This is a genomic window from Rhizocola hellebori (genome assembly GCF_016862955.1).
In the GTDB taxonomy this organism is placed as follows: Bacteria; Actinomycetota; Actinomycetes; order Mycobacteriales; family Micromonosporaceae; genus Rhizocola; species Rhizocola hellebori.
The window spans coordinates 56,637-113,587 of the sequence record NZ_BONY01000027.1; the positions used below are offsets into that span (position 1 = coordinate 56,637).

The following is a 56,951-nucleotide window of genomic DNA, read 5'->3' on the forward strand; positions in this document are numbered from 1 at the left end:
CTGGGCCAGCTGGGTGTCGGCCCCGACCCGCTGCGCGCGAACGACCAGACGCCCGCCGGCGTTGACGGTCGCCCCCACCACCCGATCGCCCGGGCCGACGTCGACCGGAACCGACTCGCCGGTGATCATCGAGTTATCTACGGCGGAGAAGCCCTCCTCCACCACGCCATCGGTGGCGACCTTCTCCCCGGGGCGGACCACAAACAGGTCTCCCACCGCCAGCTGCTCGATGGGCACCTGGATCTGGGTGCCGTCGCGAAGCACCGCAACCTCTTTCGCGCCCAGCTCGAGCAGCGCCCGTAAAGCCGCGCCGGCCCGGCGCTTGGACCGCGCCTCGAAGTAGCGCCCGGCCAGGATGAAGACCGTCACCCCGGCGGCCACCTCCAGGTAGATGTTGCCCGCGCCGGTGGAACGCTCGACCGCCCAGCTGAACGGATGCGTCATGCCGGTCTGCCCGGCCGTGCCGAAGAACAGAGCCCACAGCGACCAGGCGAAAGCGGCCAGCGTGCCGAGCGAGATCAACGTGTCCATGGTGGCGGCGCTGTGGCGCAGGTTGGTCCAGGCGGCCCGATGGAAGGGCCAGCCGCCGTAAACGACGACTGGAGCGGCCAGCGTGAGCGAAAGCCACTGCCAGTTGGGGAACTGCAGCGCCGGGATCATCGCCATCGCTATCACCGGCACCGCGAGCACGGCGCTCACCCACAGCCTGGTGCGCAACGACTCCAGCTCATCAACCTGCGGCGCCTGCTCCGGCTTGGGCGAAGGCAGCTTGGCCGTGTAGCCGGTCTGCTCGACCACGGCCACCAGCTGTTGCGGGGTCACCGGCGCGGCATAGGTCACGCTGGCCTTCTCGGTGGCGTAGTTCACCGCCGCGGTCACCCCGTCGAGGCGATTGAGCTTCTTCTCGATCCTTGCCGCGCACGAAGCACAGGTCATCCCGCCGATCGAGAGCTCGATGCGACTGCTCACACCGACACTGTACTCCTACCCCCTGGGGGTATCAAACAGCGGCGGCTTGAATCTCGGTGAGCGCGTCGACGAGACGGGCCACATCCGCGGCGGTGGTGTAGTGATAGATGCTCGCGCGCACCGCACCACCGCTGTCGCGCAGGCCGAGCGCGGAGAAGAACTCGTAGGCGTAGTAGTCGCCGGCGAACACGCAGATGCCCCGGTCGCCCAGCGCGGCCGCGGTCTTGGCCGGGTCGTCACCATCGAGGCGGAAAGCCACGGTCGGGCAGCGGTGCTCCGGCGCGGCCACCATCCGCAAACCCGGCACCGTGCCCAGGCCCGCGATCAGCGTGGCGAAAAGGTCGCTCTCGTAGGCGTGGACGGCGGCCATCGACTGCAGCACCCTTTCCCGGCGGCTGCCCTGCGCGGTGTCGTCGAGGGTGGCCAGATGATCCACCGCGGCGGTGAGGGCGGCCAGCGCGGCGAAGCTCGGGGTGCCGTGCTCGAACCTTTCCGGTACCAAATCAGAAGAGGGCATAAGCTTTTGCGGCCGCAACGTCTCCCACAGCGCCGGATCGGCCGCACACGTGGCGAGGTGCGGGCCGGACCACTTGTAGGCGCTGGTGACATAGAAATCGGCGCCCAGCGCGGTGACCTCCACCGGCAGGTGCGGAGTGGCGTGCACACCGTCCACATAGCACAGTGCGCCGGCCCGGTGGGCTAGGGCGGAAATCGTTGCCACATCTGGGATAGCGCCGTTGGCGTTGCTGGCCGCGGTCACCGCCACCAGCCGCGTGCGCTCGCCGATCAGAGCCTCGTACTGCTCGCTGGGCAGCGCGCCCGTGGCCGGGTCGAACTCGGCCCACCGCACGTTCACCCCGGCCGAGGCGGCCGCCTGCAGCCAGGGCCGGACATTGGCGTCGTGGTCGAGCCGGGACACCACGATCTCGTCGCCGGGATGCCAGGTCTGCGCCAGCGTCCGGCTCACCAGGTAGGTCAGCGAGGTCGCGCTGGAGCCGAAGACGGCGCCGGCCGCGGGCACCCCCAGCAGATCGGCGACCGCGGCACGGGCCTGCTCGACGATCTCGATCGCGCGCCGCCCGGGAGCGAACGCGGTCGATCTGTTCGCCACCGCGCCGGTCATCACCTCGTGCGCGGCCTGCGCCACCGAGGCGGCCACCAGCGACCCGGCGGCCGCGTCAAAGTGGGCAAATCCCTCAGCGAGGGCTGGATATCCGGCACGGACGGCGTCGATCTGAAACGGCATAACCGCTACCGTAGCCGCCCCGCGGCATCGCCGCCCGACGAGGATGTTGCCCCGCCGGGCCAGCGCCGGGATACTCGGCGCAACACGGGCGAAGGAGGAAAGGGTGGGCCGACGTTGGGTGCGTCTGGCCGCCCCTGCCGTCGCGGGAGCGGCGATCGCCACCATGTTCTTTTCAGCCCTGCGGCTCACCGGAAGATCCGTGCCGCTGCCGGTTCAGGCGCTGGCCGCCGGGATGTCGGCGGTGGCGGTGGTGGCCGCCTGGATCACCGTGCGGCGCTGGCTTCGATGCTCCAAGCTTGAAGCTCGATTGCATGCGGCACAGGCGGAGCGAGCCCGCCTGGCCCGGGAGATGCACGACTCGCTCAGCAAGACCCTTGACGCGCTCGCGCTCGGCGCGGCCGCCCTGCCCTCGGCTCTCGACGAGCCGGATCACGCGGCCAGGCTCGCCCAGACCTTGCGCGATGGCAGCCTGACCGCGGCCCGCGACGCCCGCGCATTGATCGACGGACTTCGTGCCCGCCAGGCCGACGCGCCACTGCACGAGCTGCTCAGCGCCGCCTGCCAGGAGTGGTCGGCGGGCACCGGGGTGCCGGTCAGGCTGCGGGTCAGCCCGGTCGCGGTCCACCCGGAGCTGATCGTCGACATCGTGGAGATCGCCCGGGAGGCGCTGCGCAACGTGGCCGTCCACGCCGGCGCCCGGCTGGTCGAGGTGACTCTTGACCAGGATCGCGACATCGTCCTGACCATCACCGACGATGGCCGCGGGGCGCACTGGGCCAGCGGTGTCCCCTCTGGCCGCTACGGGTTGCTGGGAATGGCCGAGCGCGCCCGGCTCGCGGGCGGAAAACTGCTGATCGCCCCGGGCCGCTCCGGTGGCACCACGATCATCGTTTCTTTTCCTTCCTGGAGCAGGCGACAGGCCGCTCCCGCCGCGGCCGGCCATCCCGGGCGGGTGTTGATGGCCTGCGCGGCAACGCTCGCCCTCGCGGTGACCGGCCTCGTGCTGACCGCCGCGCCTGCCCGCCAGTTCTCGTCGCGCACCTTCGAGCCGCCGATTGTCCAATCAGGACAGCCGATTTCGCCTACCCCGGCGGCTTCCCCGTCGCCGTCACCGTCACCGTCGCGTTCCCCGGCGGCGTCCCCCTCGCCCGCGGTGAGCCCCAAGCGCACGACCACCCCGCCTCAGCAGCCCTCGACAGGCAAGACCGGCTTGTGCCGAGTGCGCTACACCATCCGGGAACAGTGGAACACCGGGTTCACCGCCGACATCATCATCACCAATCTCGCCAGCACCCCGATCGACGGCTGGTCCCTGGTCTTCTCGTTCACCCCCAACCAGAAGCTGCTCGCCGCCTGGGACGCCACGGCGGCCCAGAACGGCCGCGTGGTAACGGTTTCCGACGGCGGGCGCAAGACGCTCATCGCGGCCGGACAGTCGATCAGCTTTGGGCTGCAAGGGAACTGGACCGGTGCCAACCCCGTTCCGTCCGCCTTCACGCTCAACGACGCGAGCTGCGCCACCGAGCCGGTCAGCGGCGGTTGAGCCAGTAGACGACGGCCTGGGCCCGGTTGCGCACGTTGAGCTTGCGGTAGATCTGGCTCACCTGGTTACGCACGGTCTTTTCGGCGATCCCGAGCCGGGCCGAGATCCCGCTGTTGGGCTCCCCCGCCACCATGAGATCCATGATCTGGCGCTCGCGCGGGGAAAGGCCGTGCGGGTCCGCGGCCGGCCCCGGCTGGCGCTCGCGCACCGCCGTCATCAACGCGCGCGCGGCGCTCGGCGAAAGGTGCGCCTCGCCGCCGGCCACCGCATGGATGGCCTGTACCAGCTCGGCCGGGCTGAACTGTCCATGGACGAGAAACCCGAGCGCACCGGCCCGCACCGCCTCCAGGACCAGAGCATCATCGCTGATCCGCGTCAGCATGAGCACCTTGCTGTGTTCGCTGATCGCCACTACCACGGACAGGCCGTCGCGCAGCGGCATCCGATGATCCAGCAGGGTCACATCGGGCTTGAGCCGGCGGGCCGCGTCCAGCGCCTGCTGACCGTCGGCCGCCTCACCGGCTAGGCGAATGCCTGTCCCCGGGTGCAGCATGTCGCGCAGCACTGCCCGGACGACTGTGTTGTCGTCGGCGACCAAGACGGTCACGGCAACGGTGGGGGTGGCATCGCTCATAGCGTCAGAAAGTAGCTCAACCGCGTGTTGTCCCGCGCGGGCCGGGACATCGACCCGCGTTGTCCCGCTGTTTGCGGGACAAAGACCTCAATGCGTGGTCGACATGTTGCGACGGGGTTAATTCGAGCCATAGGCTCCGATCCATGGGAGCGCTCCCGAGCGCTCGATCGGAGAGCTCCCCTGGCGCGGTCGCCCCCGCGTCCAAGACCAAACGCTCCCGGAAGGTTGCACCACATGGCACTGACCAACATGACCGGCCGCCTGAGATGGCGCTGGCCGGTGGCATTCGCGACCGCGGCGGCAGCCCTGGTCACGGCCGCCGGGACAGCGGGCGCGGTGGCCCTCGCCGCGCCCGATGCTCCCCCCGCGCAGGCCGTCGCCGCCGTACCGGCCAAGGATTGGCTGCACACGGTCGGCAACCGCATCGTCGATGAGGCCGGCAATCAGGTCTGGCTGACCGGCGCCAACTGGTTCGGCTACAACGCCTCGGAGAGGGTCTTCCACGGTCTGTGGTCGGCCAACATCACCACGCTCACCAAGTCGATGGCCGACCACGGCATCAACCTGGTCCGCGTTCCGATCTCGACCCAGCTGCTGCTGGAATGGCGCGCGGGCACGGTCGTCACCGCCCCCAACGTCAACACCTTCGCCAACCCGGAGTTGCTCAACAAGAACAACCTGCAGATCTTCGACTTCTGGCTGCAGCTGTGCGAGCAGTTCGGCATCAAGGTGATGCTCGACGTGCACAGCGCGCTGGCCGACAACTCCGGTCACATCCACCCGGTGTGGTGGAACGGCTCGGTCACGGTCGAGCAGTTCTACCAGGCATGGGAGTGGGTGACCACGCGCTATCGCGACAACGACACGATCATCGCGATGGATGTCAAGAACGAGCCGCACGGCACGCCCAACTCGCCGCCGCGGGCCAAGTGGGACAACACCACCGATCAGGACAACTTCAAGAACGCCTGTGAGACCGCGGGAAGGCGCATCCTCGCCATCAACCCGAACGTGCTCATCCTCTGCGAGGGCATCGAGGTCTACCCGCGCGAAGGCAAATCCTGGAGTTCGCCGAACACCAACCCCGACCAGAGCCCGAACTACTACTACAACTGGTGGGGCGGCAACCTGCGCGGAGTGGCGACCAACCCGATCAACCTGGGCGCCAACCAGGATCAGCTGGTCTACTCCCCCCACGACTACGGACCACTGGTCTTCGACCAGCCGTGGTTCCAGAAGCCGTTCGACAAGGCCACGCTGACCACCGATGTGTGGCGTCCCAACTGGCTCTACATCCACGAGGGCGGCACCGCTCCGCTGCTCATCGGGGAATGGGGCGGCCGCCTCGGCCAGGACGCCCGACAGGACAGGTGGATGACGGCCCTGCGCGACCTCATCGTCGAAAACGGCCTGCACCAAACGTTCTGGGTACTGAACCCGAACTCCGGCGACACCGGCGGCCTGCTCCTGGATGACTGGGTCACCTGGGACCAGACCAAGTACAACCTGCTCAAGCCGGCGCTGTGGCAGTTCCAGAACAAGTTCGTCAGCCTGGATCACCAGATCCGGCTCGGCGGGATCGACAGCACCACCGGCATCAACCTGGCCGACCGCTACGGCGGCGGGTCCGGCTCCGACACGACACCGCCCAGCGTGCCCGGCACGCTGCGGGTCACCGCCACCACGTCGAATTCGGTGTCGCTGGCCTGGAACGCGTCCACCGACAACGTCGGGGTCGCCGGCTACAACGTCTACCGGGCCGGAGTCCAGGTCGGAACCCCTGCCGGGACAACCTTCACCGACACCGGGCTCTCCGCCGCCACCGCTTACAGCTACACGGTGCGGGCCCGTGACGCGGCCGGAAACCTTTCCGCCGCTTCAACCGCGGTCACCGGAACCACCCAACCAGGAGGCGGCGGGGGCGGCGGATGCACAGCCACCTACCGGACGACCGGCTCATGGCAGGGTGGCTTCCAAGCGGAGGTCACTGTGGCCAACAGTGGCACCGCAGCAATAGCCGGCTGGACGGTGTCGCTCTCCATCGCCTCCGGACGTTCCATCAACAACCTTTGGAACGGCACGCTGACCGGCAGCAACGTCACCAACGCCCCACACAACGGCAACCTCGCCCCCGCGGCTACCACCTCCTTCGGGTTCGTGGCCAATGGCGACGTCACCGGTGGGGTCAGCGTGGTGGGCTGCACGGCCCGCTAGTCACTTCGAAGTAACCCGGCCGGCGGTCACATGCCCGAGACCGCCGGCCGGTCCATCCCCTTGGCAAGGAGTCGCCATGACCCCTCGATGGCTAGCCGGCACCGTGTGCGCTGTGCTGCTTAGTTTCGCGATATCCGCTAACCCGGCTCAGGCCGATGTGGACACCAGCCCGGTCCGGGTCAACCAGATCGGCTATCTGGCGGGCGCGGACAAAATCGCCACCATCGTCACCACGACCACCACCCCACGTGCCTGGCAGGTTCGCCAGGCCAGCGGCGGCGCGAGCGTCGCCAGTGGCACCACCACCGTCTTCGGCAACGACCGAGCCTCCGGCGATCACGTGCACCGGGCCGACTTCAGCGCCTTCACCACCCCCGGCAGCTACCTGCTGTGGGTCGACGGCGTGGGCCAGAGCGTCCCGTTCACCATCTCCACCACGGCCCTGTATCCCGATCTGGGCCGGGAAGCCATGCAGTACTTCTACTTCCACCGCATGGGATCCGCCGTCGATGGCCAGTTCCTGCAGAACTCGGGACACGCCCACGCCGCGCTGCACCCAGGCGACGAATCGGTCGGGTGTTTCAACTCGTGGTGCGGCAGCCAGCGGCTCAATGTGCGCTACTCGTGGGCCGATGCCGGGGACTTCGGGATCTACGCCGTGAACCATGCCGTCTCCGCCTGGACCCTGCTCAACCTCTACGAGCGTTACCCCGACGCCTATCCGGACGGCTCCCTGCGCATCCCGGAGAACGCCAACGGGCGGCCCGACCTGCTCGACGAGGTCGAGTTCGGCTCGCGGTGGATGGCCGGGCTGCTGCCCAGCACCGGGCTCGCCTCGCACAAAGTGCACAACCACGCGTGGAGCGCCTTCCCGGTGACGTCGGTGGACTCGGAGAACGCCCTCGCCCGCTCGGCGATGCCGCCTTCCACCAACGCCACCTATGCGGTGGCCCGTACCAACGCCCAGATCGCCCGGGTGCTGTCCAGCTTTGACGCGGCCCGCGCCACCCAGCTGTGGAACGTGGCCAAGGACGCCTGGACCCGTGCCGAGGCGCAGCCGAACGTCGACTATCCAAACGGGACAGACGCCGAGGGTGGCGGCGACTACGGCGACACCAAGAACAGCGATGACCGCTACGCCGCCGCGGCCGAGCTCTACCTGACCGCGCTCAAGCGCTCCGACTCCGCGCTGGCCGGCTACCGCAGCGCGGTCACCGGCTCGCCGCACTATCGCGAGGTCGGCCAGTTCGACTGGGCCGAGGTGGCGGCCACCGGTACCCTCTCCCTGCTCAGCGTCGGCAACGATCTGCCCGCGGCCGACCTGACCACCATGCGCGCCAACGCCCGCGCCTTCGCCGACCAGATCGTCACCACCCTCGGCGGGGAAGGCTATCCGTCGCCGATCCCGGGGACCTCTGCCTATCCGTGGGGGTCGAACTCGTTCATCGCCAACCGGATGCTGGTACTCGGCGTGGCCTACGACGCCACCGACGACCTGCGCTACCTCAAGGCGATGAACCGTTGCATGGACTACCTCATGGGCAACAACGCGATGCGGCTGTCCTACGTCACCGGCTACGGCGAGTTCTCCGAGTCCGATCTGCACGACCGCTGGGCGTGGGGGCGCTACCCGGGTCTGGCCTATCCCAAGGGCTGGCTCGCGGGTGGGCCAAACAGCGAGCTCATCAACGATCCGGCCACGCCGACCGGGCGGCCCGCCGCCAAGTCCTACGCGGCGAAGAACACCGCGCCCGACGCGTGGGGGTCCAAGGAGAACACCATCAACTGGAACGCGCCGCTGGCGTGGACAGCGACCTTCCTGACCCGCAACACCTCGGATCTGGCCGGGCCGCCGGGTGACGTCGTCCCGCCGACCGTGCCGCAGAACCTTCGCTCCACCGGTACCACTTCCACCAGCATCTCGCTCGCGTGGAACCCGTCCACCGACAACGTCGGCGTCGTCGGTTACGACGTCTTCCGCGGTGGGGTGCTCATCGCCTCGCCGACCGGGATCACCTTCACCGACACGGGCCTGGCCGCCGACACCGCATTCACCTATGCGGTAAGGGCCAAGGACGCGGGCGGGTTCCTTTCCGCGCTTTCGACGGCGCTGACCGTGCGCACCCAGCCGGGCAATGTCCAGCCGCCGCCGGCGCCGCAGAACCTGCGGGTCGTCGGCACCACGTCAACCACGGTGAGTCTGGCCTGGGATCCGGTTGCCGTGGCTGCGGGCTACAACGTCTATCGCGGGTCCACTTTGGTGGGTACCCCGACCGGCACCACCTTTACTGACACCGGATTGGCACCCTCCACCACCTACACCTACTCGCTTCGCACCCGCGACGCGGCGGGCAACCTTTCGGCCGCCTCCGCCTCGGTCAGCGCGGCAACGCTTGCCGGGGGCGGTGGATCGACCTGCACCGCCACCTATCGCACCACCGGCAGCTGGAACGGCGGCTTCCAAGGCGAGGTGACGGTGGTCAACACCGGCACCACCACCATCGCCGGCTGGACCGTCGTGCTCTCCATCGCCAGCGGGCGCACCATCAACAACCTCTGGAACGGCGTGCTCACCGGCAACACGGTGGTCAACGCCAGCCACAACGGCGCGGTGCCGCCCGGGGGCAGCGCAAGTTTCGGCTTCGTCGCCAACGGGGATGTCACAGGGGCAATCACCGTCATTAGTTGCACCACCAGATAGAGGAAAAGGCCGGCCGGCAACGGGTGCTATCGCCTGTTGCCGGCCAGTCGCTTGGCCACCTCGGCGATGAGCTCGTAGGGGATTGGCTTGTCGAACATGAACCTGAGCGTGCCCTTGGCCGCCAGATAGGGCGCCAGCTCCTGCTCCATTCCCGCCGGGACGGGGTACACGGAGAGGTGCTTCTTCCACGCCGCCATGTAGACGAAGTATTTTCCGTCGAGCGTGAACGTGGGAATCCGATAGCTTGTCTTCTCGCCCGCGCCCGGAACAGCCTCGTGGATCCGGCGGCGAACCTCCTGCAGGATCTCTTGAATCTCGCCAGGGTACGAGCTGATGTAGTCGTCGACCTCCATGCGCCGAGACTATTTGGGGGGAAGGCCGCGGGCGAAGATGATGCCGCGATTGACCCAGCGCTTCAGGTCGGCCGCCTTGGCGCAGGCCGATGGGTCGACCTCTATCCAGCCCGGCATGGCCTTGCCCCGCATGACCATCGCTTGAGCGCCCCGCTCGCCCAGGACTTTCTGGGAGGACGCCGGGTCGGCGCGCACCAGCAGGCCGCCCTTGCCCCGGACAGCGACCGCCATGTTTCCGTTGACCAGCATGGCCAGGCCGCCGAACATGCGCTGCTCGGTGAGGCCCTTCTCCCCGCTCACGAGCTCGCGCACCCGGTTGGCCAAATCCTCGTCGTAAGCCATGGCCCGATCCTATCCCTATTCGAACATATGTTCTATCATCACTCGTATGCGTGACCCCGCATCCATCTTGCACGCAGATCTTGACGCTTTCTACGCATCCGTGGAACAGCGTGACTTCCCGTGGCTGCGCGGGCGGCCGGTGATCGTCGGCGGTGGCGTGGTGCTCGCGTGCAGCTATGAGGCGAAGGCCCGCGGCATCCGTACCGCGATGGGCGGACGCACGGCACGCCAGCTGTGCCCGGAGGCGATAGTCGTGCGCCCGCGCATGTCGGCCTATTCGCAAGCCAGCAAACAGGTTTTCGAGGTCTTCCGCGACACCACCCCGCTGGTCGAGGGGATCTCCATCGACGAGGCCTTCCTCGATGTCGGTGGGCTGCACCGGATCAGTGGCACGCCCACCGAAATCGCGACCCGGCTGCGCTCGGAGGTGCTGCGCCGGGTGGGGTTGCCGATCACGGTCGGGGTGGCGCGCACCAAGTTCCTGGCCAAAGTGGCCAGCCGGGTAGCCAAGCCGGACGGTTTGCTGGTGGTGCCGCCCGATCGCGAGCTGGCCTTCCTGCACCCGTTGCCGGTGCAGATGCTGTGGGGCGTGGGCGAGGTCACCGCGGGCAAGCTTCACCAGCACGGCATCCGCAAGGTCGAGCAGGTCGCCCGGCTGGGCGAGGCGGCGCTGGTCTCGATCCTCGGCAAGGGCGCGGGCAGGCATCTGCACGCGCTGGCGAACAACAGCGACCCGCGCATGGTGGAGGTCGGGAAGCGGCGCGGCTCGATCGGGTCGCAACGCGCCCTCGGCCGCGGCCCGCACTCACCCGCTGAAGTGTCGGCGACCCTGGCCGGGCTCGTCGATCGCGTCACCAAGCGCATGCGTGCCTCCGGCCGTCCGGGCCGCACCATCGTGCTGCGCCTTCGCTTCGCCGACTTCTCCCGCGTCACGCGCTCGCGAACGCTGCCGAGGGCAACCGTGCAGACGCAGACCATCCTCGAGGTGGCGAGGGAGCTGCTGCACGAGGCGCAGCCGCTGATCACCGAGCGGGGCCTGACCCTGGTCGGCATAGCCGTGAGCAACCTTGGCCGCACCGACCATCTCCAGCTGGAGCTCCCCTTCGACGAGCCCGACCACGCCTCGCTCGACGCGGCCATGGACGCCGTACGTGATCGCTTCGGCTCCGCTTCCATCTCGCGCGCCGTCCTGGTGGGCAAGGACCCTGGGATCTCGGTGCCGATGCTGCCCGATTGACCGTGTCGACATCATCCGATCGTGCTGATTCATTCATTTATAGATATCTTCGAATCTACGTTACCTTGGTGCTTTCCCGTCCCAGTAAGGAGGATCACCATGCTCCGGAACATTCGCAAGTCCGGCACAGCGGCCCTTCTCTCCATCACCATGGCCGCGACAGCCACCGTGGTCGGCATCCTGTTCTCCGCCCAGGCCACGGCTGGAACGGCGGCGGCACCACCCGTGCCGACCGCGGCCCCCCTGGTCAGCATGCAGTGTGGGGCTCCGAGCGTGAACACGTTCGGCTTCCAGCCCTACCTGTCGCTGGTCACCCAGTTCACGACCGTCCAGCGCACCACCGCCTACCGCAAGTGCACCGGTCCCGGCTTCCCGGCCATCCACTCCGGCTACGACACCCGGACGGTCAACCTCAATGACGACTGCGTCATCATGCTGACGTCCACCGGGACAGCGAACTTCAACATCATCTGGAACACCACGCAGACCACCACGTTCACGGCGAACCGCAGCGCGACCCTGGTCGGCAACGTCTTCACCATCACCTTCATCGGCCAGGTGACCGCGGGGCTGTTCGTCGGCAGGAGGGTGAAGCAGGTCTTCACCGCCGACGCGACCGAGCTCAACCAGTGCCTCGCCGGCGCCGGTGTGGTGCCGTTCCTGATCTCAGATGTGGTGCTGACCATCTTCTGACCGCTCAGCGGACAAGCTCTGCCACCACCGCCGTAGCCCCAAGGTCTTCGGCGGTGGTGATCTGCGCGCGCAAACCGTGCCGCAGCGCCGCCTCAACCAGTTGCGGCGCTTGCCTTTCGCTCGACTCGACCAGCAGATGCCCGTCGGCCGCGAGCCAATCCGGCGCGCCCGCAATCACCCGCCGCAGGACGTCGAGCCCGTCCGCGCCACCGTCAAGCGCGACGGGCGGCTCATACACCCGCGCCTCCGGCGGCATCAGGCCGACCTCGCCGGAGGGCACATACGGCGCGTTGGCGATGAGAACGTCTATGCGCCCCTTCAGCTCAAGGGGCAACGCCTCATAAAGATCACCTCGGTAAACCGGCCCGGGAACATTACGCCGAGCACACCGCACCGCAGCCGGATCAACATCCGCAGCAAACACCTCCACCCCACCCCCAGCCGCCAAGCCGCGCAACGCCGAGCCTTCCGCAGCAGGGCCGCGCAACGCCGCGCCTTCCGCAGCAGAGCCGCGCAACGCCGCGCCTTCCGCAGCAGGGCCGCGCAACGCCGCGCCTTCCGCAGCAGGGCCGCGCAACGCCGAGCCTTCGGCAGCAGGGCCGCGCAACGCCGCGCCTTCCGCAGCAGAGCCGCGCAACGCCGCCCGACCATCTGTCGCCGAGCCGCGCAACGCAGCGCCTTGCGCCGCGGGGCCATGCAACGCCGCCGGACCATCCGCGGCGCGGCCGCTGTCGCGCAGGGCGGCGGCGACGGCGGCGGCTAGGGCGCCGGTGCCACAGCACAGGTCGACGACGACGGCACCGGCGGGGGCGAGGGCAATGGCTTGGTGGACAAGGAATTCGGTGCGTTTGCGGGGGACGAAGACGCCGGGCTCGACGGCTATGCGCAGGCCGCAGAACTCGGCCCAGCCGAGGATCTGCTCCAGTGGCAGGCCCGACTCCCGCTGGCGCACCATCGCGGCGAGCTCTTCGGCCGGGCGGGCCTCGGCGAGGAGCAGATCCGCTTCTTCTTCGGCGAAGACGCAACCCGCCGCCCTCAGCCTCGCCACGATGGTGTCGTGCCGCATCGGGGTCAGCCGAGGATCTCTAGGTAGTGCGGGTTGTACATGACTCCGAGCACGTTGCCGAAGGGATCGACCACCGAGGCGGTGACGAAACCCGCGTCGCCGCGCTTGGTCAGCGGGTCGTGCTCCAAGGCGCCCATCGCCAGCAGCCTGTCCAGCGTGCCCTGCACATCGTCGACGTGCCAGTAGAGGACCGCGCCGCCGGGCGCGTCGGCCGGGCCGGCGTAAGGCGCGAAGCGCCGATCGATGATGCCCAGCTCGTGCTGGTAGTCGCCAATGCGAAACTCCAGGTAGGCGGGACTCCCGTCGGGGCCGGGCCGCTCGAAGTAGGGCTCGATGCCGAGCAGCTCCGCGTACCACTGCCTGGCGGTGGCTATGTCATCGGCGAAAAAGTTGACTGTCGCCATTCCTCGCAGCATCGCGCGATCCTTCCGTTTCTCGATCTACAACTACCATCCTGGACCGCAACGAGGAGTTTGCCCAAATTGGGGACATAAAGGACCAGCGCGGGCCATGCTGAGACCTAAAGCCAAAGGAGGTTGAAGCGGTGGCTGCCACGGTCAACGGTTTCAATCCGACGCCGTCACGGCAGCACCCGGCCAAGGTCGTGGTCGAAGCCGTGTCCGCCGGAAAGGTCGCCGCCTATCTGGGCGGCGCAGTAGCGGTGCCGATCAGCTCGACCGGGGAGGTACCCGCGTCCGCCGGGCTGAGCCGGCAGGCGCTCAGCGAAGCTGGGTTCGATGGCCGCCTTGGCCAAACCCTGGTCCTGCCACGCTCCGACGGGCCACCACTGGTGGCGGTCGGAGTAGGCGATCCAGACCGCTTGGACACCAACGCCCTGCGCGACGCCGCGGCCGCCTTCAGCCTTGCCGTCGGCCGCCAGGCGCATCTGGCGGCAAGCCTGGCAGACCTGCCCGGAGTGCCCATTTCCGTTGCGGCACAGGCGGTCGTGGAGGGTGTGCTGCTCGCGCGCTATCACTACGGGCCGCTGCAGCGCCGGGCCACCCGAGAGGCGCTGGAGTCGCTGACGTTGCTCGTGCCGGCCAAGGCCGATGTCGACAGCGCGACCGAGGGCGTGCACCGGGGCACCACCTTCGCCGCGGCGACCGCGCTGGCGCGCGATCTGGCCAACACCCCGCCATCTAGGCTCACCGCGGCAAGGATGGCCGAGTGCGCTGCGGAGATCGCGGGCGGCTGCGGCTTGGAGATCGAGGTCTTCGACCGTGAGGCGCTTATCGAGCTGGGCTGCGGCGGGCTGCTCGGCGTCAACGCGGGCAGCGCCGAACCACCCCGGATGATCATATTGCGCTATCGCCCGGCCAGCGGCGAACCGAGTGGCCACCTTTGCTTGGTGGGCAAGGGAATCATGTACGACTCGGGTGGGATCAGCCTCAAACCCAGTGACGCCGTGCATGCCACGATGAAGAACGACATGTCCGGTGCCGGGGCGATCCTGGCCGCCATGTCGGCTCTATCCGAATTGGACTGCCAGGTGGCGGTGACCGGTTACCTGATGTGCACGGACAACATGCCGTCTGGTACAGCGATGAAGCTCGGCGACGTGATCAGCATTCACGGCGGGACAACAGTCGAGGTGCTCAACACGGATGCGGAGGGCCGCCTGGTGATGGCGGACGCCCTCGTGATGGCCGCCGAGTCCCAACCGGACGCGATCGTCGACATAGCCACCCTCACCGGCGCCTGCCTGCGCGCGCTGGGCTCGGAGGTGGCGGGCCTGCTCGGAAACAACCCGGCTCTGATCGACCAGATTCAGGCGGCCGCCGTGGCCACCGATGAGCCGGTGTGGCAGCTGCCCTTGGACTATCGCCATCGCAAGCAGCTCGATTCGGACATCGCCGATATCAAGAACATGGGTGGCCTCAACGCGGGCACCATCACCGCGGCGCTCTTCCTCGCCGAGTTCGTCGGCGGCCTGCCGTGGGCACACCTCGACATCGCCGGCACCGCCCAGAACGACGCCGCAGCCCTGTGGCGGCCGGCCGGCTGCACCGGCTTCGGTGCTCGCCTCCTGCTGGAACTAGCCACCACCTTCATTGGCCCCGAGCACAAGAAACCCAGCGCCACCACCGCCAGCCGAGGAGCACGGGCATGAGCGCCGCCGCCAGACCGTCGGGAAGCTCAGGCATGAGCGCCGTCGCCGGCCCAAGCTCAGCCATGAGCGCCACCAACGCCGGCCATTGGGGGGTTCGGGCATGAGCGCTGCTGCTGCGGTTGAGAAGCGCGGTTTCTCGCAACGGATGCTTGACGGCATCGAGAGGCTGGGCAACAAGGTGCCTCACCCGGTGATGATCTTCTTGATCCTCATCGGCCTGATCATTGTTCTCTCCGGGATCTTCGCCGCGATCGGGTTGAGCGTCACCTACGAGGTGGCCGAGCCGGTCCCTATCGTGGGCGAGGAAACGTATCCTGGCGGCACTATCGAGCCGTCGCTTGAGTTCCCGCCGGGCGAGGTCTATCACCCGCCGGTCGAGACCCACACCGAGACCACGGCCATCAAGAGCCTGATGACCGCCGACGGGATCCGGTTCATCTATACCTCCGCGGTGCAGAACTTCACCAACTTCGGTGTGGTGGGCGTGATCCTGGTGGCGATGATCGGTGTCGGGCTGGCCGAACATGCCGGGCTGATCGGCGCGCTCATCCGCAAGCTCGTGGCGGTCGCCCCGAAATGGGCGCTCACTTTCATCATCGTGCTGCTGGGCATCCTGTCGTCGATCGCCTCCGACGCGGGTTACCTGGTGCTGATTCCCCTTGGCGCGGTGGCGTTCATGAGTGTCGGGCGACATCCGCTGGCCGGGCTGGCGGCCGCCTTTGCCGCGGTGGGTGGCACCTTCGGTGTCAACGTGCTCATCACCCCGATCGACGGCATCGTGACCGAGGTGACCAACGAGGCCGCGGCCCTGGTCGATCCCACCCGGTCCATCAGTTTGACCGCCAACCTCTTCTTCGGCATCGGCTCGACCCTCTTCCTGGCTTTCCTCATCACGTTCATCACCGACAAGGTGATCGAGCCGCGGCTGGGTCGCTACACCGGCAAGGCCGCGGCGGCGGATGAGGCCGAGGTCACCGAGGCGCAGCAGGCACGCGGTCTGCGTTACGCGCTCTACGGTTTTCTCGCGGTGCTCGTGGTGTTGCTGGTACTTACCGTGCCCAGCAACGGAATCCTGCGCAACCCGGAGACCGGCAGCCTGGTGGAAGACTCGCCGCTCATGGATGGGCTCATCTTCCTCATCATGGCTATCTTCCTGGTGACCGGTCTGTGCTATGGGGCCGGCGCGGCCACGCTCAAGGGCAGCAAGGCCGCCATGGAAGCCATCACGAAAACCTTCGCGGGCCTGGGCGGCCTGATCTTCATGCTCCTGGTCATCGCCCAATTCATCGCCTACTTCAACTACACCAATATGGCGACCGTCGCCGCGGTGAAGATGGCCGACTGGCTGGAGAGCGCGAACATCGGCCCGCTCTGGCTGCTGGTGGGCTTCATCCTGGTCACGCTGATCCTCGACATCATCATCCCGGGCGTGATTCCCAAGTGGGCCATCTTCGCGCCGGTCTTTGTCCCGCTCTTCCTGCGCCTGGGGGTCGCGCCGCAGACCGTGCTCGCCGCCTACCGGGTCGGTGACTCGCCGATGAACGTGGTGACGCCGTTGATGGTCTACCTTCCGTTCATCGTGCTGCTGACCCAGAAGTACAAGAAGGAGGCGGGGATGGGGACCGTGGTGTCCCTGATGATCCCTTACACGCTCATCATCGCGGTGGCGTGGACTCTGTTCTTCGTCGCCTGGTATCTGCTCGGCATCCCGCTGGGCCCGGGAGCGCCCGTCGAGCTGAAATGAGCCACGCCGCCATTTCCTTTGTGGTACTGGGCGCAGCGGTCGCATTGTTCATCTGGAACCGATTGCCCGTTGAGGTGGTGGCGGTCGGATCGGCTTTGGTCCTTTACTTCTGCGGCGTCCTGAGCGCGGCGCAGACCCTGGCCGGGTTCGGCGATCAGGTCGTGGTCTTCATCACCGCCCTGTTCATCGTGAGCCAGGCGCTGGATTCCAGCGGGGTCACCGCCTGGGCCGGTCAGCAGCTCATCACCCGGGCGTCCACCCCGCAACGCCGACTGTTGCTGATGATGCTTCTGGTGGCCGGGCTCACCGCGCTGATCAGCGTCAACGGCGCGGTGGCCGCGCTGCTCCCGATGGTGGTGCTGATGGCTGTGCGATCGGGGCAGTCGCCGTCAAGGCTGGTCATGCCACTCGCTTTCGCAGCTCATGCCGGATCGTTGCTGCTTTTTACCGGTACCCCGATAAATGTCATCGTCTCAGAAGCCGCTCAGGACGCGAGCGGGCATGGCTTCGGCTTCTTCGAGTTCAGCCTCGTCGGCGTGCCGTTGCTGGCGGGCACCATCGCCATCATCATGGCTTTCGGCAACCGGCTGCTGCCCGACCGCGTGCCGCACAGCATCCCACCCGACCTGAGCGGCCATGCCCGCACCTTGATCAAACAATACCGGCTGGATGAGCACGCGTATCGCTTGCAGGGCAGGCGTCCAGCCAGTTACCCGGCCGGGGTGGCGGTGGTCGGCGCGCAGGGGCCCGACACCATCATCGTGCGCGGCGAAAGCGCTGCGGTGCAACGCTTCGCGGCCGACAACCAGCTGCAGTTCCTGGCCGAGCCGGCGGCCACCCACCTGGAGGGCGCGCTCATCACACCGGACTACGGCGTGGCGGAGGTCGTCGTCGGGCCGCGGTCGGGCCTGGTCGGGACCACGGTGTTCCCCGGCATGACCACCGACAGCGGAGATCTCATCATCCTTGCCGTGCAACGCAAAGGACTCGACGCGGGCAGGCAGGAAACCGTGCTCGCCATCGGTGACACGCTGCTGCTGCAGGGGACGTGGCGGGCGCTGGACCGCAACATCGACGCCGACCCCGGCGTGCTCGCGGTCGACGATCCCGAGGCGGTCCGCCGCCAAGCTGCTCCCCTTGGTGCTCTTGGGATCCGGGCGATCGCGGTGCTCGCCGGGATGGTGCTGCTGCTGGCCGTCGACCTGGTGCCACCGGCGATCGCCGGCCTGATCGCGGCCGGGGCCATGATCCTGCTGCGGGTCATCCCGCCCACCCAGGCCTACCGCGGGATCCCTTGGAGCACAGTCATTCTCGTGGCAGGAATGATCCCGGTGTCCACGGCCATCGCCGAGTCGGGCGCGGCCGACACGATGGCCCAAGCATTGGTCAGCCTCGTCGGCGATCGCGGACCCTACCTGCTGCTGGCCGGAATTTTCGTCTTCACCGCCACGCTCGGGCAGATCATCAGTAACACGGCCACGGCGCTCATCATCGTCCCGATCGCCATCGCGGCCGCCACCGAGCTGGAGGTGTCTATCCGGCCGGTACTGATGTGCGTCGCCGTGGCGGCCACCGCCGCGCTGCTCACCCCGGTGGCCACCCCGGCCAACATGATGATCAAAGGGCCGGGCGGCTACCGATTCGGCGACTACTGGAAGCTCGGCCTGCCGATCCTCCTGCTCTTCGGCGTCGTCAGCGTGGGTGTGGTCCCGTTGTTCTGGCCGCTGTGATGGAAACCTACATCTCCACCGGGCACCTGCCCGCCGAGGATCGCGTCAGGGGCATCGTTTCCGAGGCCCACCAAACGTTTTCCGCAAATACGCACGGCGCGCTGTCTGACGTATATCCGGCGCTGACCCGGGTGGACGCAAGCCTGTTCGGCATCAGCGTGGTGGGGGCCGACGGCACCACCTTCAGCGTCGGCGACGCCGGCCACGAGTTCACCATCATGAGCGTGGCAAAGCCTTTCGTTTTCGCCCTGATGTGCGACGAACACGGCAGCGAGGCGATGCGTGAACAGATCGGTGTCAACGCGACCGGCCTGCCCTTCAACTCGCTGGCCGCGATGGAACGCACCGCCGACGGCCGGACCAACCCGATGGTGAACCCGGGCGCGATCGCCACCACCGGCCGCGCGCCCGGCGCGACCGCGCACGCCCGGTGGGAGTTCGTGCGGCGCGGGCTTTCCCGCTTCGCCGGGCGCGAGCTTGCCCTCGACGAACAGATGTATGCCAGCGCCACCGCCACCAACCAGCACAACCGCGCCATCGTCGCGGTGCTGGAAGACCTGGGCCGCATCGGCCCCGACCCCGCCGAGGCGCTGGACGCCTACACCCGGCAGAGCTGCCTGCGGGTCACCGTCGCCGACCTCGCCACCATGGGCGCGACCCTCGCCGACGGCGGGCTGAACCCGAAAACCGGCGAGCAGGTGGTCGATCCGGAAAGCTGCCGTGCCGCGCTGGCCGTCATGACCACGGCCGGGCTCTACGAGACCTCCGGCGATTGGCTCTACACCATAGGTTTGCCGGGCAAGAGCGGGATCGGCGGCGGCATAGTCACCGTCTCACCGGGCAAGGGCGGCCTGGGCACCTTCGCCCCACTGCTCGACACGGCCGGCAACAGCATCAAAGGCCAGCTCGCGACCCGATTCCTGTCCCGCCGACTGGGCCTGGACCTCTTCGCCTCCGCCCCGCTGAAGCGCGCAACATAGGCGCGGCGCTCCACGCCGCGCGGCCGGTGCTGGGGCTCAGGGCCCGCGCGGCCGGTGCTGGGGCTCAGGGTAGGTGGGCGGCGTAGACGGCTAGCTGGACCCTGTTGGCGCTGCCGGTTTTTGTCATCAGGTTGGCCACATGGGTTTTTACCGTGGTCACCCCAAGATGCAGGCGGGCAGCTATCTCCGGATTGGACAGACCGGCGCCCACCAGCTCCAGCACTTCTCGCTCGCGTTCGGTGACACCCGGCGGCGCTTGCCTTGGGATCGGTGCCGATTGGGCGCGCAATGCCTGTTCCACCAAGCGTTTCAGGACCGCCTTGCCGAACGGGCTGTCGCCCGCGGCAGCCCTTCTCACGCCGTCGAGCAACTCCGCCGGGCTCGCATCCTTGACCAGGAAACCGCAAGCGCCGGACGCCAGCGCCGGATAGAGGTGGTCATCATCGTCGAAAGTGGTGAGCACCACCACCCGCGCGGACGGGCGCTGCGCAAGGATGCGCGCGGTGGCTGTTGTCCCATCCATGCCCGGCATGCGCAGATCCATGAGAATCACGTCCGGGTGAACCTGCTCGGCGAGGCGCACCGCAGCAGCGCCATCGGCCGCCTCACCCACCACCTCCATCTCCGGATCGGATTCACACAGCATGCGCAGCCCGGCCCGCACCAGCTGCTGGTCGTCCACCAGCATCACCCGGATCACCCTGCGCTCGCTTCCGCCGCCGCCTGCTGACCGGTAACCGCCAGCACCTCTTCCGCTGCGGTCCGCGGGCTGGCGACCCCCGAGAGCCCGGGGTCGGCGAAGGGGATCCGGGCTTGCAGGTGCCAGCCGGTTTCGGCGGAGCCCGCCTGAAGCTGGCCACCCAGCACCTCGACCCGCTCGCGCAGGCCGATCAGGCCGTGGCCGCCGCCGGGTCCGCCGCTGTGGCGCAGGCCGGTTTCGGCCGGGCCGATGCCGTTGTCGCGCAGGGCGAACTCGACGTGGTCGGTGCCGACCTGGATGTCGAGCCGAGCGTGGGCGGAGGTGCCCGCATGCTTGGCCACGTTGGCCAGGCCCTCCTGGGTCAGGCGCAACACGGCCAGTGCCGTGCGCGAGTCGAGGCGGACCACCTCAGGGTCCACGGCCGCCTCGACCGTCAGGCCGATCTGTTCGCTTCGCTGCACCGCCGAGCGCAACGCCACCGGCAACCCCTCCGGGTCCACAAAGGACGGCTGACGCACCGAGCCGGGATCGCGCAACACGCTGACCAGACGGCGCAGATCGGCAAGCGCGGACGTGCCGGTGGCATGGACGTCGTCGAGGACCTGGCTGACCCGCGGGTCGTTGAGCGGCAACACATTTCGTGCTACGGCCACCCGCAGCACGATCGACGCCACGTGATGGGCCACCAGGTCGTGCAGCTCGCGGGCGATGCTTGTGCGCTCGTCGGCCCGCACCCGGGACAGCTCCTGTGTCGCGCGATCGGCGGCCTGCCTCGCCAGCAGGCCCATCGCCCGGATGTAGAGGCCGAACAGCAGCGGCATCGCCATCGCGCCGACACTGCTGTAGAGGGCGGTGAACGGCCGGTCGAGAACTTCGGAATAGTCCGAGGCCAGGCATCCCGCGATCGCGAGGGGAAGGCCGGCCCAGACCTGCCAGCCCGACCTTCTCGCGCCCAGCTCCACCATGGCCCACGCCAACCCGACGGTCGGGATCATGTCGTTGTCGGCGCCGGCGACGAACCCGATCCCGGACACAGTGGACAGTGCTAACACGACACCGAACGGCGATCGCAGATGCAGGTAACCGACGGCGAAGCAGAAAATCGCGATCACCAGGTCGGTGGTGCTCACCGTGCGCCCATCGGGCGACAGCACCAGATAGCCCACACCGGACAGGTTCAGCACAGTGATCCTGACGAAGGTGTAGCGCTCGTCGAAAAGCCGCCCCACCCAAAGCATGCTGGCCATACTATCCAGCCCGCACTGGGCGCACCCACGAGATCACGCCTGCCAGCACGGTCGCCCCGGCCAGCGCCGCGAAAGCGAACACCGTGGCGGAATCCGGTGCGGTCACCGGCTGACCTCGCAAGGCCTGCCAGGTAACCAGGGTCAACAGCCCGGCGTAGGCGAAGGCGAACACCATCACCAGCCGGGTTCGCCGCGCCGCGTCCGTCACCAGCCAGGAGAGCAACATTCCGAACAGGAGAATCGCCTGCAGCCCGTGAATTCCTATGAAATGACCGATCCGCAGGTCGCCGCCGGTGGTGCTCCAGCCGGTCAACGGCATGCCCGGCCCGCCGTCGGGCACACCCACCGCGTGCGCGCCCAACAGGGTGTCGACGCCCTGCTCGTCCAGCGCGATCTGCTCCGGCCTGGGGATGACCATGAAGAAGCCCTGTAGCAGCCCGGCCAGCAGGAGCACCATTCCCAATCGGACGGTCCAGGTGCCGGCCCGGTCGGGCATCCCGTCGCGCCACACCAGCACAGCGATGACCGCCGTGGCCAGCCAGAGCACCACGATCGTGGCACCCATCGCCCGCCACACCACCTCGTCGAGCATGCTGCTGGTGTTGAAGTGGCTCGACCGGCCGCGAGCCGCCTGGAAGGTGATCAGGCCGACCTCCAGGACCGAGGTGACGGCGATGACGTTCGCCGACCATTTGGCCACCCGCTTGCCGCGACGCAGGTGGGCCATCAGCCAGGCCAGGCTCAGTCCGTACACGACAAAGGAGACCGCAAACTTGAAGGGCTTGAGCCACACCGGCTGGCCCAGCAGCATCCGGTCGTCGGCCACCGGGCCGACCACGGTGACCAGGGTGAGAGCCGCCATTAGCGCGGTGAGATAGACGAGGGCCCGGCTGCCGCCGAAGGCCGTGCGCAAAACATTGGTCATGGGTTCACTGTCATCGGCCGCGGTGGGCGCCACCTCCTGCCATGAGCCCGCGTTGCCTCCTGCCATCGCAGGAGCGCTCCCCCTGCCGGTTTCTCACCAGCCGATTCGGGTACCTGTTGGTCGAGCAACGAAATTCGTGCTCCTAAGGAGGCTCGTCATGGGTATTGGCGCCAGCATTTTCCTGATCGTGGTCGGCGCGATTCTCACCTTCGCGCTGGACGTCACCGTGGCCGGCGTCGACCTGGATGTCGTCGGCTGGATTCTGATGGTGGGCGGGGTGGTCGGCCTGATCTTCACCGCGTTCATCTGGGGGCCGCGCAACCGTGCCGTGGTCACACGGGAACCAGGCGAATACACCCGGGTTGAGGAACGCAGCGACATCTGAGGTACCTCGTCAGGCCGCAGCGGAGTGCGACTGCGGCCTGAAAAAGCCGTATAGGGTGAAAAGATGTTCAAAGACACAGCGGCGTTCTCCGGGTTCTCGGCCGACGACATCGCGGCGGCCAAGAAGTTTTACGGCGAGACGCTGGGGCTTGAGGTAGCCGAGTTCAACGGGATGCTGGAGCTGCGGCTCGGGACGGGCGGCCGAGTGCTGATCTATCCGAAGCCGAACCACGTCCCGGCAACATTTACCGTGCTGAATTTTCCGGTCGCCGACCTCGACCAGGCCGTGGCGGAGCTGCGCCGGCGCGGGGTGAGCTTCGAAAGCTACGACATGCCCGGCCTGAAGACCGATGAGTCCGGCATCGCCCGGGGTGGCGACGGCCCGGCCATCGCCTGGTTCACCGATCCGGCCGGCAACATTCTCGCGGTGCTCGAACAGTAGAACTCATCGGCTTCAATCCTATAGGATGTTGGAGACCTACTAGTCACCAAGCCGGGGACGGCGCCCCGGCTCGGCCGCGCCTGCACGGCCGAAGGCAGAGGAACGCGACATGCCTGATTCGCCGAATCCATCCAGCGGTGCACCAGCGTGCGCGTCTGCGGCCGGGCAAAGCGCCTCGCAGACCCCCGATAAAAGGAGCACGCGATGCGAAAACGTCTACTGTCGATGGCTGCCAGCCTCGCCGTCTTGGTGAGCGCCGGGCTGGTGTGGCCAGCGACGCCGGTGTCGGCGGCACCACTGACCCGGGTTCTGGTCTTCTCCAAGACGGCCGGGTTCCGTCATTCCTCCATTCCAAACGGGATAGCCGCGATCCAGCAACTCGGCTCCGCCAACGGTTTCACCGTCGTGGCGACGGAGGACGCCAACCAGTTCACCACCGCCAACCTCGCCCAGTTCCAGGCGGTCATCTGGCTTTCCACCACCGGTGACGTGCTCAATGCCGCGCAGCAGACCGCGTTTCAGTCCTACATCGCCTCCGGCGGCGGCTACGTGGGCGTCCACGCCGCGGCCGACACCGAATACGACTGGGCCTGGTACGGCGGCCTCGTCGGCGCCTACTTCGCCTCCCACCCCGCGATCCAGAACGCGCAGCTGCGCATAGAGGACGCCACGAACCCGTCCACGGCGCATCTTCCCGCCACCTGGACCCGCAGCGACGAGTGGTACAACTACCGGACCAACCCGCGGTCGGCGGTGCGTGTCCTGATGAACCTCAACGAGTCCAGCTACACGGGCGGGACCATGGGCGATCACCCGATCACCTGGTGCCAGGCCTACGGTGGCGGCCGGGCTTGGTACACCGGGCTCGGGCACACCGAGCAGTCCTACACCGACTCCAACTTCACCCGGATGTTGTTGGGCGGCATACAGATCGCGGCCGGCTCGGTCACGGCCGACTGCAGCCCGGTCACCCAGCCGGCCCCCTTCACGGCGCTACGCGCCCGCGCCAACAACCGTTTCGTCTCCGCACCCAACAACGGCACGTCCGCGCTGATCGCCAGCGCCACCGCGATCGGAGCGACCGAAAAGTTCGACCTGATCGACCGCGGCGGCGGCAATGTCGCCCTGCGCGCCCAGGTGAACAGCCGCTACGTGTGCGCGGAGAACGCCGGCGCGGCACCGCTGATCGCCAACCGCACCGCCATCGGCGGGTGGGAAACCTTCGCGCTGATCCGCAACTCCAACGGATCGGTGAGCCTGCGGGCGCAGGCCAACGGCCGCTATGTGGTGGCCGAAAACGCAGGCGCCGCAGCGCTTATAGCCAACCGCACCGCGATCGGGCCATGGGAGCAATTCGACCTGGTGACCTCTTAACCGTGCCGGTCGGTCCGTGGCCTTGGCGGCGCTTGGCCACGGACCGACCGGTAACGCCGGATCACTTCACCGCATAGGTGAGGTTGACGAATTGGCCGTTACGCTGCACCTCGGTCAACGTCAGGTTGGCCGAGGTGAGCCGCCGCGGCAGCACCGGCGCACCGCGCCCGAGCGTGACCGGGGCGACGCTGAGATAGATCTCGTCGAGCAGGCCCTGGTCGGCGAAGGCGCCCACCAGCTCGCCGCCGCCCACGAGCCAGATGTCGCGGCCTTGTGCGGCGGCGAGCATCGCCTCGTGGACCGGGCGCACGTCGCCCTGCACGAAGGTGATGTCGACGCCGGGCAGCGCCGGCAGCTCGCGGTGGGTGAAGACCCAGGCGGGCACATCGCCGTACCACCCGTGCCAGGGCGACGGATCGGCGAGCAGCTTCTCGTGATCGATGACCCACTCATAGGTGGTGGCGCCCATGGCGAAGGCGCCGACCCCGGCGAAGAAGGCGGCGAACGGGCTGCGGCCGTCCGAGTCGACCTCGAAGAGCCAGTCGAGGGAGTTGTGCTCGTCGGCGATGTAGCCGTCGATAGTGGTCGCGGTGTAGTAAAGCGTCTTGCTCACGCCTCTGACTATCTCACCGGGCACCGACAGAACGCCGACGCCGCCACGCCACCACCGCGGCCAGCACCAACCCGGCCGGGACCATGATGAGCCAGGGTGACGGCGACGACGACGACCCAGGCTGGGCCGCGGGCGTCGATGCCTGTGCCACGGCCGTGTGGTTTCCGCTGCCGCCGGTCAGGGCGGCTTCCGGCTGATTGACCGGCGGCTGCCATCCGGCCGGGGCGGCGACGGGCGCGCCCTGGTAGTCGAAGCGGACCGTGCCGGAGACCTTGTCGCCATCGGACGCCACGGTCATGTATTGAACTGTGTAGACGCCCTTCTGCGGCCAGTGCGAAACGCCGACCATCGCGGGAAAGCCGGTGCGGTAGAAGACCGGCTCCCACTTGCCGTCCTTGAGGTTGAGCTCCTGCACGGGTGGTTCGAGCGGCTTGGGCTCGCCGTGGGTCCAGCCCTGATCCACCCGCACGCCGTCGGGCGAGGTGACCGTGAAGAACGCGAAGGAGGCCGGTTTCTCCGTGAAGTAGAGGGCGACCTGGGCGCGGGGCTCCATCAGCGTGCTCTGGTTGGCCGGCTCCGCGAGGGCCAGCTGGCCGTGGGCGAAGGCAGGGGCGGGCAACATGATCACGGCGAGGGCCACCGCCGCGGCGAGGGCGAGCAAGCGACGCATACGCAACACAATAGCTATCGATTCAAGGGAATCGTGTTTATGGTCCGCTCGCCGGGGGCACCCAACCGCCATGAGCACAGTAGTCGACTTTGACGCCCCCAGAACGAACTCGGCCGAGCCACCGGTGCAGAGCCTGGACCTCCTGCAGGCGCGGTGGGCCGACCAGGTCGACGAGTCGGCCGACCCGGAGTTCGCCGACATCTATGACCTGCCCGGGTTGGATCTCTCCGAGGACGAGCTGACCGCCCCGGTGATTCCCGTGCAGGCCAACGAGTTTCGCTGTGGAGGCTGCTTCCTTGTGCTGCGCCAGACCCAGCGGGCCGGCAGCCGTGACGGTCACGACGTCTGCCGTGACTGCGCCTGAGGCGTCACCACGTACCGCAGGTGTGTCGCAAGTGGAGAGACCAGGACGCGATCCTGCTTCAGCGTGAATGGTGCGCTGGTCAGGTTTTCGAAGAGCCTTTTGCCGGTACCCAGAAAGACCGGGGCCAGATGCAGATTCAGCTCCTCGACCAGGCCGGCGCGCAGGAACTGCTGCGCGACGTTGGCTCCACCGCCGATGCTGACATCCTTGTCCCCCGCCACCGCCCGCGCCTGGCGCAGCGCGCTTTCGATGCCGTCGGTGACGAAGGTGAACGTCGGCGCCAAGGCCCGCAGCTCGTCGTCGACCCGGTGGGTCAGCACGAAACATGGGGCCTGGAAAGGGTTCTGGTAGCCCCATCCCTCGACTACGTCGAACATGCGCCGCCCCACGATGTGCGCCCCGGAGGCGGTGAAGATCTCGTCGAGCACCTCCCGGTCCACCCCGGCCGCGCTGCCGGCCTCGTCGCCATAGGACCAGTCGCCCCCGAACAGCCAGCTGTGCAAGCGTTCCCCGCCGACACCCAAGCCTTGGCCGAACCCGTCGTCCGGTCCCGCGCTGAACCCGTCGAGCGACATCGAAATGTCCACAGATACCTTGCCCATGCATTGACCGTATGGTTCCCAGCGGCCTGCGCTAAGGTCCAGTTTCATGCCGATCGAGTGGGCCGGTTCGCCGCCGGAGCTCCTCCTGCACCTCGACCGTGATCGTCCCGAGCCGCTGCGCTCGCAGCTGGAGGACGGGTTGCGTGCCGCGATCCGCGGCGGCCGCCTGCGGGCCGGGGAAAGGCTGCCCTCCTCCCGCGAGCTGTCCCGCCAGCTGGGCGTCTCACGCGGCCTGGTCCAGGAGTGCTACGGCCAGCTCCATGCGGAGGGATATCTGAGCGCCCGCCCCGGTTCGGCCACCCGGGTGGCGCAGGTGAGCACGGTTCGCCCAGCCACCCCGGCTCGTCCGGCCCAGGCCCGGCCCGCCATCGAGTTCCGCGCCGGTGTTCCCGATCTGGCCGGCTTTCCCCGCTCGGACTGGATCTGGGCGCAGCGCGAGAGCTGCCGCAGCGCGCCCACGGCCGCCTTCGACTACGGCGACGCGCGGGGCAGCCTGGTGCTGCGCGAGGTGCTCGCCGGCTACCTGCGGCGGGTGCGGGCCGCGGCCGCCGAACCCGACCACATGGTGGTCTGTGCCGGTTTCGCCCAGGGCCTCGGGCTGACCCTGCGCGCCCTGGCCCAGGCCGGGATCGGCCGGGTGGCATTCGAGGATCCCGGCTACGGTGACGGGTCGACCCTGGCCGCCGCGGCCGCCTCCGGGATCCAGGCCGTCCCGGTTCGGGTCGACGAGGACGGGGTGGACGTGACCGCGCTCGCCGCCACCGGCGCCCGAGCCGTCGTGCTGACCCCGGCGCACCAATGGCCCACCGGTGTCGTGCTGGGCCCGCATCGGCGGCAGGCGCTGGCGGCATGGGCGTCCAAAGTGGAGGGATTCGTCGTCGAGGACGACTATGACGCCGAGTTCCGCTACGACCGCGAGCCGGTCGGGGCGTTCCAGGGGCTGGCCCCCGATCGCGTGGTGGTCATCGGCACCGCGAGCAAGTCGCTGGCCCCTGCTGTCCGGATTGGATGGATGCTCTGCCCGCCAGCCCTGCTGGACTCCATCGTCGCCGCCAAGGAGCTCAGCGACCGCGGCTCACCGCTGCTCGACCAGCTGACCATCGCCAAACTGATCGAGTCGGGCCGCTATGACCGGCACCTGCGCCGCATGCGAAGCGTGTACGCGGAGCGCCGCGCCGCCCTGGTCGAGGCGCTGCACGAACACGCCCCAGGGGTAGCCCTCACCGGGCTCGCCGCCGGATTCCATGCGGTGGCCCACCTGCCGCCCGCGGCGGACGAGAAAACCGTTGTCGCGGCGGCACTCCAGCGCGGCGTCGGGGTGACCGGCATGGGCACCCATCGCTCCACCGGCGCCACCCGGCCGGCGCAGCTGGTCCTCGGTTTCGGCAACCTCACCGAACGGGCCATCCGCAGCGGCATAGCCAAAATCGCCGACCTGCTGCGCTAGGGTCCAGCAGACCCGAACACAACCGGGCCATCCGCAGCGGCATCGCCAAAATCGCCGACCTGCTGCGCTTGGGCTAGCGCACCCGATCGCAGGGAATCGTCACCCGCCACCAGTAGCCGCCCCACACGACATGGCTGTCGATCGGCTGGCTCTGGCAGGCCAGGGTCGCCTGGCTCACCAGGTCGCTCCACGGCCACGTCTCCGAGCGGCGGTTGTCGGCGCGGAAGTTGACCGCCGCCACCACCACCATCACCGCGATGAGCACCAAAGCCGGGACCGCCGAGCGCCCTAGGCCCAGCCGCGAAGCCGAGAGCTGCCGGGTCTGCGGGCGCGACGCCGGGGGCTGAGAGTCGTGCGGGCGCAACAGGGCGGCGAGCACGGTCAGCACCAGCAGCGCCGGGGCGATCAGATAGCGCGGCTGCACGCTGCCGATGTTGGTCACCGTGCCCGCGAAGAGGGCTGCTCCGGCGACGGTGGCGGCGATGGCCAGCGGCCAGTGCGGGTTGGTGAACTTGACCAGGGCCAAGATCAGCGCGGCGAGCACCACCAGCCACGCCAGCACCATCAGCCCCGTGTGCACCGCCGGGCTGCCTTGCGCGGCAACGGGCCCGGTGACATCCATGCCCGGCCCGCCCAGCCAGCGTTCCCCGAAGATGGTGCGCGGCACCGTCTTGGTCGCGTATTCCTGCGCCACCCAGAACAGGTCGTAGCGGCGGCAGCAGACCTCCGACCGGGTGGCCTTGCCCAGGGCCAGCCCCAGGAAGTGCAGGCCCAGCCCGGCGGAATAGGCCAGGCAGATCAGGCGGGTGGCCCAGTCTCGTACCACGTAAAAACGCAAGGCGAACAAGGGAAGCAGGATGATCGGAATGATGCTGCTGAACGTCACGAAGGCCGTGGCGAGCACCGCGACCGCCTGAGCGGGCCGGGAGGCTGGACGCCACAGCGCGATCCAGAACAGCACATAGAGGCCGGGAAATTGCAACGTGGCGATGTCGTTGTCGGCCTGCACCCGCGCCAGCGGAAGCAGCACCAGCGGCGCGGCCACCACCAGCTGAAGCCACCATCGCTGCAGGAAGGGCTTGCTCGCCACGTAGGCGATGGCGCCGAACCCGGCGGTGACTCCGGCGGCGGCGATGGAGATCAGCGCCGCCGACCAGCGCACCGGGGCCAGGGAGACCAGCTCGGCGATGAGGCGCGGCCCGAAGTGGTAGTAACCGTTGAGCGACTTGAACAAATTGTTCTTGAAGCCGTCGGTCAAAGCATCGTTGAGGAAGTTGTGCGCATCCTCGATCCAGATGGTGTTCAGGGCACCGGGCCTCGGACTGCGCGCGAGGCTGAGCGCAGCCGCGGCGACCACGGCGAGCAGAAGCCACCCGGTGTGCTTTAACGCCACGCGCCCGGGTGCGGGAGGGGAGGGGAACAGCGACCGCACGCCGGGCACAATACCTTCCCCCGCCCTAAACCAGGGGTTTGGCCTGGCGATAGTAGAGGGCCGCACCCGGATGCAGCGGGACCGAATAGGTGGCCAGAGCTGAACGCTGGTCGAGCCGCCCCGCCTCCGGATGGGCCTGCGCCAGGCGTTGTTTCGCGGCGAAAAGCAGCTCGGTGAACCGGTAGGCCGTGGTGTCCGGAATGTCGTCGCGCACCACAATCACGTTGGGAATCCCGATCGTCTCCACCTCGGTCTTGAGCTGATAGATGCCCGGCTGGATCGACCGTGAAAGATATGTCCAGCCGTAGATGCCCTGCATCTTGATCAGCTCGGCGGGCACCGGCAGCACCCGGATCGGCAGCTGTTGCGCGAGCTTGGCAATCTCCGGCGTCGGCACCCCGCCAAGGCTGAAAAAGGCGTCGATCCGCCCGGCCGCCAGCGCCTGCGAAGCCTCCACAATGGACAGCTCCAGGTGCGGCATGCCGAATAGCCGCGCCGCCTCCAACACCCGGCTCGAGACTATCTGGGTACCAGAGTCGCCCAGCCCGGTCGAGATGACCTTCCCCAACAGGTCGCTCACCGCGAGGATGGCACTGTCCGCGCGCACGACGATGTGCAGATAGTCCTCGTAAAGCCCGCCCAAGGCGTTGACCGGCTGGCCGGCGTCGAAGGGATAATCTCCCAGCCGCGCCAGCACACAGGTGTCCACGGTGGCAAAGCCCAGGTCGGCCTCGCCCTCCCCGACATAGCGCAGATTGTCCACCGACTCGGTGGTGGTCAGCACGTGGGTGGGCATCCCCCACTCGTCCTGCGCCGCCTTCGCCAGCGCCTTTCCCAGCGTGTAGTAGACGCTGCCCTCCGGTCCGGCCGCGATGGTGAGGTGCTCGATATCGGGCGGATCGAGCCTGCTGCACGCACTGCCGGTGGTGGCCAGCAACGCGAGCGCCAAAGCGGTGCGGCGCTTCATGGCTGCGCGCCGAACGCGGGCAAGGTGATCTGCGCGTGCAGCCCGCTGGGCTTGGCCTCGGCGAGCTGGAACCGGCCGCCACACGCGGTGATCAGGGCCTCCGCGATGGTGATTCCCAAACCCGACCCCTCGATGTTCTGCGAAGCGGCCCGCCGCCAGAACGGGCTGGCCGCCCGGGCCAGGTCGGCCGCGGGCATGCCCGGACCGTTGTCCACCACGTGCACCTGCACCCAGTCGCGTTGCGAGCCGTCCACCATCAGCCGCACCTGCGCCCCCGGGCCGCAGAACTTGATGGCGTTGCTGATGAGCGCGTCGAGCGACTGATCCAGCGCCTGGTCCGCGGCACGCACCACCGCCCGCGTCTCGCCCGAGCGGATCAGCGTTATCCCCGCCTTCTCCGCGGCCGGACGCCACACCGCTATCCGGGCCTGCACCACCGACGCGGCATCGACCTGCACTGTCCGGGCCCCGGTCACCTCGGCCAGGGCGTAGGTGAGCAACGCGTCGCACATCCCCGCCATGCGCTCGATCTCCTCGGCCACCATGCGGAAGTCGTCAACGCCGTCGGCGCGAACCGCCGGGCGCAGGTTTTCCACACACAGCCGCAGCGTGGCCAGCGGGGTGCGCAGCTGGTGACTGGCATAGGAGGCGAAGGTGCGCTGCCGCTGCAGCAACGTGGTGACCCGGCTGGCCATCGACGTGAACGAGCGGCTCAGCCGGCGCAGCTCGGGCGGGCCGGAGCCGGCCAGGTCGGCCTGGCTGAAACGCCCTTCCGCCAACGCATGTGCCGCCTCGTCAAGCTCCTGCACCGGGCGCAGCATCCACCGCGACAGCGGCATGGTGGCGAAGGCACCCAGGCACAGGGCGGCCAGACTGAGCATGGCCAGCAGCAAGACGTTCTGCAGGATGGCCTGCCGAAGCGCGCCGGTGGGCGAAACCGTAAGCGCCACACCGATTGTCTCTCCGCCCCGGCCTATCGGCGCGACCACCACCAGCGCGCTGATCTCCCACGGCCACGGCACCTCGGCGTAACTGGTGTGCTGCCCGTTCAGCCCCACCCTGATGGCGTCGCGCACCTGCACGTCGCCCGGGTCGAAGGAGGCCCGCGAGGTCAGCACCAGCGCGCCGTCGCGGCCGACGATCGCCGCCGCGATGTTGAACATCTCGTCGTAGAGCGCCATCTCTGTGCGCAGCGCGTCGACCTGACCTGTCCCCATGGCCGGCTCGGCCAGGGAAGCGAAGCGGGTGGTGTCGGCGAGCCGGTCGATGAACATTTCCTGGGTCTGCCCAGCGGCCAGCGAATAGCCCAGCGGCACGCTCAGCCCTACCAGCACCACGATGAGCAGCCCCACGTAGGTCGCGATCAGTCTGCGACGCACGTCAACCGCCCGCCACTATCCTGTACCCGACCCCGCGGATGGTCTGAATCTCCGCTCCCGCACCGATCTTCGAGCGCAGCGCCGTCATGTGCGCGTCGAGCGTGCGCGACGTGCCCTGCCAGGAGGTGTGCCACACCTCGGCGAAAAGCCTGTCCCGGCGCACCGCCACCTCCGGCTCGGCGGCGAGGATGGCCAGCAGCTGAAACTCCTTGCGGGTCAAGGTGATCGGCTCCGAGCCGAGGTGAACGCTGTGCCGGTCGAGGTCGACCCGCAGCTTGCCGACCACCCGCAGCCCGCTGGGGCGGGAGCGGGCCCGCCGGAGCACGGCTTCCATCCTGGCCTGTAGCTCGGCGAAGCCGAACGGTTTAACCACATAATCGTCGGCGCCGCAGCGCAACCCGGTCACGGTGTCGCGCTCCTGCCCCCGCGCGGTAAGGATGATCACCCCGACGTCGCTCTGCTCACGGATGCTGCGGCACAGGTCCATCCCATCGCCGTCGGGCAACCCCAGGTCGAGCAGGACCAGATCGCACGCCGAAGCGGCCAGCGCGGCCGCGACCGTGGGTGCGTGTTCCACCTCGTACCCGGCCCGCCGCAACGCCACGGTCAGCGCGGTCGCGAACCTGTGGTCATCTTCGACAAGCAGTATCCGCATCCGCCTATACTTCTACTCCCGCGCGGCCCGCGCGATCCCGCGCTGCCACAAATGTTGGTAAAGAAATTTCCGCCCAGCTCACAGCCGCTGGAACGAGAACGAGTTCAAGAACCAGCCCCTCTTGCCCGGCGGCGCGGAGAGGGTGAGCAGATGGGTCCCGGCCGGCAACACGAGGTCCTCTTTGGACTGGAACGCCCGCCAGCCGCCATCGCTGTTCACCGGGGTCTCGACGAACCGATCGAGGATGGTCAGATCGATCACCGCGTTGTCGATCACGTCCAGGGTGCCCGCCTGGTACGACAACCGGTAAGTGCCCGCGCTGGCGACCTCCACCAGATAGCTCAGCGGCCCGCCCAGGTGGCCGTAGCCCACGTCGTCGGTGACCACGAAGCCGTCGCCGGCCGCCTGGTCGTAGCCGCACCCGATCAGGCGCGGAAAGTCGCTGCACGCCCCCGCGTAGTTCAGCGAATCGACCTCGGTCACCCCGGCCGCGCCCTTCCTGCGCTCCGTGCCGGTGGTCAGGCTCCGCTCAGCCTGGACGGTGACCACCTGCCCCGGCGTGCTCGGCAGCCGAACCGGCTTGGGGGCAAACAGATCGGCGAGATCTATCGAGATCAGCCACTGGTCAAGCGAGCCGGGCGAGAGCCGGGGGCTGCTGTGGATCACCGGAAACCACAGCCGCAACCCGGAATCGATAGCGCCCACCTGATGCTCAAGAAAATCCCCGCGGGCGATCGGGAGCACCTTGCGCCCGATGTCCAGCGGATTGCCGGCCGTGAAGGTCATCTCAGGGCCGGCCCCCTGCACGCGAAAAGCCATCACCTGACCGTTTTCCAGGATGCTGACCACGGTGCCGGTCGCCGCGTCGGCGATCAGGCCACTGGACGTGCCAAGATCCTGGGCTTGCAACAGCTCGTAATCGGCCCGGCAGGGCCGCACGGTGTCCTGCTCCCCCTTCGACCGGCCGAAGGCGCAGGCCCCCGAGCTCGTCCTGCGGCCGGACGCGGTGCGGGCGTAAACGGCCAGCCGGCCGCTCTCGCGATCGTGCCTGGTGGTGGCCCAGAGATTGCCCGAGCCGTCATAGGTCACCCGGTCGAAACCGTAGGCACGGCCGGTGTCCCTGTGGAACAGCCCGGGAAGCAGCGGCGCGGACACCGCCGCCACCGAACCGTCGCGCTGGTCATACTTGAACTCCTGCAAGAGCTGCACGCTCTTGCGATCGGCGAGATCGCGCAGCCCCATCACAAACCGCTCGTCACCGGCCACGCCGGTGGGATCGACCCGGACCGTGCCCGGGGAAATGCTCATCTGCGCAAGGGGATATCTGTGCCGCGCCCTGATCTCGGGAAGGTAATGACCTGAGCTGTCCGGGCCACGGAGCTTCACCACGTTGACCGCCCGATCGGTGAGCAACAGGTCACCCGAGACGGGCAGCCGCTGAAGCCCTTGCAGCCCTTCCGTTCCCAGCTGGGCGCCGGTGAACGTGTTGCCCGGCAGGGCCCGCCAGACGCCACCGGTCTTGGTCAGCACCCCGAACACCGGCCACGGCCCGGCCGGAGAAACCGTGAACGCCACCGCTTCCGCGGAGAGCACCAGCAGATCGGTCACCGTCGGCTGGGCCTCGTGCGGCCCGGCCGACGTGGGCAGCCGGACGTCGGTGAAATCATTGGTATGCGGGTCGTAAACGCCGATCATCAGGGCCGTACAGGCCATCAGCACCGTGCCATCGGGGGCCACCACGGTGCGGCCCGGACGGGCGCCGGGCGGAAAGGACCACCCATTGACCGGCGCCAGCGCCTGCTCCTGCCCCGAGGGAAGCACCGCACCAAGCGCGCCAAAGGATCGGTAACGGCCATGCACCACGACCGTGGACTCGGGTCGGGACCAGCGCTGCTTGGCCGGTGGCGACGCCTCCGCCGAGATCATCGCCAGCACCATGACCGCCACCGTCGCGCCGCCGCCCCATCGCCGCACCGTCATGCCCAGAGGTTACCCGGGCGGGTCCACCACGAAAGCCCGCACTACGGTCTGCTCGGTCGCCGCGCCACTGGTGTCGGAAGCCTTGGTGCGCAAGGAGACAACTCCGGTCACCGCCGCCAGCTCCACCCGGAACCGGCCGGCCCCGGCCGGGCGCAGGCCCATCGTGTGCCAAGTCTTTCCGTCGTCTGTGGACAGCTGCAGCTGCACCCCGGCCAGCCTGCCGCCGGGATGGGTCACCTCCACGGTCATCGCCGACCCCGCCGGCACATGGTTGTTGGCATCCACCGGCGCGTGCACGGCCACCTCCACCAGCGCCGCCTCGGTCTGCTTTTCCGGTGGGGTGAAGAAGGTCCAGGACGTGTTCACCTCGGTGGACAGCCCGATCAGGCCCGGGCGCAAGACCAGCGAGCGGGTCAGCCGGTAGGCCGCCGGGCCAGGCGCTATCCGGTGCCCGCCCAGCGCATCCGGCCCTTGGGCTATCAGCACGTCGTTGCGGTACAGGGAGAAGGATCGCTCGGGGAAGACATAGCTGGCCAGCGAGCCCGCGTTGCCGGCGTCATCGGCCAGCTCGTCCATGCCCACGAACAGCCGGGTGCGGCTGAACGAGACCGCCGCCCTGGTCCGCAACGGTGCCCGGAGCCAATCCCGCTGCACGCTCTGAGCCCGCCGGTAGCCAGCCGGTGCCTGGCAGTAGCCGCCGATGCCCTCCTGCGCCACCAGCACATTGGCGCATTGGAACCATTCTGCCTTGGTACCAGGCGAAAGCCACTCAACCCGCTGAGCTGGGGCCGCCGGTCCGGGTTGGAGGATCGCCACGCTCACCGGGGTCAGTGGCGTGTGCACGAACCTGCCCTCCACGTACTCGGCCGGGGAATCCGGCACCCGGTAGGTGGTCTGCACCTGCGCCAGCGAGCGCGGATCGACCACGTAGTCCAGCGATGCCGGGAACACCCGATCGGCGAACTGCAGATCGTAGGTCGGCCCGCCGCCCACGGTGTCCAGCCGCCACTTGCTGCTCAGCTCCAGATCGCCATGCCTGGCCGGAGTGGTCGGCTCGATGAACAGCTTGCCCTCGATCACGTCCTGCGCGCTGGTGGCGTAGGACAGCACCGAGCTGTTGCCCGCCCGGTCCTTCGCGGCCACAAACACCTGCACGTCAACGGGAACGGTCTGACGTCCGGCCACCGTCGCGGTCAGCGGCCGGGCCTGCCGTGCGTCGAGCACCACCTCGCCGTCGGCGGCCACGGTCACCTCCGCCTTCGTGGCGATGGAGATCGAGGTGACCACCGGAACGTCGCCGCCGGGATCGGGCTCCCCCTCCTCGATGGTGGGAATCGCGGCGGTCACCGTGTAGACGCCCGGCCGCAACCGCACCGTCCCCTCTCCCCCGGTCAGCAGCACCGGGTCGGGCGGCGACTTCGTGGCATCCTGCAGGTTCACCAGCCAGGCGAGCGTCTCGATCTGTTCGGAGGCGCCGAGCCGGTCCACCGCGCGGATCTTCAGGTGATGGTGCACCTCTTCCCTGACCACCCCGAGCGGGATCCTTACCTTGCGCCCGGCCACCAGTGCCCCGGACACCGGACCGAACCCGCCCACGTCGACGGCGGCGGTCACGGTGACAGCGGCCTGACCGCCCGCGGGCAGGCTCACCCTCGAAGGGGTGACGCTGAAGTTGACCCCTTGCGTGGCAAGGTCGAGCGTGACCGGGCGGCTGCCCTTATTGGCCAGGCTCACCTGAGCGCTGACCGGGGGAAGCCCCGCCTGCGGGTAGGCCGCGAAACCGAAAGCGGCCGAGGGCTGCGTGGCGATGACCGTCTGCGGCAGCGCGGCCGCCAGGTCCACCCGCCCCGCCCCGGCCTCGAACGCCCCGCCCACCGCGGTGGCGCTGCCCATCAGCAGGGCCTTGAGGTCGCTACCGGTCCACTGTGGATGAAGCTGGGCCATCAGCGCGGCGGCACCGGCCGCCTGCGGCGCGGCCATCGAGGTGCCACTGAGCCGGGTGTAACGCTCGCCCACCGGGTCACCCAGCTCTGTCCCGGCCGCGCGGGCGGCGATGATGTCCACGCCGGGCGCGACCAGATCCGGTTTCATGCCATAGTCACCCGGCCGCGGCCCGCGGCTGGAGAAATCGGCCAGCCGGTCGCGCAAGTCCACCGCCCCCACGGTCAGCGCTGCCGGCGCCGCCCCCGGCGACCCGACGCTCCCGCCCGCCGGGCCCCGGTTTCCCGCGCTGGCGACGAAGAGGGTGCCGTGAGCCTGGGTCAGCGACTGCACGGCGAGGCTGAGCGGGTCGTTGCCGGCACTGGGAAAGTCGCTGCCAAGGCTCATGTTGACGATCCGGGCACGGGCCGCCGCCCACTCCATCCCGGCGATGATGTCGGAGAAGCTGCCCGCCCCGTCATCGTCAAGCACCTTGCCCACCAACAACGTCGACCCAAACGCCACCCCCCGCCGCGCCCCCCGCCTGTCCACGCCGCCCCCTGCCACGCCGCCCCCTGCGGCGTCACCCTCTGCGCCGCCCCCTGCGGCGTCACCCTCTGCGCCGCCTGATGCGGCACTGCCTGAGGCGGCGCTGCCTGAGGCCGCGCCGGAGCCGGCGAGGAGGGAGGCGACGTGGGTGCCGTGGCCGTTGCGGTCGACCGCGTCCGGGCCGGAGGTGAAGTTCTGCGCCAGCGCCACTCGCCCGGCGAGGTCGGGATGCGTGGCGTCGACGCCGGTGTCGAGCACCGCGACGGTCACGCCCGCGCCGCTGAGCCCGGCCGCCCACGCGGCCGGCGCGCCTATCTGGTCAAGGTTGGTGTCCCACTTGGGTTTCGGATTCTGAAGATGATCAGCGTGAACGCGAGAGTCAAGCCATATTCGCTCCACACCTGAGCGCGCCACCGCGGCTTCACCCGTTAGCGCCATCGCTTCGCCCGCGGAAAGCCCCACCGCCACCGCGTTGATGCTCGGCAACTGCTTACCTGATCTCCACCGTGTCCCGGCCGGTCCTTGCACGATTAGCGGAATAGAGTCCTGTGTAGACACTTCGGCCAGCGCCATAACGTCGAAGAGCCGCGGATCGAGCACGCCCGGAACCAGACGCGCCACATCACCGGGAACGACTCGGACCGAGCCGTTAACCATCGTGGTGTGAAAGGTGGTCACCCTCCCCGGTTTGCGGGCCGGGACCACACTCACCCGCGGTGTCGCATCCGCGGCCCGGGTCACGGTGACCCGGTCGCCGGTAACCAGGGTGACCGTGACCGTGGCACGGCCATCGGAGTCGGCAGGCGTGCCCCGGGCCGGCTCCGGCGGAAGGGAAGCCAGCAGGGGTGCAAGCAGAGCGAGGGTGAGCGCGAGTCGTTTCATGGCAACCTCTCCGGCCGCGTGAATCCCACTCAGGATAGGCCAGCGCCCGGCATCACTCATCGCCAATCAAGTCATTTATCCAAAGATATGGTTTCGACACCCCTCGATCGCCACTTAGCGTAATCGCCAATTCGCACAAGCGTGACGAGAAAGGTGGATCAGATGGATCTGAGGCGTTCCCTCAGCACAGTCGCGGTTTCCGCACTCGCGATCGCGTCCGTGGTCACGGGCACCGCTCCGGCCGGGGCGCAGGCCCAACGGACGCAGTCCTGCGTGGACCACGCCGCGCCGGCCAAGGTCCGGGCCGGCTATCCCACCGCCCACGACCCCAACCACCTCAGCCCGGCCCAGGTCGCGCAGATCGAACAACAGACCGCACAGCTCCTGCGTCAGCTGGGTCATCCCAACGGCATGAGCGCACAGCTGCTCATCACCGTCCCGGTCGCGGTGCACGTGATCCGGCGCGGGGCCGGGCGCGCCAACGGCGACATCCCGGACTCGATGATCCAGAACCAGATCAGCGTGCTCAACCAGTCTTTCGGCACCGGCACCGGTGGCGCCGAGACGGGCTTCCGCTTCGCGTTGCAGTCGATTTCCCGTACCACCAACGCATCCTGGTATACCGCGACGCCCGGCTCCGCGGCCGAGTCGCAGATGAAGAACGCGCTGAGGGTCGGCGGGGCCGGCGTCCTGAACCTCTACACCGCCAACATCGGGCAGGGCCTGCTGGGGTGGGCCACCTTCCCGTCCAGCTACGCGGCCAGCCCCAAGATGGACGGCGTGGTCGTGCTCACCGAGTCCCTGCCCGGCGGGACGGCGGTGCCCTATCACCTCGGTGACACCGCCACTCACGAGACCGGGCACTGGCTCGGGCTTTACCACACGTTCCAGGGTGGCTGCAGCACGGTAGCCGGGGATTACGTCGCCGACACCCCGGCCGAAAGCTCGCCCGCCTTCGGCTGCCCGCTCGGCCGGGACACCTGCAGCGCGCCGGGGCAGGACCCGATCCGCAACTTCATGGATTACACCGATGACGCGTGCATGTACGCCTTCACGCTCGGTCAGTCCACCCGCATGCTCACCTCGTGGACCGCTTACCGAGCACTGGTTTGAAAGACGTGCGACCCGGCCGGAACACCCGCAAGGGCGCCGGCCGGGTCAAGCGTTCACATCGGCATGGGTTCCGAGATGGCGATCAGGTTTCCTTCCGAGTCCTTGAAGAAGGCGGACCTGATCGGCCCCGAAGTCACGATGCCGTTCTCGGTCTTCATGCCGGGCAGGTCGTATTCCTCGAAGACCACGCCATGGCCCTTCATGTCGGCAACCTGAGCGTCGAGGTCGTCGACCTCAAAGACAGCCTGGGTGTGATCGCCGCTGGCCCGGCCCGAGGACGGGAAGAGCAGAATTTTGGTGTTCTCGTTGCATTCGTAAATCAGGCCTTCTTCCGTTTCGCTAACCGGTTTGAGGCCGAGGTTCTGCGTGTAGAAGTCCTTGGCTCGCGCCAGGTCAGAGGCGGGCAAGGTGCCTAACACGCGCCCAGTGACAGCCATGACGATTCCCCTCCCAGAAGACAACCGTCTTTGATCGTAGTCCGATATGCCCGTTATAGGAACCCGGTCCCCTGCCCGGGGAGTTGCTGACGTTGCGCATGTGTCTGACGATGCAGGGATGAACACTGATCGGTTGGCCGGCGCACTGCTCGGTGTGCACGCCGGAGACGCCCTTGGCGCGACCGTCGAGTTTTCGCCCTGGTCGGCCATACGCGCGAGTTATCCCGATGGCCCTCGCGAGATCGTGGGCGGCGGCGCGTTCGGCTGGCCGCCCGGTCACGCCACCGACGACACCGACCTGACCCGGGCGGTCTTGCTCGCCTATCTGGAGTCCGGCGACGAAGACGTCGTGCGGTCCTCGGCGCGCCACATGCTCGACTGGCTCGAGGGCCGCTGGCCCGGCCGGGCGCAGGGCTCCAACCCCCGTGACGTGGGCCGGGCGACGCTGACCGGCCTGCGGCGCTTCGCCGCCAGCGGCGATCCGTATACCAGCGGCTGCGGGCAGGGCCAGGCGGGCAACGGCTCGCTGATGCGCTGCATCCCCACCGCGCTGGCCGTGCCCGACCGGGAGCGGCGCATCAGCGAGTCGATGCAGATCTCCGGGATCACCCACAGCGACACCCGGTGCACGGTGGCCTGTGCCGCGTACAACGAGATGGCCGCCGCGCTGCTGGAGGGCCAGCCGCCCGCCGAGGCAGTCGCGATTGGACAGACGACCGCGCAAGAGCTTGGCAGCAAACCGGTTGCCGACGCCATCGGCTACGGAAGCCAGCTCAAGCCGGCCATGCTCGTGCTGACCGGGCAGACCTTCCTCGAAGATGACGCGGCCGGGTACGTGCTGGACTCGCTGAGCCTTGCCGTGGCTGCGGTCCTCGACGAACGCCCGTTTCCCGACGTCGTCGTGGACATCGTGCGCCTGGGCAATGACGCCGATACCAACGGCGCCATAGCCGGAGGCCTGCTCGGCGCGCGCGACGGCGCCGCCGCCATCCCGCCGCGGTGGGTTTCCCTGCTTCAGTTCGAGGAGGAGTTCCACGCCGCCGCCACGGTGCTGGCGGTCAGGCGCTCAGCCGCCTGATGAATTCGGCGCTGCCGTCGAAGATGCGCGGCGCGTCGTGGTCGAGCGTGGCCACGTGGAAGCTGTCCTGCAGCACGACCTCGGTCACGTCCGCCGACTTCACCGTCGACAGCACGATCTCGCTGTTGACCGGCTCCACCACGTGGTCGTTGGCCGAGCGGAACAGCAGCAGCGGCTGGGTGACCCGGTGCAGATCGCTGCGCACCACCGAGTGGAAGGCGCGCAGCGAGGCGGCGGCCCGCACCGGCGTGCGGTCGTAGGCGCCCTCGAAGGTGTCCGGCTTGGCGATGTCGTTGCCGATCGCCTTGGCCGACGGCAGCACGTGGGCCAACAGCGGCAGCAGCTTGGCGTCCCAGCGCACCAGGATCACCGACGGGTTCACCACCACGACCCCGGCCACCTCGTCGCCACGCTCCTCCGCCAGACGCAACGCCAGCCCGCCGCCCATCGACAGCCCGCAGACGAAGACCTTCCCGCACCGCTCACGCAGCCGGGTGAAGGCGTCGTCGATCGTGGAGTACCAGTCGTGCCAGCTGGTGCGGTTGGCGTCGCGCCAATGCGTGCCGTGGCCCGGAAGCAGCGGCAGGCTGACCGACCAGCCCTGCCCGGCGAGGTATTGCGCCCACGGCCGCATGCTGTGCGGGGAGCCGGTGAAGCCATGGCAGACCAGCACGCCTATTTCAGCGGAGCCCTCGTGGGCGAAAGGCGAGGTGTCGATAGAGGTCATGAGCGCAGGTTACTGGTCGGTTAAACACGGCGTAAGGTCTGCGGCATGCTCATCGGTTTCGGCGCGCCCAATTCTGGCTCCTGGGCCACTCCCGCGATCATGACCCGCGTCGCCCAGCGGGCCGAAGAACTCGGATACCACTCACTTTGGACCTTCCAGCGGCTGCTGTCCGGCCCCGACTGGCTCCCGCAGTACCGCAGCGTGCAAGACCCACTGGTGACCCTCGCCTTCCTCGCCGCCCAGACCAGCCGGATCGGGCTGGGCGTGGCCGTGCTCAACATGCCCTTCGCCTCCCCGGTGCTCACCGCCAAGCAGCTCACCAGCCTGGACATCGTCTCCGGCGGCCGGCTGACCATTGGCCTGGGCAACGGCTGGTCCGATGAGGAGTTTCAGGCCGTGGGCGCCAGCAAGGAGGGCCTCGGCAAGCGCGCCGAGGAATACCTCCTGTTGCTGCGCAAGCTTTTCCGCGACGAGTTCATCGAGCACGAGGGCCGCTTCTACTCGGTGCCACGAAGCACCTTCGAACCCAAGCCCGGCTCGCCGCCGATCCTGCTCGGCGGCTCAGCTCCCAGCGCGCTGCGCCGGGCCGGTCGGCTCGCCGACGGCTGGGTTTCCAGCAGCAGAACCGATCTGGCCGCGATCGCGGAGGCCATCGGCATCATCAAGCTCGCCGCCGAAGGTGCCGGCCGCGACCCGGGGCAGCTGCGCTTCGTGACGCGCAAGCCCATGGTCTCCTCGTTCGGGCAGACCCGGGAGGATCTGGCGCAGTTGCAGGAGGCCGGGGTGACCGAGGTGTTCCTCGATCTCAACTTCAACCCGGAGGTCGGCTCGCCCGACGCCGACCCGGCCAGCTCGCTGGAGCTGGCCGAGCAGGTGCTGGAGGAGTTCAGCCCGCGTCGACAAAGCTGACGATCGCCTCGGCGAAGTCGGGGTTGCGCACCACCGTCAGGTGATCCCCGGCGAGCACCCTCCACCGCGCGTCGCTGAGCGCGGCGGCCAGCACCTCGGGGCGGGTCGCCAGCGGATCGTCCTGCCCGGCGAGCACCAGCGCCGGGATGGTGATGCGCTCCAGCCCGATCGGCCGGTGGTGGGCGGCGGTGGCCTGCGCGGCCAGCGCCCGCCTGTCCGCGCCCGAGGCGTCGGCGAAAGCGCGGAAGGCCATCACCTGCAGATCGGTGATGGTCGCTGGGTCGTCGGCGAGCAGCCCGGAGATCAGCTCGTGGCCCGGCACCGCACCGCGGTCCACACCGCCGGTTTCGGCCGCGCTCGCCCCGATGCCCCCGGTCACCAGCCGCCGCACCCGGCTGTCGTTGGCGGCCACGATGAGCGCCACGATGCCTCCCATCGAGTACCCGACCACGTCCACCAGATCCACGGCGAGCAGATCGAGCAGGCGAGACACGTCGCCCGCCATCCGGTCCTCGCCATAGCTAGCCGCATCGTGGGGCTTCTGTGAGGCGCCGTGCCCACGGGCGTCCGGCACGATCACGTGGCGGCCCCTGTCCACGAGCGCGTCCACGATCCCGGGCCGCACCCAGTTGGCGGTGCCGTCGGTGCTGAAGCCGTGATGGAGCAACACGGGTGGCTGCGGGCCGGCCGGGCCGAACTCTTGATAGGCAAGCTCGACGCCGTCGGACGCGACGAAGGTCTTCATGCGCCTCAGTCTGGTGATCACGTGGGCAGTCCCGCATCGGCGAAATGACCGGTGATTTCGCCGATGCAGTTCTCACCCGCCCCTGCGAACAATGGCGATTGTCAATGCAAGCACGAGAGCACGGAGGCAAGAATGCACTCGTCAAGCAGGGTCAGAACCGCCGCGGTCGCCGCGTTGGCGCTGACATTCTCGCTGGTCAGCGCCGTTGTCGCTCCCACGGCGCAAGCAGCGGACAACCCGTTCGAGAGGGGGCCGGCGCCCACCACCGCAATCCTTGACGCGACGCGCGGTCCCTTCGCCACAGCACAGGTTTCCGTCCCGTCCTCTGTCGCCGGCTTCGGCGGCGGCATCATCTACTACCCCACAGACACCAGCCAGGGCACATTTGGTGCGATCGCCATGTCCCCCGGCTACACCGCGGCGTGGTCCAGCATCAGCTGGCTCGGGCCGCGTATCGCGTCGCACGGCTTCGTGGTCATCGGCATTGAGACCAACAGCCGCTTCGACCAACCGGCCAGCCGCGGCGCCCAGCTTCTCGCCGCGCTGGACTACCTGACCCAGAGCAGTTCGGTGCGCACCCGCGTCGACGCCAGCCGGCTCGCCGTCGGCGGGCACTCGATGGGCGGCGGCGGCACCCTGGAGGCCTCCTCCGACCGTCCGTCGCTTCAGGCCGCCGTCCCGCTGGCGCCCTGGAACACCGACAAGAGCTGGTCTGAGATCCGGGTTCCCACCCTGATCATCGGCGGGGAGTCCGACACGGTCGCCCCGGTCAGCTCGCACTCCGAACCGTTCTACAACAGCATCAGCCAGACGGAGAAGGCGTACCTCGAGCTGAACAACGCCAGCCACTTCTTCCCGCAGTCGGTCAACACCCTCACCGGCAGGATGGCAGTGGCCTGGCTCAAGCGCTTTGTGGACAACGACACCCGCTATGAGCAGTTCCTCTGCGCGGGCCCGACCGGCTCAAGCGTGCAGGAATACCGAGCCACTTGCCCGATGGTCTCGTAAAGCTCTGTCCGCAAGGTCAAGGACGGCGGGTGTGGTCACCCGCCGTCCTTGGCGTGTGCACCCACCTTGGCCCGGGGCAACCCGTCCACGAGGATGTCGAGGCGCTGCAGGCTCGGGCTGTCGCCGTCGGCGAGGTAGTCCTCGGGACGGGTGAGGTCACGCCCGGCCGGAACTCGCATCGCTTTGAAGGCCATGGTCGCCACGACCACCACCGCGACGTTGACGGCGAGCGCAATCAGTCCGATGTAGACCGACCCCAGGGCTCCCACCGGCCAGCTGGACCCGCCGAAGTGCGCCTTGACGATCCGCCCGTCCGCGGCCCGCTGTGGGACCTGGTAGAGCATGAGCATGCCCACGGCCAGCCCGCCGAGCAGTCCCCCGGCCAGGGCGAAGCGATGGAACCAGCTGGTCCACAACCCGGCCACCACCGCCGGCAGGGTCTGCAGGATGACAACGCCGCCGATCAGCTGCAGCTCAATGGAAAGCTGCTGATCGAAGGCGACTATGCAAGCGACGGCGCCGAATTTCATCAGCAGCGAGGTGTAGCGGCTCACCGTCGCCTCCTCCGCTTCCGAAGCGTTGCGGCGCAGGTATTCGCGGTAGATGGATCTGGTGAACAGGTTCGCTGCGGCGATGGACATCACCGCAGCGGGAATGAGCGCCGCCACACCTATTGCCGCATAAGCGATCCCGGCCGACCAGGCGGGCAGCGTGACATCGAACAGCTGCGGCATCACCGTGTTCAGGTCGCCGCCCACCGGCCGTACCCCCTGGCCGATGGCGAAGATCCCGAGCAGCGCCATGAATCCCAGCGCCAGGCAGTAGAGCGGCATCGCCGCCGCGTTGCGCTTGATGGTCGCCCGGTCCTTGGCGGCGAGGATCCCGGTGACCGCGTGCGGGTAGGCGAAGATGGCCAGCGCCGAGCCGATGATGAGGGTGAAGTAGCCCAGCCGGCCGTTGTCAGGCAACAGCAGGCCGCTGACCGGGGAGGCATCGAAGGCCAGCCGCCGATCGGCTCGCTCGAACGCCACCCGCCACCCGCCCGACCAGGCGACCACCATCGCCATCGAGAGCACGAGCCACACCAGCAACACGTCCTTGGCGATCGAAAGCAGCGCCGGGGCGCGAAGCCCGGACCGGAACGTGCACAGCGACACCGCCACCACCGCCACGAGCAGCGGCCACTCCCCAGGCACCCCAGCCGATTTCAGGATCGCCTGCAGCGCGATGAGCTGCACCGCGATATAGGGCATCGTGGCCGCGATCCCGGTGAGCGCGATGAGCGCGGCGAGGCCGCGTGAGCCGAACCGGGCACGGGCGAACTCGGCCGAGGTGACGAAGCCGTGCACGTGCGACACCGACCAGGCGCGCGTGCTGATCAGGTACATCATCGGCGTCGTAATGACCGCGAACGGAACGGCGAAGAACCCGATGGCGCCCACCCCATAGGTGGCAGCGGGCACCGCCACGAAGGTGTAGGCGGTGTACATGCTGCCGCCCAACAGGAACCAGGTGACCCAGTTGCCGAAGGCCCGGCCGCCCACCCCCCACTCCTCCAGCGAATGCGGGCGGGCCGGGCGACGCCAGCGGGCGGCGGCGAAGCCCAACCCGAGCATCGCCAGGGTGAGGGCGGCGAAGAACCATATGTCGGTCATCGCGGCCCTCGCTTCTCGAGCTGGAAAACAAGCGTGATGGTGACCATCGCGATGAGGGCGCAAGCCATCTGCGCCCAGTAGAAGAACGGCACGCCCCAAAGCCGGGGCTCCGTCCGGTTGTAGACGGTGACCAGAAGCGGCAGCACCAACGGGACGACTAAGAGCCAGCGCCATGACATGCGGGGAGTGTGAGCGTATCCACTACCCCCGGCGCATCGGCGAAATCGCCAGTCTTCGTGCACATACCACGGCAGTGTTGCAACAAAATTGCACATAATTGGCGCTGTCATTGACTCCGCTCGGTAAGTACATACACTCTGCGTGTAAATAACTCGGAGGTGGCGATGGAGCTGCACGGCATAGGCGTGCGATTTGGCGGCCTGGTCGCGCTCGACGACGTGAGCCTGGACGTGCCCATCGGCAAGGTGCTGGGCATCATCGGCCCGAACGGCGCCGGCAAGACCACGCTGTTCAATGTGATCTGCGGCCTGGTGCAACCCACGTCGGGCAGGCTCACCCACGACGGCCGGGTGCTGCGGCCGCAGCCGCACAGCCTTACCCGCCATGGCATCTCGCGCACCCTGCAGGGCGTCGGGCTCTTCAAGGGGCTGACCGTGGTGGAAAACGTCATGGCGGGGGCCACCTGCCAGGCCCGCCCCGGGTTCTTCTCGGCCCTGTTCGCCCTGCCCGCAAGCGAACGCGATGAGGGCAGGCTCAACGGCCTCGCCCTCGACCTGCTCGACGAGCTGGGAGTGGGCGACTACGCCAACGCCTACCCGCACACCCTGCCCTACGCGGTGGGCAAACGTGTCGCCCTGGCGCGGGCCCTGGCCGCCCAGCCCCGCCTGCTGCTGCTCGATGAGCCGGCCGGCGGTCTGGGCGAGGAAGACATCGGCGAGCTGGCGGCGCTCATAGCCGGGCTGCCCAAAAGGCAGGAAGGCTGCACCGTCCTGCTCGTCGAGCACCACATGGATCTGGTGATGCGGGTGTGCGATCGGGTGGCCGTGCTCGACTTCGGCCGCCTGATCGCCACCGGCACACCGGCACAGATACGCGAGAACCCGGCCGTGGCCGATGCCTACCTGGGAGCGGCGGCATGACCGAGATTCTCCAGGTACGCGGTCTGGTCGCCGGATACGGCGCGGCCCCAGTGCTGCGCGACATCGACCTCACCGTCCCCACCGGTTCCATCGTCACCGTGCTGGGCGCCAACGGCGCGGGCAAAACCACGTTGCTGCGCACGCTTTCCGGGCTGTTGCGCCCGACCGCCGGGCAGATCCTGCTCGATGGCAAGGATCTGCGCCGGGTCAAGGTGGAACGCCTGGTGCGCTTGGGAATGGCGCACGTGCCCGAGGGCCGCGGGGTGGTCGCGGAGCTGACCGTGGACGAGAACCTGCGCCTGGGCGGGTTGTGGCGCAACGACGTCAACGCCGCAGTGGCCGAGGTCTATGAACTGTTCGAGCCGCTGGCGCAGCGCAAGCGCAACGCCGGGCACCTGCTTTCCGGCGGCGAGCGCCAGATGCTGGCCATCGGGCGGGCCCTGGTGGCCCGGCCGCGGCTGCTGTTGCTCGACGAGCCCTCGCTGGGGCTCGCGCCGAAGATCACCGCACAGATCATGGCGCTGCTGCAAAAGCTGCGGACCCAGACCGGCCTGACCGTGCTTCTCGTCGAGCAGAACGCGCGCAGCGCCCTGTCCGTGGCCGATTCGGGGGTCGTGATGTCGCTCGGACGGATCGCCACCGCCACGACCGCCCAAGAGCTACGCAACGCGTATCTCGGAAGCTGAACCAGCAAAAGGAGGATCCACCACAGTGGACCGCTTTGTCTTTCTCACCTTCGACGGCCTGTCCAACGGGGCCGTCTACGCGGCCTTCGCGCTCGCGCTGGTGCTCATCTGGCGGGCCGCCCGGGTGGTCAACTTCGCCCAGGGGGCGATGGCGGTTGCGGCCGCGTACGCGGCCTACAGCGTCACTCAGGCGACCGGCTCGTATTGGATCGGGTTTGCGGCTGCTCTTGGTACCGGACTGATGATCGGCGCATTGGTGGAACGCGCTGTCATGCGGTTCGTCGGCCACGCCAACCCGCTCAACGAGGTGATTGTCGCGTTAGGACTCGTGCTGTTCATCCAAGCCGTGCTTGGCATGCTCTACGGCAACGAGTTCCTCCCCTCCCACACGCCCTTCAGCCGCAACGCGATCGAAGTGGGCGGGGTACCGCTGCTGTCGCGCTACGACCTTTTCGTCTTCGGCGCGGTGGCGGCACTGGTGCTCCTGCTGGCGTTGCTGTTCACGAAGACCTCGACAGGGCTGCGGATGCGGGCGGCGGCCTTTGCCCCCGAGGTGTCGCGCCTGTTGGGCGTGAACGTCGGCGGGATGCTCACCCTCGGCTGGGCCCTGGCCTCCGCGGTGGGCGCGCTCGCCGCAATGCTCGTCATTCCCACCGAACTCGGCCTCAACCCGCACGCGATGGATCTGGTCTTCGTCACCTCCTTCACCGCGGCGGTCATCGGCGGCCTGGACAGCCCACCCGGCGCGGTCACCGGCGGCATGGCGGTCGGCCTGATCCTGTCGTATGTCAGCGGCTATCTGGGCAGCAGCGTCACCCCGATCGCGGTGCTCGCCCTGCTGCTCATCGTGCTGCTGGTGCGCCCGGGCGGCCTGTTCTCCGCAACCGTGGCGAGGCAGGCATGACGCTGCCCGAACCCCCTGTCGCCTTCGCTGCAAACACTGCGAGCGCAGGCATGAGACCGCCCGCACCCCCGGCCGACTTCTCCGCAAGCTTTGCGAGGCAGGCATGACGCTGCAGAAGCACCTTATCTTCACCGCGCTCGGTGGCATCTTCCTCTTCGCGGTGACCCAGCAGCTGGAGCCCTTCCGCAACTACCAGCTCGCCACGATGGCCGCATACCTTTGCGCCACAGCGGGTCTGACCATCCTCACCGGGCTCAACGGGCAGATCTCGCTCGGCCATGGCGCGCTGATGGCGGTGGGCGCCTACACGATGGCGTTCGCGCAGAACGGGATTGGCAACCTCTATCTCTCGCTGCTGCTCGCCATGCTCGCCACCACCGCCGTGGGCGCCATCATCGGGGTGGCCGCGGCCCGGCTGCGCGGCCCGTACCTGGCCGGCCTGACCCTGGCCGTGGCGCTGGCCATTCCGGCTTTCACGGTCACCTTCGACGGGCTGTTCAACAGCGAGCAGGGCCTTCCGGTCAGCTTCACCCCACCGGAGACGCTGCCGATCGAGACATGGCAGGCGCTGACGGCTGGGGGCAGCGCCCTGCTGGTCATGTTCCTGTTGGCCAACGTGGTATCCAGCCGCTTCGGCCGGGCCATGCGAGCGGTCCGCGACAACGAGGTCGCGGCCCGCCTGGCCGGGATCCACGTGGCACGCACCCAGGTGCTGTCGTTCGTCATCAGTGCCGCACCGGCCGGTCTGGGCGGAGCTCTGCTGGCGTTCCTTGCCCAGAACGTTTCCCCGGGCGCGTTCTCGCTGACCCTTTCGCTGTACCTGTTGCTGGCCATAGTCATCGGCGGTCTGGGCAACCTGGCCGGGGCGGTATGGGGGGCCTTCCTGCTCGTCGCGCTGCCCGACCTCACCAACTCCCTCACCGAAGGGATCACCGCCTCGCCCGAGCTGGCTCGCAAGCTCGACGGCAACCTGGCACTCGCGATCTTCGGCCTCACCTTGATCGTCGTGATGCTTGTCGCTCCGGGCGGTCTGCAAAGCCTCGTTCAACGCATCTCCCACCGGATAAGGAAAGGGCGCAACCATGTATAGGACTTTCAGACGGGGCATGATCATCATCGCCGCCTCGGCGCTGCTGGCCGCTTGCAGCAGCGGGGGCGGGGGTCAGCCGGCCGCGCCGAAGGGGGACTCGACCGGCGTCACCGCCACCGAGATCCTGGTCGGCACCCACCAGCCGCTGACCGGGCCTGCCGCGGCCGGGTACTCGGAGATCTCCCCGGCCACCAAGGCCTACTTCGACTTCGTCAACGCGGCGGGCGGGATCAACGGCCGCAAAATCACCTACAAGGTGATGGACGACGGGTACAACCCCGCCAACACCCAGACCGTGGTTCGCCAGCTTGTCTTGCAGGACAAGGTGTTCGCGATCCTCAACGGGCTCGGCACGCCCACCCACACCAACGTGCTCGACTTCCTGAAGACCAACAAGGTGCCCGACCTTTTCGTGGCCTCGGGCAGCCGCAGCTGGGACCAGCCGCAGAAGTACCCGCACACCTTCGCCTACAACCCCGACTACACGGTCGAAGGCAAGATCCTTGCCAACCACATCAAGGAGAACTTCGCCGGCAAGAAGGTCTGCTACATGGGCCAGGACGACGACTTCGGCCGCGACGAGCTGGCCGGTCTGGAGAAGGTGCTGGGCGCCTCGGGCATCGTCGAGCGGCAGAAGTACGTCACCAGCAACCCCGACGTCGGCCCGCAGATCGGCGCGCTGAAGACGGCGGCCTGCGAGGTGGTCGTGCTGGCGACCGTGCCCGGTTTCACCGCCCTGTCCATCGGCACGGCGGCCCGGCTGGCCTTCAAACCGCAGTGGGTCGTCTCCAACGTGGGCTCGGACTACCCGACCCTGGCCAAGCAGCTGGGCGCCAACAAGGGTCTGCTGGAGGGGATGCTCGCGGTCTCCTATCTGCCTTCGCCGATCGACATGTCCGACCCGTGGACGGCGATGTTCAAGAAGATCCACGACCAGTACAACGGCAAGGCGCCGTTCAACGGCAACGCGATTTACGGCCTTTCCGTCGGGTACCTGTTCGTGCAGGCCCTCGTCGCGGCCGGTAAGGATCTGACGCGGGAAGGCATCATCGCGGCGATCGAGAAGGGCGGCTTCAAAGGTCCCGGCATTGCCCCGCTTCGCTACGCCAAGGATGACCACTCCGGGTACGGCGGCCAGCGCATGACGAAGATCTCGGCCGACGTGCAGTCCTACTTCGGCAAGGTCTTCGAGACCGACTCGGAGGGCGGCCCGGTGATCGAATTCACCGGTGAGCGCCCGGCTCCCCCAACCTCGTCAATTCCGAGCTAGTCGGATGAGTAGAGGCGGGCCGGTCTACCCGGCCCGCCTCGCCGCGCTGCGTTTACACTCAGCGTGCAGGTTTGATATTGGCGAGCTGCAAGGAGCAGTCGTGTGACCAGCACCGAAGCGCCAGGCCGGGTGGATGGCCGGACAGCCCGTGCCGAGCGCACCCGCGCCGCGATCGTGGAGGCCCATCTGGCCCTGATCGCCGAGGGTGATCTGCGCCCGACCGGGGAGAAGATCGCCGACCGGGCCGGGGTGTCGCTGCGCGCGCTGTGGACCAACTTCAAGGACATGGAAACGCTGTTCGAGGCGAGCGGGGAGAAGGTGCTCGCCCAGGTCGACGCGGCCTTCAAACCCGTTTCGCCCGCCTTGCCGCTGCCCAAACGGGTGGACGCGTTCTGCCGCCAGCGCGCCTCGATGCTTCAGCTGATCGGCCCCAACGCGCGCGCGTCGCACATGCGCGAGGCGATCTCGCCGCAGCTGCAGCGCAACCGCGCCAAGCACATCGAGCGGCTGCGCGACGAGGTGGAGACCCTCTTCGCCGTCGAGCTGGAGGCCGCGGGCGCCAACCGTGACCAGCTGCTGCACGGGATTTTGGCGGCGACGATGTGGCCGGCCTGGTCGATGCTGCGCGACGGTCTGGGCCTGTCTGTCGACAAGGCGCGGGCAGTGATGACCCGCACTGTGGGAGCCCTTTTGACAAGCGCCTGATAACAAGGCCTTTCCATCTGGTTTCTTCTGGGTAACACTGGTCATGTGAATAGTGCATCCCCGGTGCATATACATGAGCTCCGCGGTCGGTCCACGCAGACACTGCGGGGCCGGTCCTGGGAGCGCGAAGCGATATCGGGCCTGGTGGCCCTGGCTGCCCAGGGGGCGGGTAGCGCGTTGGTCCTGCACGGCGAGCTGGGCACGGGCAAATCGGCGCTACTCGAGCACGCCGCCGCCGAAGCGGGCGGCCACACCATCCTTCGCTGCCGCGGCTATGCCGAGGAAAGCGAGCTTCCCCTCGCCGCCATCTATGACCTCATCAAGCCGCTGCGTGCGGACGCGGCGATCCTGGACACCCCGGACAGGCTCGCGCTTTCCCGTGCCCTGCTTGACCTTTTGACCGCAGCCGGTGCGCAGCGTCCAGTGCTGTGCCTGATCGACGACGCCCATCTGATCGAGCCATCCACTTTGGACATCCTGCTGTTCGCCGCCCGCAGGCTCAGTGGCACGCCGATCGCCGCGGTGATCGCCACCGGGACGGACCTGCCCCTCACCGGCATCCCCCGGCTGCGGCTCGGCCCGCTCGATGCGCAGGCCTGTCTCCTGCTCGCCGAAGACCTCGGCCTCACCGAGCCGGCCCGCACCCGCGTGGTGGAGGCGGGCGAGGGCAATCCGCAGGCCATCATTGACCTGGCCGGTGGCGCGATGCGCAGCGCCACCGCGCTTGCCACGCCTGAGGATCTCACCCGGCCGCTGCGGCTGCCCGCCACCAGCGTGCTGCGGCGGGCCTATCAGGCGCAGCTCGACCGGCTGCCCGCCGACACCCGCTGGCTGCTCCTGCTCGCCGCCGCCGATGACGAGATCGGCCAGGCCGGGCTCCTCAAAGCGGCCAAGCTCTCCGCGATCGAGATCGGCGCGCTGGCGCCCGCCGAGCGATCCGGGCTGATCCGGCTCAGCGACGATCGGGTGGACTTCGCTCTCGCCCTGCTGCGTCCCCTGATCTACGAGTCGGCGACGCTCGCCCAGCGGCAGGCGGCCCACGGTCTACTCGCGCGGGCCTGCGACCCGCATCGCCAGCGGTTGCAACGGGCGGTCCACCTCGCGGCCGCCGCCAGCGGGCCCGACCCCGGCCTGGCCGACGAGCTGGAGAACGCCGCCACCCACGGCGGCTATTCGCGCGCTTCGGCGGCGCTGGAACGCGCGGCACAGCTCACCTCGGAACCGGCCGACGCGGCCAACCGGCTCGTCAGCGCGGCCCGCTATGCCTGGATGTCGGGCAGCGCCGACCGTGCCCGCAGCCTGCTCACCAGCGCCGCACCGGTCGCCGATCCCGACGCGGGCAACCGCAGCGAGCTTCTCGCCGGGGAGATCCAGCTGCGCTCGGGGGCGGCTGCGTCCACATTGGACGCCATGCTCACCGCCTACGACCGGCTCATCTCGGCCGACCGCAGGCTGGCCGTGAACGCGTTGATGCGCGCCTCGGAGGCGGTCTGCTTCTCCGGTGACACGGCTCGTTTCACCGACATCACCCGCCGCGCCAAGGTGCTGCGCCGCGCGGATGACTCGCCGCGTGTCGAGCTGGCCCTGGACTATCTGGCCGGGGTCGCCGCCACGTTCCAAGGCCACCATGCGGGTGCGGGCAAAGCGCTGCGGCGGGTCAACGATCTGGCAAACCAGATCGACGACGCGGCCGCGCACACCTCCGCCAGCGCCGCCAGCCTTCTGCTCGCCGACGACCACTCCGCCCACCGCCACGCCTCACGCGCGGTCGAGGTGGCCCGCGCCGCCGGCGAGATCGCCGCGATTCCGATCGCGCTGGAGATGCTGGCGTGCGCCGAGTACTGGCTCGGCCGCTACGACGCGGCGGCCACCACGTCGTGGGACGGCCTGGCTTCGGCCCGCGCGAGCGGGCAGGACAACTACGCCAGCGATCATCTCGCCATGCTCGCCGTTCTGGCCGCCATCCGCGGCGACCGCGAGGACTGTCTAAACCGGACCTATCAGGTGGCCGTCGCCCCGGGCGCGGGCCAGATCAACCGGCCCAAGGCGCTGTGCCGCTGGGCTTTGGCGGTGCTCGACGTCATCGCCGGACGCCCCACCGACGCGGTGACCCGGCTCGCCTCCATCGCCGACATGACCACCGGCAACGGGCAGGTGGTCATTCAGGTCATGGCCACTCCGTGGCTCGCCGAGGCGGCCGCCAAATCCGGTGAGCACACCGCCGCGAAGGCCGCCCTTTACGGCTTCGACCTGTGGGCCAGCACCACCGGAGACCCGGTGCGGCGCGCGCTGTCGGCGCGCTGCCACGCACTGCTCGCGCCGCGGGGCAGTGAGCGGGCCGAGGAACACTTCCGGGAGGCGCTGCGGCTGCACCTGCAAGGCGAGTCCGACTTCGAGCGCGCCCGCACCGAGTTGCTCTTCGGCCAGGAGCTGCGGCGCAGCAGGCGCGCCCGCGATGCCCGCGAGCATCTGCACCGGGCGCTGGAAGCCTTCTGCCAGATGGCTTTGCCGGCCTGGGTCGACCGATGCCGGGCCGAGCTGCGGGCCGCCGGCGAGTCCGTCGACACCAAGCCCGCGTGCCCGTCGGAAAACCTTACCCCGCAACAGCTTCAGATCGCCCGGTTGGTGGCCGAGGGTGCCACCAACCGGGAGGTCGCGGCGAGCCTGTTCCTCAGCCCGCGCACGGTCGACCATCACATGCGCAACATCTTCACCAAACTCGGCATCCGTTCCCGGATCGAGCTGACCAAGGTGTTGCTATAGGTCAGCAGGAAAGGTTGCTCCCCGCTGTCGTGCCGAGGATCTGCACGAACTGCTGATACTTGGTGACCCGGCTCTGCACCTGTGCCGGGTTGCCGCCGTTGCACTCGATGGACCCGTTGATGCTGCGGATGGTCTCACCGAAGCCACGGCTGTTGACCATCGCGTTGTGCGGGGTCATCGTGCCCGGCCCGTTCTGGGTCATCCAGTACCAAAGCCCGGTGCGCCAAGCCACCGAAGCGTCGTTCTGCACCAGCCACGGGTTGGTCAGCAGCGGCAGCCCAAGCGCGTCGCCGGCCGCCTTGTAGTTGAAGTTCCAGCTCAGCTGGATCGGCCCGCGCCCGTAGTAGGCGGCCTGTCCCGCCGGGCAGCCGTAGGACTGGCTCGCGTCGCAGTAGTGCGGATAGTTGGCCGTGTTCTGCTCCACGATGTAGACCAGGCCACCGGTTTCGTGGCTCACGTTGGCCAGGAAAGCCGCGGCTTCCTGGCGGCGGATGGTGTCGCTGCCGGTCTTGGCGAAGGCCGGGAATGCGTTCAGCGCCGCCAGCAGGCCCGAGTAGGTGTAGAAGGAATTGCGGCCGGGGAACATCTGGTTGAAGTTCGCCTCGGTGACCACGAATCCGCCCGGGTTGGGTGGAGTCGTGGTGGGCGGCGGGTTGCCGCTGCACGCATAGGGATCCCAGTACCAGGTGCTGATGGTGGGGTCGTAGCCCGGGTTGTCGTGCTCGGCGATGTAGTACAAACCGTTGGTGTAACGCACGATCGCTCCGGTGGCGTACCACTGACCAGCCACCCAGTTGGGATAGTTGCACGTTGCGGGCGGCGGCGTGGTGCCCCCGCCGCAGGTGCCCTGGTCGGCCCAGACGCCGGTGGTACCGGGCGGCGCCTCGTTCTGGGTCCACCACTTCGCCAGCCAGTTGTGCCCGTTGTGGGATGCGGTCATCCCTCCCGTGTAGACGGCCGAGGCCGTCCAGGGGGTGGCGCACGCGGCCGCGGAGGCGAGCGTGGGCGCCAGGACCACGGCGAGCGCGCTGACGACGGTCAGCGTCGCGGCAGCGGCGAGGATGCGAAATCTCGACATAGGTACTCCTTCATACGTCGATACATCCGTTAACATAACAGCTATAAAGAAAGTTTCCTAATAGTCTCTCGATGGCTGGAGTCCACATGAAACAGTTGCGATTAGCGGCCGCGGCCGCGCTCGCCGTGCTCCTCTCCGCCGTAGCGGTCGCCGCCACGCCGGCCTCCGCCGCGGAAGTGCTCGTCAACGGCGGCTTCGAGTCGGGCAGCCTCTCCCCGTGGACCTGCTCCGCGTCGTCAGGAAGCGTCGTGACCAGCCCGGTGCGCACCGGAACCCGGGCACTGCAGGGCGTCCCGGCCGGGCTGGACAACTCGCAATGCGTCCAGACCGCTTCGGTCGTCTCGGGGACCCAGTACACGCTCAGCGCCTGGGTGCGCGGAAGCTACGTCTACCTCGGCGTGACCGGCGGCTCGTCGACCTGGACGCCCAACGCGACCGACTGGACCCAACTCACCGTCACCTTCACCGCCTCGGGCAGCACCGCCCAGGTCTATCTGCACGGCTGGTACGGCACCGGCAACTACTACGCCGACGATGTGTCCCTGCAAGGCGCGGGCGGCACGCCGGTACCGGGAACACCCGGAACCCCGGTCGCCGGCACTGTCACCAACACCTCGATCGCCCTGTCCTGGACGGCATCCTCGGGTACGGTCACCGGCTACCGGGTCTACGAGGGCAGCACGGTCGTCTCCTCCCCGACCGGCGCCTCGGCCACCATCTCCGGGCTGGCCACCTGTTCGACCCACACCTATTCGGTGGCGGGCGTCAACAGCGCGGGCGAATCGGCCCGATCCGGCAGCGTCACGGTCACCACCACCGGCTGCGGCACGGGCGTGCCCGGCGCACCGGCCAACCTGCGGGTGACCGCCACCACCAACACCTCGCTCGCGCTGGCCTGGAACGCTTCCACCGGAACGGTTTCCGGCTACCGGGTCTATGAGGGCACGGCCCTGCGCACCACCGTCACCGGGCTTTCGGCCACGCTCACCGGCTTGGTCGCATGCACCAGCCACACCTATGCGGTGCGGGCTTACAACGCCAGCGGTGAATCCTCACCGGCCACGATCACCGCCGCCACCACCGGATGTCCGGTGGGCAATCTGCCCAAGCATCTTCTCACCGGGTACTGGCAAAACTTCACCAACGGCGCCACCCCACTGCGGCTGTCGTCGGTTCCGACCACCTACGACATCGTGGCGGTCGCCTTCGCCGACGCCAACCCGAGCCTGCCGGGCGCGGTCACCTTCAACGTGGACTCGGGCCTGTCCTCGGCGCTCGGCGGCTACACCAACGCCCAACTCCGCACGGACATCACCACGCTGCACTCACGCAACCAGAAGGTGATCCTGTCGGTGGGCGGCGAACGGGGCACGGTGTCGATCGGAAGTTCCACGGCCGCAACCAATTTCGCCAACAGCATCGTCGACCTCATCACCAGCTTCGGCTTCGACGGCGTCGACATCGACCTGGAAAACGGCCTCAACCCGACCTTCATGGAGCAGGCGCTGCGATCCATCCGCTCCCGGGTGGGCGCCAACCTCCTCATCACCATGGCCCCGCAGACCATCGACATGCAGTCGACCGGCGCG

The 56,951-nt window shown here is 68.5% G+C and carries 51 protein-coding genes (2 of these 51 cut by a window edge); 26 read left to right on the plus strand and 25 right to left on the minus strand.

All coding sequences use genetic code 11. The features are described from left to right. Together Rhe02_RS22395 and Rhe02_RS22400 are read right to left on the minus strand one after the other, a co-directional pair. Positions 1-969: the beginning of a heavy metal translocating P-type ATPase gene (locus Rhe02_RS22395; protein WP_275412632.1), read on the minus strand. The gene continues 1,248 nt to the left of window position 1, outside the view; 969 of the gene's 2,217 nt are visible here — the first part of the coding sequence; its start codon is at positions 967-969; its stop codon lies beyond the left edge, outside the window. A gap of 31 nt (positions 970-1,000) precedes the next feature. Then, positions 1,001-2,215: a cysteine desulfurase-like protein gene (locus Rhe02_RS22400; protein WP_203910272.1), complete on the minus strand. Its 1,215-nt coding sequence runs from the start codon at positions 2,213-2,215 to the stop codon at positions 1,001-1,003. 103 nt (positions 2,216-2,318) lie between these two features. On the opposite strand from Rhe02_RS22400, the gene Rhe02_RS22405 reads away from it, so the two are divergent. Next, positions 2,319-3,758 carry a cellulose binding domain-containing protein gene (locus Rhe02_RS22405; RefSeq protein ID WP_203910273.1) on the plus strand — a complete coding sequence of 480 codons (1,440 nt, stop codon included), beginning with the start codon at positions 2,319-2,321 and terminating at the stop codon, positions 3,756-3,758. On the opposite strand, the gene Rhe02_RS22410 is transcribed toward Rhe02_RS22405, so the two are convergent. Further along, positions 3,745-4,392 (minus strand): response regulator, encoded by a 648-nt coding sequence (locus Rhe02_RS22410; RefSeq protein ID WP_203910274.1) that lies wholly within the window; start codon positions 4,390-4,392, stop codon positions 3,745-3,747. The two genes, Rhe02_RS22405 and Rhe02_RS22410, sit on opposite strands and share 14 nt — an antisense overlap. Before the next feature lie 234 nt (positions 4,393-4,626). Between Rhe02_RS22410 and Rhe02_RS22415 the strand changes: the two genes are divergently transcribed. Then, positions 4,627-6,606, plus strand: a complete 1,980-nt coding sequence (locus Rhe02_RS22415; RefSeq protein ID WP_203910275.1) for a cellulase family glycosylhydrolase — start codon at positions 4,627-4,629, stop codon at positions 6,604-6,606. A gap of 76 nt (positions 6,607-6,682) precedes the next feature. After that, complete coding sequence (locus Rhe02_RS22420; RefSeq protein WP_239123985.1) at positions 6,683-9,307, plus strand: glycoside hydrolase family 9 protein; 2,625 nt, start codon at positions 6,683-6,685, stop codon at positions 9,305-9,307. Between the two features lie 26 nt (positions 9,308-9,333). Here the strand turns inward: Rhe02_RS22420 and Rhe02_RS22425 are convergent, their stop codons facing one another. Together Rhe02_RS22425 and Rhe02_RS22430 are read right to left on the minus strand one after the other, a co-directional pair. After that, a complete protein-coding gene (locus tag Rhe02_RS22425; protein WP_203910276.1) occupies positions 9,334-9,660 on the minus strand; it encodes an iron chaperone in 327 nt (108 codons plus the stop codon). A gap of 9 nt (positions 9,661-9,669) precedes the next feature. After that, complete coding sequence (locus Rhe02_RS22430; RefSeq protein WP_203910277.1) at positions 9,670-10,002, minus strand: TfoX/Sxy family protein; 333 nt, start codon at positions 10,000-10,002, stop codon at positions 9,670-9,672. Between the two features lie 46 nt (positions 10,003-10,048). On the opposite strand from Rhe02_RS22430, the gene dinB reads away from it, so the two are divergent. Beyond that, positions 10,049-11,239, plus strand: a complete 1,191-nt coding sequence (dinB, locus tag Rhe02_RS22435; protein ID WP_203910278.1) for a DNA polymerase IV — start codon at positions 10,049-10,051, stop codon at positions 11,237-11,239. Positions 11,240-11,338: 99 nt separating this feature from the next. Next, complete coding sequence (locus Rhe02_RS22440) at positions 11,339-11,932, plus strand: hypothetical protein (RefSeq protein WP_203910279.1); 594 nt, start codon at positions 11,339-11,341, stop codon at positions 11,930-11,932. A gap of 4 nt (positions 11,933-11,936) precedes the next feature. Here Rhe02_RS22440 and Rhe02_RS49945 read toward each other — a convergent pair whose 3' ends face one another. Continuing rightward, positions 11,937-12,998 carry a hypothetical protein gene (locus Rhe02_RS49945; protein WP_239123986.1) on the minus strand — a complete coding sequence of 354 codons (1,062 nt, stop codon included), beginning with the start codon at positions 12,996-12,998 and terminating at the stop codon, positions 11,937-11,939. 5 nt (positions 12,999-13,003) lie between these two features. Continuing rightward, positions 13,004-13,414 (minus strand): VOC family protein, encoded by a 411-nt coding sequence (locus Rhe02_RS22450; protein ID WP_203910280.1) that lies wholly within the window; start codon positions 13,412-13,414, stop codon positions 13,004-13,006. 128 nt (positions 13,415-13,542) lie between these two features. Between Rhe02_RS22450 and Rhe02_RS22455 the strand changes: the two genes are divergently transcribed. The 4 genes from Rhe02_RS22455 to glsA all read left to right on the plus strand — a co-directional run bounded on the left by Rhe02_RS22455 (position 13,543) and on the right by glsA (position 19,562). Then, the gene (locus Rhe02_RS22455; protein ID WP_203910281.1) at positions 13,543-15,108 is read left to right on the plus strand and encodes a leucyl aminopeptidase; all 1,566 of its coding nucleotides are present in this window, start codon (positions 13,543-13,545) and stop codon (positions 15,106-15,108) included. A gap of 100 nt (positions 15,109-15,208) precedes the next feature. Further along, positions 15,209-16,852, plus strand: a complete 1,644-nt coding sequence (locus tag Rhe02_RS22460) for an AbgT family transporter (RefSeq protein WP_203910282.1) — start codon at positions 15,209-15,211, stop codon at positions 16,850-16,852. Next, the gene (locus tag Rhe02_RS22465; RefSeq protein ID WP_203910283.1) at positions 16,849-18,582 is read left to right on the plus strand and encodes an SLC13 family permease; all 1,734 of its coding nucleotides are present in this window, start codon (positions 16,849-16,851) and stop codon (positions 18,580-18,582) included. Before Rhe02_RS22460 ends, Rhe02_RS22465 begins: the two co-directional genes overlap by 4 nt. Next, on the plus strand, positions 18,582-19,562 hold the full coding sequence (gene glsA, locus Rhe02_RS22470) for a glutaminase A (RefSeq protein WP_203910334.1): 981 nt from the start codon (positions 18,582-18,584) through the stop codon (positions 19,560-19,562). The genes Rhe02_RS22465 and glsA overlap by 1 nt, the downstream gene beginning before the upstream one ends. A gap of 64 nt (positions 19,563-19,626) precedes the next feature. Here the strand turns inward: glsA and Rhe02_RS22475 are convergent, their stop codons facing one another. Genes Rhe02_RS22475 through Rhe02_RS22485 form a run of 3 tightly spaced genes read right to left on the minus strand, consistent with a single transcriptional unit; the run spans position 19,627 to position 22,500 of the window. Continuing rightward, positions 19,627-20,262, minus strand: a complete 636-nt coding sequence (locus tag Rhe02_RS22475; RefSeq protein ID WP_203910284.1) for a response regulator — start codon at positions 20,260-20,262, stop codon at positions 19,627-19,629. After that, positions 20,259-21,500: a sensor histidine kinase gene (locus Rhe02_RS22480; RefSeq protein WP_203910285.1), complete on the minus strand. Its 1,242-nt coding sequence runs from the start codon at positions 21,498-21,500 to the stop codon at positions 20,259-20,261. The genes Rhe02_RS22475 and Rhe02_RS22480 overlap by 4 nt, the downstream gene beginning before the upstream one ends. Before the next feature lie 10 nt (positions 21,501-21,510). Next, a complete protein-coding gene (locus tag Rhe02_RS22485; protein WP_239123987.1) occupies positions 21,511-22,500 on the minus strand; it encodes a hypothetical protein in 990 nt (329 codons plus the stop codon). Between the two features lie 91 nt (positions 22,501-22,591). On the opposite strand from Rhe02_RS22485, the gene Rhe02_RS22490 reads away from it, so the two are divergent. The 3 genes from Rhe02_RS22490 to Rhe02_RS22500 all read left to right on the plus strand — a co-directional run bounded on the left by Rhe02_RS22490 (position 22,592) and on the right by Rhe02_RS22500 (position 24,634). Beyond that, positions 22,592-22,819, plus strand: a complete 228-nt coding sequence (locus tag Rhe02_RS22490; RefSeq protein WP_203910286.1) for a DUF6458 family protein — start codon at positions 22,592-22,594, stop codon at positions 22,817-22,819. A gap of 63 nt (positions 22,820-22,882) precedes the next feature. Beyond that, positions 22,883-23,260, plus strand: coding sequence for a VOC family protein (locus tag Rhe02_RS22495; protein WP_203910287.1), 378 nt, complete (start codon positions 22,883-22,885; stop codon positions 23,258-23,260). A 204-nt stretch (positions 23,261-23,464) separates the two neighbouring features. After that, positions 23,465-24,634, plus strand: a complete 1,170-nt coding sequence (locus Rhe02_RS22500) for a ThuA domain-containing protein (RefSeq protein ID WP_203910288.1) — start codon at positions 23,465-23,467, stop codon at positions 24,632-24,634. A 61-nt stretch (positions 24,635-24,695) separates the two neighbouring features. Here Rhe02_RS22500 and Rhe02_RS22505 read toward each other — a convergent pair whose 3' ends face one another. Both Rhe02_RS22505 and Rhe02_RS22510 read right to left on the minus strand, forming a co-directional pair. Further along, positions 24,696-25,247 (minus strand): dihydrofolate reductase family protein, encoded by a 552-nt coding sequence (locus Rhe02_RS22505; protein WP_203910289.1) that lies wholly within the window; start codon positions 25,245-25,247, stop codon positions 24,696-24,698. Positions 25,248-25,260: 13 nt separating this feature from the next. Further along, a complete protein-coding gene (locus Rhe02_RS22510) occupies positions 25,261-25,917 on the minus strand; it encodes a copper resistance CopC family protein (protein ID WP_203910290.1) in 657 nt (218 codons plus the stop codon). A 70-nt stretch (positions 25,918-25,987) separates the two neighbouring features. Between Rhe02_RS22510 and Rhe02_RS22515 the strand changes: the two genes are divergently transcribed. Further along, a complete protein-coding gene (locus tag Rhe02_RS22515; protein WP_203910291.1) occupies positions 25,988-26,281 on the plus strand; it encodes a DUF4193 family protein in 294 nt (97 codons plus the stop codon). On the opposite strand, the gene Rhe02_RS22520 is transcribed toward Rhe02_RS22515, so the two are convergent. After that, positions 26,254-26,883 (minus strand): dihydrofolate reductase family protein, encoded by a 630-nt coding sequence (locus tag Rhe02_RS22520; RefSeq protein ID WP_203910292.1) that lies wholly within the window; start codon positions 26,881-26,883, stop codon positions 26,254-26,256. The two genes, Rhe02_RS22515 and Rhe02_RS22520, sit on opposite strands and share 28 nt — an antisense overlap. Positions 26,884-26,929: 46 nt before the next feature. Between Rhe02_RS22520 and pdxR the strand changes: the two genes are divergently transcribed. Further along, positions 26,930-28,330 (plus strand): MocR-like pyridoxine biosynthesis transcription factor PdxR, encoded by a 1,401-nt coding sequence (gene pdxR / locus Rhe02_RS22525; protein ID WP_203910293.1) that lies wholly within the window; start codon positions 26,930-26,932, stop codon positions 28,328-28,330. A gap of 73 nt (positions 28,331-28,403) precedes the next feature. Here the strand turns inward: pdxR and Rhe02_RS22530 are convergent, their stop codons facing one another. The 6 genes from Rhe02_RS22530 to Rhe02_RS22555 form a co-directional block, all read right to left on the minus strand. Next, positions 28,404-29,762, minus strand: coding sequence for a hypothetical protein (locus tag Rhe02_RS22530; RefSeq protein WP_203910294.1), 1,359 nt, complete (start codon positions 29,760-29,762; stop codon positions 28,404-28,406). A gap of 25 nt (positions 29,763-29,787) precedes the next feature. Further along, positions 29,788-30,729 (minus strand): TAXI family TRAP transporter solute-binding subunit, encoded by a 942-nt coding sequence (locus Rhe02_RS22535; RefSeq protein WP_203910295.1) that lies wholly within the window; start codon positions 30,727-30,729, stop codon positions 29,788-29,790. Then, on the minus strand, positions 30,726-32,108 hold the full coding sequence (locus Rhe02_RS22540) for a sensor histidine kinase (RefSeq protein ID WP_203910296.1): 1,383 nt from the start codon (positions 32,106-32,108) through the stop codon (positions 30,726-30,728). Before Rhe02_RS22540 ends, Rhe02_RS22535 begins: the two co-directional genes overlap by 4 nt. Position 32,109: 1 nt before the next feature. Beyond that, positions 32,110-32,763: a response regulator transcription factor gene (locus Rhe02_RS22545; protein WP_203910297.1), complete on the minus strand. Its 654-nt coding sequence runs from the start codon at positions 32,761-32,763 to the stop codon at positions 32,110-32,112. Between the two features lie 78 nt (positions 32,764-32,841). Continuing rightward, the gene (locus tag Rhe02_RS22550; RefSeq protein ID WP_203910298.1) at positions 32,842-34,743 is read right to left on the minus strand and encodes a carbohydrate-binding protein; all 1,902 of its coding nucleotides are present in this window, start codon (positions 34,741-34,743) and stop codon (positions 32,842-32,844) included. A 9-nt stretch (positions 34,744-34,752) separates the two neighbouring features. Beyond that, on the minus strand, positions 34,753-38,094 hold the full coding sequence (locus Rhe02_RS22555) for a S8 family serine peptidase (RefSeq protein ID WP_203910299.1): 3,342 nt from the start codon (positions 38,092-38,094) through the stop codon (positions 34,753-34,755). Between the two features lie 162 nt (positions 38,095-38,256). On the opposite strand from Rhe02_RS22555, the gene Rhe02_RS22560 reads away from it, so the two are divergent. Next, on the plus strand, positions 38,257-39,207 hold the full coding sequence (locus tag Rhe02_RS22560) for a zinc metalloprotease (protein ID WP_203910300.1): 951 nt from the start codon (positions 38,257-38,259) through the stop codon (positions 39,205-39,207). Between the two features lie 53 nt (positions 39,208-39,260). Here the strand turns inward: Rhe02_RS22560 and Rhe02_RS22565 are convergent, their stop codons facing one another. After that, entirely contained in the window at positions 39,261-39,644 is a 384-nt protein-coding gene (locus tag Rhe02_RS22565; RefSeq protein WP_203910301.1) for a VOC family protein, read from the minus strand. A gap of 118 nt (positions 39,645-39,762) precedes the next feature. Between Rhe02_RS22565 and Rhe02_RS22570 the strand changes: the two genes are divergently transcribed. After that, positions 39,763-40,722 (plus strand): ADP-ribosylglycohydrolase family protein, encoded by a 960-nt coding sequence (locus tag Rhe02_RS22570; protein WP_203910302.1) that lies wholly within the window; start codon positions 39,763-39,765, stop codon positions 40,720-40,722. Here Rhe02_RS22570 and Rhe02_RS22575 read toward each other — a convergent pair. Next, positions 40,703-41,449 (minus strand): alpha/beta hydrolase, encoded by a 747-nt coding sequence (locus Rhe02_RS22575; RefSeq protein WP_239123988.1) that lies wholly within the window; start codon positions 41,447-41,449, stop codon positions 40,703-40,705. The two genes, Rhe02_RS22570 and Rhe02_RS22575, sit on opposite strands and share 20 nt — an antisense overlap. A gap of 45 nt (positions 41,450-41,494) precedes the next feature. On the opposite strand from Rhe02_RS22575, the gene Rhe02_RS22580 reads away from it, so the two are divergent. After that, positions 41,495-42,358 (plus strand): TIGR03619 family F420-dependent LLM class oxidoreductase, encoded by an 864-nt coding sequence (locus Rhe02_RS22580; protein ID WP_203910303.1) that lies wholly within the window; start codon positions 41,495-41,497, stop codon positions 42,356-42,358. Here the strand turns inward: Rhe02_RS22580 and Rhe02_RS22585 are convergent. Continuing rightward, positions 42,336-43,103 (minus strand): alpha/beta fold hydrolase, encoded by a 768-nt coding sequence (locus Rhe02_RS22585; RefSeq protein ID WP_203910304.1) that lies wholly within the window; start codon positions 43,101-43,103, stop codon positions 42,336-42,338. The genes Rhe02_RS22580 and Rhe02_RS22585 overlap by 23 nt on opposite strands. Positions 43,104-43,235: 132 nt before the next feature. Between Rhe02_RS22585 and Rhe02_RS22590 the strand changes: the two genes are divergently transcribed. Continuing rightward, complete coding sequence (locus tag Rhe02_RS22590) at positions 43,236-44,111, plus strand: alpha/beta hydrolase family protein (protein WP_203910305.1); 876 nt, start codon at positions 43,236-43,238, stop codon at positions 44,109-44,111. Positions 44,112-44,146: 35 nt separating this feature from the next. Here Rhe02_RS22590 and Rhe02_RS22595 read toward each other — a convergent pair whose 3' ends face one another. Continuing rightward, positions 44,147-45,766 (minus strand): sodium:solute symporter family protein, encoded by a 1,620-nt coding sequence (locus Rhe02_RS22595; protein ID WP_203910306.1) that lies wholly within the window; start codon positions 45,764-45,766, stop codon positions 44,147-44,149. Further along, positions 45,763-45,945: a DUF3311 domain-containing protein gene (locus Rhe02_RS22600; RefSeq protein ID WP_203910307.1), complete on the minus strand. Its 183-nt coding sequence runs from the start codon at positions 45,943-45,945 to the stop codon at positions 45,763-45,765. The genes Rhe02_RS22595 and Rhe02_RS22600 overlap by 4 nt, the downstream gene beginning before the upstream one ends. A gap of 165 nt (positions 45,946-46,110) precedes the next feature. On the opposite strand from Rhe02_RS22600, the gene Rhe02_RS22605 reads away from it, so the two are divergent. The 7 genes from Rhe02_RS22605 (at position 46,111) to Rhe02_RS22635 (ending at position 54,284) form a co-directional block, all read left to right on the plus strand. Further along, positions 46,111-46,866, plus strand: coding sequence for an ABC transporter ATP-binding protein (locus Rhe02_RS22605; RefSeq protein WP_203910308.1), 756 nt, complete (start codon positions 46,111-46,113; stop codon positions 46,864-46,866). Further along, complete coding sequence (locus Rhe02_RS22610) at positions 46,863-47,552, plus strand: ABC transporter ATP-binding protein (protein ID WP_203910309.1); 690 nt, start codon at positions 46,863-46,865, stop codon at positions 47,550-47,552. The genes Rhe02_RS22605 and Rhe02_RS22610 overlap by 4 nt, the downstream gene beginning before the upstream one ends. Before the next feature lie 25 nt (positions 47,553-47,577). Continuing rightward, positions 47,578-48,456, plus strand: a complete 879-nt coding sequence (locus Rhe02_RS22615) for a branched-chain amino acid ABC transporter permease (RefSeq protein WP_203910310.1) — start codon at positions 47,578-47,580, stop codon at positions 48,454-48,456. A gap of 103 nt (positions 48,457-48,559) precedes the next feature. Further along, complete coding sequence (locus Rhe02_RS22620; RefSeq protein WP_203910311.1) at positions 48,560-49,546, plus strand: branched-chain amino acid ABC transporter permease; 987 nt, start codon at positions 48,560-48,562, stop codon at positions 49,544-49,546. Beyond that, positions 49,539-50,816 (plus strand): ABC transporter substrate-binding protein, encoded by a 1,278-nt coding sequence (locus tag Rhe02_RS22625; RefSeq protein WP_203910312.1) that lies wholly within the window; start codon positions 49,539-49,541, stop codon positions 50,814-50,816. The genes Rhe02_RS22620 and Rhe02_RS22625 overlap by 8 nt, the downstream gene beginning before the upstream one ends. A 102-nt stretch (positions 50,817-50,918) precedes the next feature. After that, a complete protein-coding gene (locus tag Rhe02_RS22630; RefSeq protein WP_203910313.1) occupies positions 50,919-51,521 on the plus strand; it encodes a TetR/AcrR family transcriptional regulator in 603 nt (200 codons plus the stop codon). 63 nt (positions 51,522-51,584) lie between these two features. Next, positions 51,585-54,284 (plus strand): helix-turn-helix transcriptional regulator, encoded by a 2,700-nt coding sequence (locus Rhe02_RS22635; protein ID WP_203910314.1) that lies wholly within the window; start codon positions 51,585-51,587, stop codon positions 54,282-54,284. A gap of 1 nt (position 54,285) precedes the next feature. Here the strand turns inward: Rhe02_RS22635 and Rhe02_RS22640 are convergent, their stop codons facing one another. Beyond that, entirely contained in the window at positions 54,286-55,362 is a 1,077-nt protein-coding gene (locus Rhe02_RS22640; RefSeq protein WP_203910315.1) for a glycoside hydrolase family 19 protein, read from the minus strand. 86 nt (positions 55,363-55,448) lie between these two features. On the opposite strand from Rhe02_RS22640, the gene Rhe02_RS49950 reads away from it, so the two are divergent. Further along, positions 55,449-56,951, plus strand: partial view of a fibronectin type III domain-containing protein gene (locus Rhe02_RS49950; RefSeq protein WP_239123989.1) — the 5' portion only. The gene runs 411 nt beyond the window's last position; 1,503 of the gene's 1,914 nt are visible here — the first part of the coding sequence; the start codon lies at positions 55,449-55,451; its stop codon lies off the right edge, out of view.

Coding starts and splice junctions, on each gene's coding strand:
- Rhe02_RS22415 (WP_203910275.1), top strand. CDS start 4,627: ATGGCACTGACCAACATGACCGGCCGCCTGAGATGGCGCTGGCCGGTG.
- Rhe02_RS22610 (WP_203910309.1), top strand. CDS start 46,863: ATGACCGAGATTCTCCAGGTACGCGGTCTGGTCGCCGGATACGGCGCG.
- Rhe02_RS22620 (WP_203910311.1), top strand. CDS start 48,560: ATGACGCTGCAGAAGCACCTTATCTTCACCGCGCTCGGTGGCATCTTC.
- Rhe02_RS22565 (WP_203910301.1), bottom strand. CDS start 39,644: ATGGCTGTCACTGGGCGCGTGTTAGGCACCTTGCCCGCCTCTGACCTG.
- Rhe02_RS22515 (WP_203910291.1), top strand. CDS start 25,988: ATGAGCACAGTAGTCGACTTTGACGCCCCCAGAACGAACTCGGCCGAG.
- Rhe02_RS22580 (WP_203910303.1), top strand. CDS start 41,495: ATGCTCATCGGTTTCGGCGCGCCCAATTCTGGCTCCTGGGCCACTCCC.
- Rhe02_RS22640 (WP_203910315.1), bottom strand. CDS start 55,362: ATGTCGAGATTTCGCATCCTCGCCGCTGCCGCGACGCTGACCGTCGTC.
- Rhe02_RS22590 (WP_203910305.1), top strand. CDS start 43,236: ATGCACTCGTCAAGCAGGGTCAGAACCGCCGCGGTCGCCGCGTTGGCG.
- Rhe02_RS22625 (WP_203910312.1), top strand. CDS start 49,539: ATGTATAGGACTTTCAGACGGGGCATGATCATCATCGCCGCCTCGGCG.
- Rhe02_RS22410 (WP_203910274.1), bottom strand. CDS start 4,392: ATGAGCGATGCCACCCCCACCGTTGCCGTGACCGTCTTGGTCGCCGAC.
- Rhe02_RS22480 (WP_203910285.1), bottom strand. CDS start 21,500: ATGCTTTGGGTGGGGCGGCTTTTCGACGAGCGCTACACCTTCGTCAGG.
- pdxR (WP_203910293.1), top strand. CDS start 26,930: ATGCCGATCGAGTGGGCCGGTTCGCCGCCGGAGCTCCTCCTGCACCTC.
- Rhe02_RS22420 (WP_239123985.1), top strand. CDS start 6,683: ATGACCCCTCGATGGCTAGCCGGCACCGTGTGCGCTGTGCTGCTTAGT.
- Rhe02_RS22490 (WP_203910286.1), top strand. CDS start 22,592: ATGGGTATTGGCGCCAGCATTTTCCTGATCGTGGTCGGCGCGATTCTC.
- Rhe02_RS22545 (WP_203910297.1), bottom strand. CDS start 32,763: ATGCGGATACTGCTTGTCGAAGATGACCACAGGTTCGCGACCGCGCTG.
- Rhe02_RS22535 (WP_203910295.1), bottom strand. CDS start 30,729: ATGAAGCGCCGCACCGCTTTGGCGCTCGCGTTGCTGGCCACCACCGGC.
- Rhe02_RS22595 (WP_203910306.1), bottom strand. CDS start 45,766: ATGACCGACATATGGTTCTTCGCCGCCCTCACCCTGGCGATGCTCGGG.
- Rhe02_RS22500 (WP_203910288.1), top strand. CDS start 23,465: ATGCGAAAACGTCTACTGTCGATGGCTGCCAGCCTCGCCGTCTTGGTG.
- Rhe02_RS22400 (WP_203910272.1), bottom strand. CDS start 2,215: ATGCCGTTTCAGATCGACGCCGTCCGTGCCGGATATCCAGCCCTCGCT.
- Rhe02_RS22605 (WP_203910308.1), top strand. CDS start 46,111: ATGGAGCTGCACGGCATAGGCGTGCGATTTGGCGGCCTGGTCGCGCTC.
- Rhe02_RS22450 (WP_203910280.1), bottom strand. CDS start 13,414: ATGCTGCGAGGAATGGCGACAGTCAACTTTTTCGCCGATGACATAGCC.
- Rhe02_RS22485 (WP_239123987.1), bottom strand. CDS start 22,500: ATGGCAGGAGGCAACGCGGGCTCATGGCAGGAGGTGGCGCCCACCGCG.
- Rhe02_RS22425 (WP_203910276.1), bottom strand. CDS start 9,660: ATGGAGGTCGACGACTACATCAGCTCGTACCCTGGCGAGATTCAAGAG.
- Rhe02_RS22555 (WP_203910299.1), bottom strand. CDS start 38,094: ATGAAACGACTCGCGCTCACCCTCGCTCTGCTTGCACCCCTGCTGGCT.
- Rhe02_RS22510 (WP_203910290.1), bottom strand. CDS start 25,917: ATGCGTCGCTTGCTCGCCCTCGCCGCGGCGGTGGCCCTCGCCGTGATC.
- Rhe02_RS22570 (WP_203910302.1), top strand. CDS start 39,763: ATGAACACTGATCGGTTGGCCGGCGCACTGCTCGGTGTGCACGCCGGA.
- dinB (WP_203910278.1), top strand. CDS start 10,049: ATGCGTGACCCCGCATCCATCTTGCACGCAGATCTTGACGCTTTCTAC.
- Rhe02_RS22560 (WP_203910300.1), top strand. CDS start 38,257: ATGGATCTGAGGCGTTCCCTCAGCACAGTCGCGGTTTCCGCACTCGCG.
- Rhe02_RS22465 (WP_203910283.1), top strand. CDS start 16,849: ATGAGCCACGCCGCCATTTCCTTTGTGGTACTGGGCGCAGCGGTCGCA.
- Rhe02_RS22520 (WP_203910292.1), bottom strand. CDS start 26,883: ATGGGCAAGGTATCTGTGGACATTTCGATGTCGCTCGACGGGTTCAGC.
- Rhe02_RS22440 (WP_203910279.1), top strand. CDS start 11,339: ATGCTCCGGAACATTCGCAAGTCCGGCACAGCGGCCCTTCTCTCCATC.
- Rhe02_RS22495 (WP_203910287.1), top strand. CDS start 22,883: ATGTTCAAAGACACAGCGGCGTTCTCCGGGTTCTCGGCCGACGACATC.
- Rhe02_RS22600 (WP_203910307.1), bottom strand. CDS start 45,945: ATGTCATGGCGCTGGCTCTTAGTCGTCCCGTTGGTGCTGCCGCTTCTG.
- Rhe02_RS22430 (WP_203910277.1), bottom strand. CDS start 10,002: ATGGCTTACGACGAGGATTTGGCCAACCGGGTGCGCGAGCTCGTGAGC.
- glsA (WP_203910334.1), top strand. CDS start 18,582: ATGGAAACCTACATCTCCACCGGGCACCTGCCCGCCGAGGATCGCGTC.
- Rhe02_RS22550 (WP_203910298.1), bottom strand. CDS start 34,743: ATGACGGTGCGGCGATGGGGCGGCGGCGCGACGGTGGCGGTCATGGTG.
- Rhe02_RS22460 (WP_203910282.1), top strand. CDS start 15,209: ATGAGCGCTGCTGCTGCGGTTGAGAAGCGCGGTTTCTCGCAACGGATG.
- Rhe02_RS22585 (WP_203910304.1), bottom strand. CDS start 43,103: ATGAAGACCTTCGTCGCGTCCGACGGCGTCGAGCTTGCCTATCAAGAG.
- Rhe02_RS49945 (WP_239123986.1), bottom strand. CDS start 12,998: ATGCGGCACGACACCATCGTGGCGAGGCTGAGGGCGGCGGGTTGCGTC.
- Rhe02_RS22575 (WP_239123988.1), bottom strand. CDS start 41,449: ATGACCTCTATCGACACCTCGCCTTTCGCCCACGAGGGCTCCGCTGAA.